Source organism: Acinetobacter gandensis, from assembly GCF_001678755.1.
GTDB lineage: Bacteria > Pseudomonadota > Gammaproteobacteria > Pseudomonadales > Moraxellaceae > Acinetobacter > Acinetobacter gandensis.
Map to the genome: position 1 here is coordinate 1 of NZ_LZDS01000001.1, position 57,671 is coordinate 57,671.

At 40.8% G+C, this 57,671-nt stretch carries 49 protein-coding genes and 1 pseudogene (1 of these 50 running past the window's edge); 31 read left to right on the forward strand and 19 right to left on the reverse strand.

The window, feature by feature from the left end:
• Positions 1-285 (reverse strand): annotated as a pseudogene (locus A9J31_RS00005) (phage late control D family protein); the annotation flags it as partial.
• Between the two features lie 148 nt (positions 286-433).
• Entirely contained in the window at positions 434-688 is a 255-nt protein-coding gene (gene tusA / locus A9J31_RS00010) for a sulfurtransferase TusA (RefSeq protein ID WP_067761197.1), read from the reverse strand.
• Positions 689-922: 234 nt separating this feature from the next.
• Here tusA and A9J31_RS00015 point away from each other — a divergent pair, with 234 nt between their 5' ends.
• Positions 923-1,762, forward strand: a complete 840-nt coding sequence (locus tag A9J31_RS00015; RefSeq protein WP_067761204.1) for a CorC family transporter — start codon at positions 923-925, stop codon at positions 1,760-1,762.
• Positions 1,759-3,318, forward strand: a complete 1,560-nt coding sequence (gene lnt, locus A9J31_RS00020) for an apolipoprotein N-acyltransferase (RefSeq protein WP_067761206.1) — start codon at positions 1,759-1,761, stop codon at positions 3,316-3,318. The genes A9J31_RS00015 and lnt overlap by 4 nt, the downstream gene beginning before the upstream one ends.
• A 98-nt stretch (positions 3,319-3,416) precedes the next feature.
• Here the strand turns inward: lnt and A9J31_RS00025 are convergent, their stop codons facing one another.
• The 4 genes from A9J31_RS00025 to gspF all read right to left on the reverse strand — a co-directional run bounded on the left by A9J31_RS00025 (position 3,417) and on the right by gspF (position 6,273).
• Positions 3,417-3,755 (reverse strand): tRNA-binding protein, encoded by a 339-nt coding sequence (locus A9J31_RS00025; RefSeq protein WP_067761208.1) that lies wholly within the window; start codon positions 3,753-3,755, stop codon positions 3,417-3,419.
• A gap of 229 nt (positions 3,756-3,984) precedes the next feature.
• Positions 3,985-4,320: a hypothetical protein gene (locus A9J31_RS00030; RefSeq protein WP_067761210.1), complete on the reverse strand. Its 336-nt coding sequence runs from the start codon at positions 4,318-4,320 to the stop codon at positions 3,985-3,987.
• 283 nt (positions 4,321-4,603) lie between these two features.
• A complete protein-coding gene (gspG, locus tag A9J31_RS00035; protein ID WP_067761211.1) occupies positions 4,604-5,041 on the reverse strand; it encodes a type II secretion system major pseudopilin GspG in 438 nt (145 codons plus the stop codon).
• A 26-nt stretch (positions 5,042-5,067) separates the two neighbouring features.
• A complete protein-coding gene (gene gspF, locus A9J31_RS00040; protein WP_067761214.1) occupies positions 5,068-6,273 on the reverse strand; it encodes a type II secretion system inner membrane protein GspF in 1,206 nt (401 codons plus the stop codon).
• Between the two features lie 150 nt (positions 6,274-6,423).
• Between gspF and A9J31_RS00045 the strand changes: the two genes are divergently transcribed.
• From A9J31_RS00045 to A9J31_RS15790, 11 genes are all read left to right on the forward strand, one after another.
• Complete coding sequence (locus A9J31_RS00045; RefSeq protein ID WP_067761217.1) at positions 6,424-8,646, forward strand: primosomal protein N'; 2,223 nt, start codon at positions 6,424-6,426, stop codon at positions 8,644-8,646.
• 77 nt (positions 8,647-8,723) lie between these two features.
• Complete coding sequence (locus A9J31_RS00050; RefSeq protein ID WP_067761218.1) at positions 8,724-10,565, forward strand: monovalent cation:proton antiporter-2 (CPA2) family protein; 1,842 nt, start codon at positions 8,724-8,726, stop codon at positions 10,563-10,565.
• 50 nt (positions 10,566-10,615) lie between these two features.
• Complete coding sequence (hslO, locus tag A9J31_RS00055) at positions 10,616-11,491, forward strand: Hsp33 family molecular chaperone HslO (RefSeq protein WP_067761220.1); 876 nt, start codon at positions 10,616-10,618, stop codon at positions 11,489-11,491.
• Positions 11,492-11,736: 245 nt separating this feature from the next.
• Complete coding sequence (locus tag A9J31_RS00060; protein ID WP_067761811.1) at positions 11,737-12,192, forward strand: DUF2147 domain-containing protein; 456 nt, start codon at positions 11,737-11,739, stop codon at positions 12,190-12,192.
• Positions 12,193-12,476: 284 nt separating this feature from the next.
• Positions 12,477-12,938 (forward strand): DUF2147 domain-containing protein, encoded by a 462-nt coding sequence (locus A9J31_RS00065; RefSeq protein WP_067761227.1) that lies wholly within the window; start codon positions 12,477-12,479, stop codon positions 12,936-12,938.
• Between the two features lie 187 nt (positions 12,939-13,125).
• On the forward strand, positions 13,126-13,590 hold the full coding sequence (locus A9J31_RS00070; RefSeq protein ID WP_067761230.1) for a DUF2147 domain-containing protein: 465 nt from the start codon (positions 13,126-13,128) through the stop codon (positions 13,588-13,590).
• A 142-nt stretch (positions 13,591-13,732) separates the two neighbouring features.
• Entirely contained in the window at positions 13,733-14,683 is a 951-nt protein-coding gene (locus A9J31_RS00075) for a DnaJ C-terminal domain-containing protein (RefSeq protein ID WP_067761813.1), read from the forward strand.
• Between the two features lie 10 nt (positions 14,684-14,693).
• Entirely contained in the window at positions 14,694-15,032 is a 339-nt protein-coding gene (locus A9J31_RS00080) for a chaperone modulator CbpM (RefSeq protein ID WP_067761235.1), read from the forward strand.
• A 71-nt stretch (positions 15,033-15,103) separates the two neighbouring features.
• Entirely contained in the window at positions 15,104-15,367 is a 264-nt protein-coding gene (locus A9J31_RS00085) for an HP1242/YdcH family protein (RefSeq protein WP_067761239.1), read from the forward strand.
• A gap of 174 nt (positions 15,368-15,541) precedes the next feature.
• Positions 15,542-15,706 (forward strand): hypothetical protein, encoded by a 165-nt coding sequence (locus A9J31_RS15785; protein ID WP_245668182.1) that lies wholly within the window; start codon positions 15,542-15,544, stop codon positions 15,704-15,706.
• 67 nt (positions 15,707-15,773) lie between these two features.
• Entirely contained in the window at positions 15,774-15,995 is a 222-nt protein-coding gene (locus A9J31_RS15790; RefSeq protein ID WP_245668183.1) for a DUF2147 domain-containing protein, read from the forward strand.
• Between the two features lie 43 nt (positions 15,996-16,038).
• Here A9J31_RS15790 and A9J31_RS00095 read toward each other — a convergent pair whose 3' ends face one another.
• The 6 genes from A9J31_RS00095 to A9J31_RS00120 form a co-directional block, all read right to left on the reverse strand.
• Complete coding sequence (locus A9J31_RS00095) at positions 16,039-17,307, reverse strand: magnesium transporter CorA family protein (RefSeq protein WP_067761242.1); 1,269 nt, start codon at positions 17,305-17,307, stop codon at positions 16,039-16,041.
• Between the two features lie 93 nt (positions 17,308-17,400).
• Positions 17,401-19,488 carry a polyribonucleotide nucleotidyltransferase gene (pnp, locus tag A9J31_RS00100; protein WP_171256641.1) on the reverse strand — a complete coding sequence of 696 codons (2,088 nt, stop codon included), beginning with the start codon at positions 19,486-19,488 and terminating at the stop codon, positions 17,401-17,403.
• 274 nt (positions 19,489-19,762) lie between these two features.
• Positions 19,763-20,032: a 30S ribosomal protein S15 gene (gene rpsO, locus A9J31_RS00105; RefSeq protein ID WP_067761248.1), complete on the reverse strand. Its 270-nt coding sequence runs from the start codon at positions 20,030-20,032 to the stop codon at positions 19,763-19,765.
• 859 nt (positions 20,033-20,891) lie between these two features.
• Positions 20,892-22,607 carry an exodeoxyribonuclease V subunit alpha gene (recD, locus tag A9J31_RS00110; RefSeq protein WP_213029707.1) on the reverse strand — a complete coding sequence of 572 codons (1,716 nt, stop codon included), beginning with the start codon at positions 22,605-22,607 and terminating at the stop codon, positions 20,892-20,894.
• A 194-nt stretch (positions 22,608-22,801) separates the two neighbouring features.
• Positions 22,802-26,572: a UvrD-helicase domain-containing protein gene (locus A9J31_RS00115; RefSeq protein WP_067761251.1), complete on the reverse strand. Its 3,771-nt coding sequence runs from the start codon at positions 26,570-26,572 to the stop codon at positions 22,802-22,804.
• Positions 26,569-30,366 (reverse strand): exodeoxyribonuclease V subunit gamma, encoded by a 3,798-nt coding sequence (locus A9J31_RS00120; RefSeq protein ID WP_067761254.1) that lies wholly within the window; start codon positions 30,364-30,366, stop codon positions 26,569-26,571. Before A9J31_RS00120 ends, A9J31_RS00115 begins: the two co-directional genes overlap by 4 nt.
• A gap of 179 nt (positions 30,367-30,545) precedes the next feature.
• Here A9J31_RS00120 and A9J31_RS00125 point away from each other — a divergent pair, with 179 nt between their 5' ends.
• Positions 30,546-31,067: a hypothetical protein gene (locus tag A9J31_RS00125; RefSeq protein WP_067761257.1), complete on the forward strand. Its 522-nt coding sequence runs from the start codon at positions 30,546-30,548 to the stop codon at positions 31,065-31,067.
• Between the two features lie 71 nt (positions 31,068-31,138).
• Here A9J31_RS00125 and pap read toward each other — a convergent pair whose 3' ends face one another.
• On the reverse strand, positions 31,139-32,557 hold the full coding sequence (gene pap / locus A9J31_RS00130) for a polyphosphate:AMP phosphotransferase (protein WP_067761260.1): 1,419 nt from the start codon (positions 32,555-32,557) through the stop codon (positions 31,139-31,141).
• A 209-nt stretch (positions 32,558-32,766) separates the two neighbouring features.
• Between pap and A9J31_RS00135 the strand changes: the two genes are divergently transcribed.
• The 7 genes from A9J31_RS00135 to A9J31_RS00165 all read left to right on the forward strand — a co-directional run bounded on the left by A9J31_RS00135 (position 32,767) and on the right by A9J31_RS00165 (position 39,149).
• The gene (locus A9J31_RS00135; RefSeq protein ID WP_067761263.1) at positions 32,767-33,480 is read left to right on the forward strand and encodes a DUF8198 family protein; all 714 of its coding nucleotides are present in this window, start codon (positions 32,767-32,769) and stop codon (positions 33,478-33,480) included.
• A gap of 227 nt (positions 33,481-33,707) precedes the next feature.
• Positions 33,708-34,652, forward strand: coding sequence for a bifunctional demethylmenaquinone methyltransferase/2-methoxy-6-polyprenyl-1,4-benzoquinol methylase UbiE (gene ubiE / locus A9J31_RS00140; RefSeq protein ID WP_067761266.1), 945 nt, complete (start codon positions 33,708-33,710; stop codon positions 34,650-34,652).
• Positions 34,653-34,668: 16 nt separating this feature from the next.
• Positions 34,669-35,337 (forward strand): ubiquinone biosynthesis accessory factor UbiJ, encoded by a 669-nt coding sequence (locus A9J31_RS00145; protein ID WP_067761269.1) that lies wholly within the window; start codon positions 34,669-34,671, stop codon positions 35,335-35,337.
• Between the two features lie 18 nt (positions 35,338-35,355).
• Entirely contained in the window at positions 35,356-36,975 is a 1,620-nt protein-coding gene (locus tag A9J31_RS00150; protein ID WP_067761272.1) for an ABC1 kinase family protein, read from the forward strand.
• Between the two features lie 190 nt (positions 36,976-37,165).
• Complete coding sequence (locus tag A9J31_RS00155; protein WP_150923055.1) at positions 37,166-37,576, forward strand: hypothetical protein; 411 nt, start codon at positions 37,166-37,168, stop codon at positions 37,574-37,576.
• A 104-nt stretch (positions 37,577-37,680) separates the two neighbouring features.
• Complete coding sequence (locus tag A9J31_RS00160) at positions 37,681-38,760, forward strand: patatin-like phospholipase domain-containing protein (protein ID WP_067761281.1); 1,080 nt, start codon at positions 37,681-37,683, stop codon at positions 38,758-38,760.
• A 74-nt stretch (positions 38,761-38,834) separates the two neighbouring features.
• On the forward strand, positions 38,835-39,149 hold the full coding sequence (locus A9J31_RS00165; protein ID WP_067761284.1) for a hypothetical protein: 315 nt from the start codon (positions 38,835-38,837) through the stop codon (positions 39,147-39,149).
• 60 nt (positions 39,150-39,209) lie between these two features.
• On the opposite strand, the gene A9J31_RS00170 is transcribed toward A9J31_RS00165, so the two are convergent.
• The 3 genes from A9J31_RS00170 to A9J31_RS00180 form a co-directional block, all read right to left on the reverse strand.
• Positions 39,210-41,396: a SulP family inorganic anion transporter gene (locus A9J31_RS00170; RefSeq protein WP_067761287.1), complete on the reverse strand. Its 2,187-nt coding sequence runs from the start codon at positions 41,394-41,396 to the stop codon at positions 39,210-39,212.
• 240 nt (positions 41,397-41,636) lie between these two features.
• A complete protein-coding gene (locus tag A9J31_RS00175) occupies positions 41,637-43,604 on the reverse strand; it encodes a DUF2075 domain-containing protein (protein ID WP_067761290.1) in 1,968 nt (655 codons plus the stop codon).
• 88 nt (positions 43,605-43,692) lie between these two features.
• Positions 43,693-46,050, reverse strand: coding sequence for a Tex family protein (locus A9J31_RS00180; RefSeq protein WP_067761293.1), 2,358 nt, complete (start codon positions 46,048-46,050; stop codon positions 43,693-43,695).
• A 336-nt stretch (positions 46,051-46,386) separates the two neighbouring features.
• Here A9J31_RS00180 and ompR point away from each other — a divergent pair, with 336 nt between their 5' ends.
• The 5 genes from ompR (at position 46,387) to A9J31_RS00205 (ending at position 52,040) form a co-directional block, all read left to right on the forward strand.
• Positions 46,387-47,151 carry an osmolarity response regulator transcription factor OmpR gene (gene ompR / locus A9J31_RS00185; protein WP_067761296.1) on the forward strand — a complete coding sequence of 255 codons (765 nt, stop codon included), beginning with the start codon at positions 46,387-46,389 and terminating at the stop codon, positions 47,149-47,151.
• A gap of 275 nt (positions 47,152-47,426) precedes the next feature.
• Positions 47,427-48,887 carry an ATP-binding protein gene (locus A9J31_RS00190; RefSeq protein WP_067761298.1) on the forward strand — a complete coding sequence of 487 codons (1,461 nt, stop codon included), beginning with the start codon at positions 47,427-47,429 and terminating at the stop codon, positions 48,885-48,887.
• A gap of 206 nt (positions 48,888-49,093) precedes the next feature.
• Positions 49,094-50,611, forward strand: a complete 1,518-nt coding sequence (scpC, locus tag A9J31_RS00195) for a succinyl-CoA:acetate CoA-transferase ScpC (protein WP_067761300.1) — start codon at positions 49,094-49,096, stop codon at positions 50,609-50,611.
• A 123-nt stretch (positions 50,612-50,734) separates the two neighbouring features.
• Entirely contained in the window at positions 50,735-51,154 is a 420-nt protein-coding gene (locus A9J31_RS00200) for a GNAT family acetyltransferase (protein ID WP_067761303.1), read from the forward strand.
• Positions 51,155-51,353: 199 nt separating this feature from the next.
• Positions 51,354-52,040 carry a DsbA family oxidoreductase gene (locus A9J31_RS00205; RefSeq protein ID WP_067761306.1) on the forward strand — a complete coding sequence of 229 codons (687 nt, stop codon included), beginning with the start codon at positions 51,354-51,356 and terminating at the stop codon, positions 52,038-52,040.
• 83 nt (positions 52,041-52,123) lie between these two features.
• Here the strand turns inward: A9J31_RS00205 and A9J31_RS00210 are convergent, their stop codons facing one another.
• Positions 52,124-52,324, reverse strand: coding sequence for a dodecin family protein (locus A9J31_RS00210; protein ID WP_067761311.1), 201 nt, complete (start codon positions 52,322-52,324; stop codon positions 52,124-52,126).
• 227 nt (positions 52,325-52,551) lie between these two features.
• Here A9J31_RS00210 and A9J31_RS00215 point away from each other — a divergent pair, with 227 nt between their 5' ends.
• The 5 genes from A9J31_RS00215 (at position 52,552) to A9J31_RS00235 (ending at position 56,442) form a co-directional block, all read left to right on the forward strand.
• Complete coding sequence (locus A9J31_RS00215) at positions 52,552-52,800, forward strand: hypothetical protein (RefSeq protein WP_067761314.1); 249 nt, start codon at positions 52,552-52,554, stop codon at positions 52,798-52,800.
• A gap of 234 nt (positions 52,801-53,034) precedes the next feature.
• Positions 53,035-53,226 (forward strand): hypothetical protein, encoded by a 192-nt coding sequence (locus tag A9J31_RS00220; RefSeq protein ID WP_067761317.1) that lies wholly within the window; start codon positions 53,035-53,037, stop codon positions 53,224-53,226.
• Between the two features lie 351 nt (positions 53,227-53,577).
• Positions 53,578-53,757, forward strand: a complete 180-nt coding sequence (locus tag A9J31_RS00225) for a hypothetical protein (RefSeq protein WP_067761320.1) — start codon at positions 53,578-53,580, stop codon at positions 53,755-53,757.
• A gap of 11 nt (positions 53,758-53,768) precedes the next feature.
• Positions 53,769-55,199 carry a hypothetical protein gene (locus A9J31_RS00230; protein WP_067761323.1) on the forward strand — a complete coding sequence of 477 codons (1,431 nt, stop codon included), beginning with the start codon at positions 53,769-53,771 and terminating at the stop codon, positions 55,197-55,199.
• An 88-nt stretch (positions 55,200-55,287) separates the two neighbouring features.
• Positions 55,288-56,442 (forward strand): hypothetical protein, encoded by a 1,155-nt coding sequence (locus A9J31_RS00235; protein ID WP_067761326.1) that lies wholly within the window; start codon positions 55,288-55,290, stop codon positions 56,440-56,442.
• A gap of 62 nt (positions 56,443-56,504) precedes the next feature.
• Here the strand turns inward: A9J31_RS00235 and A9J31_RS00240 are convergent, their stop codons facing one another.
• Entirely contained in the window at positions 56,505-56,693 is a 189-nt protein-coding gene (locus tag A9J31_RS00240; protein WP_067761329.1) for a hypothetical protein, read from the reverse strand.
• A 251-nt stretch (positions 56,694-56,944) separates the two neighbouring features.
• Positions 56,945-57,671 carry the final stretch of a molecular chaperone HtpG gene (gene htpG, locus A9J31_RS00245; RefSeq protein WP_067761332.1) on the reverse strand. Its footprint extends 1,193 nt past the window's final position, so the window shows 727 of its 1,920 coding nt (coding positions 1,194-1,920); its start codon lies off the right edge, out of view — the gene reads right to left on this strand; the stop codon is at positions 56,945-56,947.

Below are 57,671 nucleotides of genomic sequence, written 5' to 3' on the forward strand. Positions count from 1 at the left end.
TTGGGTGGCTTCAGTAATAATACCCGTGGTACGAAAGAGTTCGCCTTGATCGGTCACTTGATCAACTGCGACTTGTGCGCCAATAAATTGTTTTAATGGAATAAGGGCATTGGTGGATAGGCAAATCAAAGTCGCTTGCACGCCTTGATTCAATACATGCTCCCCATCAATACGTTGAATAAAAATCTCTGCGTTCAAAGCAGGATTGGAAAATTGAACATGAATAGCGCGTTTTTGGGCAGATAAGCCTAACTGATCCAAAATATTAGTAATTGTATTTAGCATAGTAAAAATTAAAAAATTTAATAGTTATTCATGATTATTGCGGCAAAATTATAACAGCCACGAAGCGCATCTAGTCTGCGATTTTTCTAGTCTTATGTAACTGGATCAGCTTGCTCAAGCCACTATAGAACAAGCTGTAGAGTACTCATTATCCTTTTTGCACCAAATAATGAAATTCTTTATTGCCATTTTCGTCAAGATATTCTTCTTGAAGTAAAAGCTCATGTCCTAAATGCATACAAAACTTTGGAATATCCCATGATGTTGAATTATCAGTCGCAAAAACTTCAACAATATCACCTGATTTAGATTTACGAATCGCTTGATGCAACATCATTACAGGTTCAGGACAGCGTAAACCACGCGTATTTAATTGAGTTTTAACTTCACCAAATTCAGACATGTATACAAAACCAAAACTTTATTAGGTCATGATTATAACCGTTTCCATTTATTTTTTCCGATCAAGCTGAGAGGATTTACAACATTCAAAAAATAGTACAACTCAACCTCAATCACATAAATTAAATATGAACGATGGGTAAATAGATTTCACACATTAATAGATAGACAACTGTCTAGACTACGGTATGATAAAATCATAATTTTTAGATAGTAAGAGTCTTCAGGAAAGATCATGCAAGAGGAATCAGGCCCGTCGTGGGGCATGCGCGGCTTACGTAAATGGCTGGGTACTGCACCAGAAACCCGTGACGAACTGTTAAAATTGGTACAAGATTCACGTCGCTTTTTAGAACCCGATACGGTGGCAATGCTTGAAGGCGTACTGGATTTACCAGCAACAAAAATTCGTGAAGTGATGACGCCGCGCACGGCAATGATCAGCTTACAAGAAGATGATCAACTACTCGACATTTTGCACGTCCTCGTAGAATCAGCACACTCTCGTTTTCCCGTGTTCTCTGCAGATCAACCCGACAATGTTGTCGGCATCCTGTTAGCCAAAGATTTATTGCCATTTTTGACCGAACCCACCACCAAAGTGGATATTCGCGCCCTGATGCGCCAACCCTTATTTGTCCCTGAAAGTGCTCGTTCTGACCAAGTTTTACGTATGTTGAAAAATACTCAAACTCATATTGCTGTTGTTATTGATGAATATGGTACAACTTCAGGACTGGTGACTTTAGAAGACATTTTGGAAGAAATTGTCGGTGAAATTGAAGATGAACACGACAAAGTTGATGAAGAAGCCCAATTCATTATTCCTGACGATGATCCACTCAGTGCAAACACATGGTTAGTTCAAGCACTTACACCAATCGAACATTTCAACAATGTTTTAGATGCTGAATTTTCTGATGATGAAGTAGAAACTGTGGGCGGCTTACTGCTTCAAGAAATGGGTCTCGTGAGTGATTTACAAGGTCAAGTGATTGAACTTGAAAATTGGGAATTTACCATTTTGGAAGCAGATGCACGAACTATTCATCTGATCCGAGCTGTCCGTAAATGAGAACCTATTTTGATAAGCTGTTAAACTCATCACAACAAAAAAAACAGCTGCCCATCATCTACCCTTTACTTATTTCTTTATTTTCAGGTGCCATCTTCAGCTTGTCGCTGGCACCTTATCATTATTGGTGGTTGGCAATTCTGTCGCCTGCCCTACTGTATGCTTGCCTCAGTAAACGAACAGCAAAACAGTCCTTTTTCATCGGCTTAGCTTATGGCTTTGGACTGTGGTTTGTCGGTGCTTTTTGGCTTTATACATCCATACATGTGTATGGCGATACCAATTCCATTCTAAGCGTCTTGATGATTGCGATCATGGCATTGGTTATGGGGCTATTCACCGCAGTGCAAACTTGGGTTTATCGCCGTTTTTTCCCTGAAACTCCGCTGACCTTTGCACCACTCTGGGTATTCTTTGAGTGGAGTAAAACTTGGGTCTTTACTGGCTTCCCTTGGCTATTTGCAGGCTATGCTTTTACTGAACGTTTTCTTGATGGCTATGCGCCCTTATTCGGGATTTTCGGCGTTTCATTTGTCGTCATCCTTTTAGCCTGCGCATTGGTTGAAATTTTACGTAAACGTATCTTTTGGATTGTGCCTTCTGCCATTGTACTTTTAGGGGCATGGGGTGCAGCACAACTGAAATTTGTGCAACCAAAAGCTGAAAAACCACTCAGCGTATCCTTAATTCAAGGTAACATCCCACAAGATGAAAAATGGCTCATTGAGAAGCAAACTGACACCTTAATTAAATATGCTTCACTCAGCCGTACTGAATGGGGCCGAGACCTAATCGTTTGGCCTGAATCCTCTATTCCAATGTTCCAAACCGACATTGAACCGTTTTTAGATGCAATGAATATGCAAGCAACTAAAACGGGGACAGCATGGGTGACAGGCATTCCTTATTGGGATTTGGCTGAATCGCAGCAAAATAATCACCCAATGTACTACAACAGTATTTTAGCCACTGGTGATGAAGCTTCTGGTCTATACAAAAAACAGCGTCTCGTGCCTTTTGGTGAATATATTCCCCTCTCTGGTATGTTGAGCTGGGTTTTACCTGCATTGCAAAATGATCCATCTATGAGTGGATTTTCGCGCGGTGCGATTGATCAAAAGCCATTACAGGTAAAAGGTCATGATTTAGGTACAGCGATCTGCTATGAAGTGGCCTATCCAAACTTAACGCGTCGTAATGCAAGTCAGAGCGATTTCCTTGTTACCATCTCAAATGATGCATGGTTTACGGGCACAGCAAGTCCACATCAACACTTACAAATGGTACAAATGCGTGCCAAAGAAAATGGCCGTTGGTTTATTCGTGCTACCAATACGGGTATTACCGCTTTTATCGATCATAATGGCCATATCGTAAAACGCGCACCAATGGATAAAGATGCGGTATTACGCGGTGAACTTCCTGCAATGCAAGGTGAGACGCTTTATACCCGCTTAAGTGATTGGCCAGTGCTGATTTTCTCATTACTTTTATTGGTACTTGGCTGGATATACCGTCCACGTAAAGTAGATGTATCTTTCAAATCACGTCGTTAATCATTATGTGAAAGCTTATTTGTTTAATAAGCCATAAATGAATAAAAAAAGCGAGCAGATGCTCGGTTTTTTTATTCATTTATTCAAAACTATAGGTTTCAAAGTAATTTCGCACCTAAGGGAACATCTTGATCGGGCACACAAAGCGCCACATGACCATCCATATTATGAAAACCTGTGACTAAACATTCGGACTGAATTGGCCCAATTTGTTTTTTAGGAAAATTAATCACTGCGACCACCAATTTCCCAATCAATTGTTCAGGCTGATATAACTGCGTAATTTGCGCACTGGATTTTTTAATCCCGATAACTTCTCCAAAGTCGACATGCAAAATATATGCAGCTTTACGCGCTTGCTCAAAAACCTCAGCTTGCACAATGCGCCCTACACGAAGCTCAACTTTAAAAAAATCCTGCCAATCTATTGTTTCCATCAGATCCACGCACTGTTTATTATTGTGATGGAACAGTATAAGTGTGAATAAATTCAACGCCATCCATAAGCATAGACAAAGCATCCTTCAATACAGACAAACAGCGGTTCGTCATCGCACCTTTGAAACAAAATATTAAATTGAATAGAGCTTTTAATTGGCATAAAAAAACCAGAGCGATCTCTGGTTTTTAAACGGGTCAATACTTAAGACTGGTGCAATGCTGAATTTAAAATTGAGTGACTAAATACGACATCATTGCTGCAAGTGATAACATAGGAATATATCTGTAAATACGAACAATAACTTGTTCAAGCGCAGAATGGTGCTGTTCATTCAGTGTCGCAACTGTTGCTTTTAGCGCAGACCAAAAACTTAAAGCCAGTAATGAGCTCATGAGACTAATTGCAAAAAAGCCCACCATAATTTGGCTACTGCCCTCTGTGCTTTGCCACAAATGAACAATGCCTTGGCTCAACGGCAATATGCTTAAAATCAAAAGAACAGATTTCAGCATTGACCAATGAAACTGGTTGATTTCATCCGTTAACAATAATGCTTTCATTCTATCCTCCATGGCTAAATAAGTACCATAAGAGATATTATGCGTGGTTTTATTTAAATGAAAAGTCCATATTTCTCCATATTTTACGATAATTGTAATCAATAAAATTGGGAATAATTCTTATTATAAATATCAACTTTAAGTTATTATATTATTTTAATAAAATTCAATAATTTAACATTATAAGTATAATTAAGATTTATTATCACTTCACTCAAAATTGAATCAACCAATTAAGTGAAGTGATTAAATCCATAAAACCTGAATCTATAATTATTCTCAATTAATGCTTATAGAAAATATCTGCATCATTATCGGTACCACCGGATTGACCATCTGCACCAAACGAATAAAGATCATATGGGCGACCTTCCGATCCCGGAATCACATATTGGATATCGTTATCCCAACTGTCTTTCGGGTAGCCACCTTTAACATAGCCACCTGGTAACCAATTTTTTGCAGACTCTGGTTTGGTAATTAAGGCATTTAAACCACCATCTTGCATCGATGGAAATTTACCATTATCCATTTTGTACTGATCCAACGCCCCTGCAACAGACTTCAAGGTAATGACAGAGGTATCGACTTTGGCTTTTTCACCACGGCCCATCACATTTGGAACAATCAATGCAGCTAAAACGCCTAAAATGACGATCACCACCATGACTTCAATTAACGTAAAACCTTGTTGCTTCATATTTTTAATCTTCTGCTGCATGTTACATATCTCTGTTTAAGCAAGCTCTAAATCATATTGTTCATGTTTACGATTGGAAGCATCACTGCAATCACAATCACCAAAACAATGCTGGCCATAAACACCAACATCAATGGTTCCAAAAGTGCCAATAAGGTTGAAATCAGGGTTGTGACTTCGCGATCTTGCATGGTGGATGCACGTTCGAGCATACGATCCAATTCGCCTGAACTTTCGCCACTTTTGATCATTTGTACCATCATCGGTGGAAAATAACCACTTCGCTCAAGCTGTGTTGCCAAATTACCACCTTCAGTTACTTTCTCTGCAGCTAAATTGACAGAGTCTCGAATCACCCAGTTATTACTGACGGCTGCACCAATCTTCAGTGCATCGACCAGCGGAACGCCCGACTTGGTTAAAATAGACAACGTACTGGCAAAACGTGCCGCGTTAATCCCTTTCGACAATTTAGAAAATAATGGTAATTTTAAGGTCAGTCGATCAAAGGCATAGTGCCCTGCTGCTGTTCTTAAAAAACGTACCAACAGAAAAATACCCAGCACACTACCCACCAATAAAAATGGCCAGGCCATGCGAATGAAATCGCTGGCTTTCATTAACGCCACGGTAATCCATGGTAAGGTATCTTTGCTTTGATCAAATGTTTTGACAATATCAGGTACAACATAGGTCATGAGACCCATCACAATACCGAAAGACATCAACATTAGAATAATGGGATAGATCATCGCGCCTTGCACTTTCTTTTGCATGGCGAAGCGGTTTTCAGTGTAATCCGCAAGTTGGTCTAAAATTAAATCAAGATGCCCTGAACGTTCGCCTGCGGCAATGGTGGCAATATAAAGATCTGGAAAGCGCCCTGCCTGTTGTAGTGCATTGGCCAATGAATGACCTTCGAGTACTTTCGAACGAACCGACATTAATAAATTTTGCACATGGGCTTTTTCGTTTTGCTTGCCTACAGCACGAATTGCTTCTTCTAAAGGAATTGCAGCTGCCACTAACACAGAAAGTTGACGAGTCAACAACGCCAAATCATAGGCGGTTAGACCCTTTTGAAACCAACCTTGCTGATGATGTTTGTCTTTTTGCTCAATTGGATCGACAGCAACGGGTATAAGCGACTGGTCTCGAAGTTGCTGACGAATTTGTCGTGCAGAATCACCCTCAAGCACACCCTTCTGCTGCTTCCCTGAAGCATCTATGGCGGTAAACTGATATGCAGGCATTGTAATGCTCTAATTTTCCAAAATATCCATCAGCGCAGTTGCGTCTGACCATCAAAATCATTCATATTCTTAGATATAAAATATGAGCTCACTCTAACACAACTCTTTTACGATCTCGACGAAATTTAATCAGGAACTTATCCACGTTTTATGTCAAATTCAGCGAACATTTCTCAGCCTATTTACCGTATCCGTGTTGCTGTTCCGGTTTATCTGTATGACTGTTTTGATTACAGCTTAAGTCAAGAGCAATATCAACATGCACAGGTTGGTGCACGTGTCGCTGTGTCATTTGGTCGACAAAATTTGACTGGCATTATTGTTGAAAAAATTGCACCCGATGCCCCGCTTGATTCCAGCTTTAAACTCAAAGCCATTACAGAATTACTCGATGACCAAGCAATATTAGATGAGAAAGTTTTAAGTTTATTGACATGGTCAGCGCAGTATTACCAGTTTCCAGTTGGTGAGGTGATGCAAAGTGCCTTACCGACGCTGCTGCGCCAAGGCAAACCTTATAACTTATTGGCACGGACATGGAACCTGATTGACCATAATGCTGAAGCCAAAATTAAACGTTCAGAGCGTCAGCAAGAAGCGTATAAAATACTAAAATTACATCCCACAGGCACAGGTGAAAATCTTTTAAATCTGTCAGGTGTGGAAACAGTAACACTCAAAGCCTTAGAGAAAAAAGGCATCTGCGAATGTGTATTAGCAGAACAAGACTTTAGCCCGATGCCGATGAGCATGGCGCAAATGCCACTTACGGCAAACCCTGACCAAAAAAAAGCCATTGATACCGTATTAAAAGCACGTAAAAAATATCAGGCCTTCCTGCTCGATGGCTTAACCGGCAGTGGTAAAACTGAAGTTTATCTACAGATTATGCAAGAGGTACTAAAACAAGGAAAACAGGTCTTGGTTTTAGTTCCTGAGATTGGACTTACTCCACAGACGATTAGCCGCTTTCAGTCCCGCTTCCACTGCAATATTGCCTTATTACATTCGGGGCTAAACGATTCAAAACGTATGCAAGCATGGCAAGCCGCACAAACGGGTAAAGCCTCTATTATTTTGGGTACACGTTCAGCCATTTATACGCCGCTGCCAAATCTAGGTTTGATTGTACTCGATGAAGAGCACGACCTTTCCTTTAAACAACAAGAAGGCTTCCGCTACCACGCACGCGATGTTGCTTTGTTCCGTGGGCATTTAGAGCAATGCCCTGTCATTCTAGGCTCTGCCACACCTAGTATTGAATGCTATGCCCTTGCCAAACAAGGCAAGATGACAATTTTGGAACTCAATCAACGTGCAGGCACCGCAGTGATGCCCAAAATGCATATATTAGATTTGAAAGTTGCGCAAAAACAGCATGGCATTAGCCAACTTTTGATTGGTGAAATCCGTAAACGTCTTGAGAAAAAAGAGCAAGTATTGGTGTTTTTAAACCGCCGTGGTTATGCACCTGTACTGATTTGTGAAAGTTGTGCGTGGCAAGCCAAATGCCCACATTGCGATGCCAATTTCACGGTTCACCGTACGCCCTATCAACATTTACATTGTCATCACTGCGGCACCATTCACCGTATGCCAGATCACTGTCCACAGTGTAATCATCAGGAGCTCAAATCTATTGGGATGGGCACAGCTAAAGTTGAAGAAAGTTTAAATGAGCTGTTTCCTGAACATGAAGTCATTCGCGTGGATCGCGACTCGACCAGCCGCGTTGGTAGTTGGCAAAAGATTTATGACAAAATTCAAAAAAGTGAGCCTGCTATTTTGCTTGGTACGCAAATGCTGGCCAAAGGTCATCATTTCCCTTATGTGACGTTGGTAGCAATTTTAGATATAGACTCAGGTCTACTCAGCGTAGACTTCCGTGCGATTGAACGTACCGCTCAACTGATTGTGCAAGTCACAGGGCGTGCTGGCCGTGGCGAACGTAAAGGCGATGTATTCCTACAAACATTAAGACCCGAGCATCCCTTACTCAACACACTGGTTAACGAGGATTATCGCAAATTTGCACAGGAAACAATGAAAGAACGGGAAATGGCCTTGATGCCCCCATTTCGTTATGCCGCCTTGATTCGCTGTGAGTCCAAAGATCAACAAGTGAATACGGATTTTTTACAGCAACATGCCCAACAGCTACGTCAAGATTCGGACAATATCATCGATATTTGGGGCCCCATTCCTGCACCTATGGAACGCAAAGCTGGGCGCTATCAAGCACATATGGTGCTTTTGTCGCAAGACCGTGCGCGCCTACACTATTACTTACGCTATTGGTGGCAAAACCTATTGCATAACAAGCCATCAAACATGAAGCTCAGTTTAGATATAGACCCACAAGAACTGAGCTAAACGAGTACACTGAATAAACATCAGTTCAGTCATACTGAGCTGATAAAAGCTGCTACACATGACCCTAGGACTGGCAAATGTCTCAACTGTTACAGATTACAATTTTCCTTGGCGCCTCCCTACTGCTTGTTCCCTTACTCAAGCGTTTCGGGATCGCCACCGTATTAGGTTATCTGTTTACTGGTATTTTGCTCGGCCCCGATGTATTTAACATAGCAAGTGACCCTGAAGCTATTCAAGAACTGGCCGAATTTGGGGTGATTTTGTTGATGTTCTTGATTGGCTTAGAACTACGCCCGCAACGCTTGTGGAGTATGCGCAGCGCAATTTTTGGTATGGGCAGTTTACAAGTCGGTATTACCGGTATTGTACTTGCAGTGGTGAGTTTCTTTGCCTTACAGCAAGGTATTGCCGCGAGTGTAGTGATTGGTTTTGCATTAGCACTGTCGTCCACCGCTTTTGTTCTACAAATGCTGAGTGAAAAACAACAACTCAATACCACCTACGGGCAGCAATCATTTTCGATTTTGCTGTTTCAAGATATGGCGGCAATTCCCTTAATTGCTGTAATTCCACTATTGGCAGGCACAGAATCATCCCATCACGGCATCGCCTATTTTGCAGCGATTATTGCCACCTTTAGTGGCTTGTTTTTGTTTAGCCGTTATCTGATGCGCCCATTCTTTCGCTTTGTGGCTAAAAGTGGCGCACATGAACTGATCACTGCCGTCGGCTTGTTCATTGTTTTGGCTGTGGTCGGTCTGATGGATGTACTTGGCATCAGTACCACACTGGGTGCTTTCCTCACAGGTGTGTTACTTGCGGACTCAGAATTCCGCCACGAACTAGAGGCCAGTATTGCGCCCTTTAAAGGCTTGCTACTCGGTCTATTTTTTATGACCGTTGGTATGACCACTGAATTATCTTTATTTATCGATATGCCTTGGTTGATTATTGGGGGGACGCTGGCTTTACTGCTCATCAAAATGATTTCACTGACTGCCATTGCCCGTTATTTGAAAAATTCATGGCGCAACAGTTTATTGTTGGCAACATGTTTAGCACAAGGCGGTGAATTTGCTTTTGTCGTGCTGAGCGTGGCAAAAAGTGAAAACGTGATTCAGCAAGCCATTTTGCAGCCCATAACCTTGATCGTGACCTTGTCGATGGTGCTAACGCCAATGCTCTATTGGCTCATGCAATCACAAATTCTGCCGCGTTTTAGTACTAAAACCGTACCTGAATACGATGAAATTCCAGATGAACATAATCCTGTTATCATCGCAGGATTTGGTCGTTTTGGTCAGATCATTGCCCGCGTCGCCCACTTACAGCACCTATCATTTACCGCAATCGACAGTAATCTTGATAAAGTCGATTTTGTACGAAACTATGGCGGACACCTATATTATGGCGATGCCACCCAGCCCGACATTTTGCGTGCTGCCGGCATTGAACATGCCAAGATATTCGTACTTGCCATTGATGATATTGAAGATTCAATGAATGTGGCACGCCATATTCGTCTCAACTATCCGCAGTTAAAACTTTTGGTTCGTGCACGTGACCGTCATCAAGTACATCTGCTACGTGATTTAGGCATTGAACATATTTGGCGTGAAACCTATTTATCATCTTTAGGCATGGCCTATCACATGCTGTGTGATTTAGGGGTCAGTGAAGATGATGCCTATAAGAGTATTGAATTATTCCGTGATTACGATGACAAACTATTAGCCCAGCAACAACAGTTCTATACTGATGAACAGAAAATTTATGAAACCCATCGTAATGCGTTAGCAGAGCTTGAACATCTATTTGAAAGTGATGCATTGGCTCGTGAACAGCCAACAGGTGTAGATTTGCAGCGTGGCTTACACCGTCACCGAATTGACGTCACAAGAGATGATAATGAATGACTTGTGTTTTACAATATCGTCACCATTAATGCTGGGTTATGGAGAATTTTATGTCTGATTTACGCCAACGCTTTTTTATCGAAGATAGCCCTGTACGTGGTGAAGTGGTTCATCTTGAAGAAACCTTGAATACAATTTTTGCGCAACGTGACTATGCACCTGCGGTTCAAGTTCTTTTAGGTGAAATGCTTTGTGCAACTGCTTTATTGGCAAGTACCCTCAAAATTAAAGGTCGTATTAGCTTGCAAATCCAAGCTGCTGATACATTTAAATGGGCGATGGCTGAATGTAATCACCTTGGTGAAGTACGTGCCCTTGCAGACTATGAAGAAGATCCTCATTTCCAAGCAGCAGATGACAGCAGTATTGTGCTGAAATCATTGGTAAACCCAGTTTTATTTATTAATATCGAACCTGAATTTGGTGAACGTTATCAAGGGATCGTTCCTTTAGATAAGCCAACACTCGCTGGCTGCCTAATGCAATATTACGATTTGTCTGCGCAGATTCCGACACGTATTGTCTTGGCATGTGACAACACATTAGCTGGCGGTTTATTAATTCAATTGTTACCTCGCAACAGTGAAGAAGAACAACGCCGTGTAGACGAAGACTTATGGCCTCGTCTTACCATGTTGACAGAAACACTAAAAGCGGAAGAATTGACTACCCTGCCAGCCAACGAAATTTTATACCGTTTGTACAATGAAGAAGAAGTTCGTCTGCCTGAAGTTGAAGCATTAAAATTTGGTTGTACTTGTTCGAAGGAGCGCTGTGCCACTGCGCTTGAACAAATTGGTGTCAGTGCTGTACGTGAAACCTTAGAACATCAGAATCCAATTGAAATGGATTGCCAATTCTGTAACACCAAGTACACCTTTACCGCCGAAGAAGCCTTATCTCTGTTTGGTGAACATCTAAGTTAATTCACCTACTCAGTCCAAATAAAAAACACCCTTCGGGGTGTTTTTTTATTTCACATCTTTATGGACTACAGTGTCATCCATCTAGAAGTTGACCATACATATGCCATTTACTTAAATCATAAAGTGACGAACAGATCTTGATATCTAAATGTATTCTTGTAGAATCGCGCATGAAATTTAGGCACTAAAATCAATACATGCTGAATTTCAAAATTAAAAAAATAGCAAAAAAAATGGACAATAAAATGGATAAGAGAACGATCCCTCTACTTTTCAGTTTAGCACTCTCAAGCACAGTCTCTGTGCAAGCAGCAGATCTAGCTGGAAAATGGAAAACGATTGATGATAAAACGGGCTATGCCCGTGCCGAAGTGCTTATCAGTAAACTCAAAGATGGTAGCTATAGCGGAAAAATCACCAAAGTACATGCGATACCCAACCGCCCCGCAATCAGTCATTGTGAAAAATGCGAAGGTAAATTGAAAAATGCGCCTTTACTTGGTTTACCGATTTTATCGGGCTTCCAACTTAGTGGTAAAAAGGACAACGAATACATCAATGGTAAAGTCATCGACCCACTGTCAGGCCATATGTATCAAGGTAAAGGCCAGCTCAATGCACGTGGTAATGTCCTGACTCTCCGAGGCTACGTCGGTACAACGCTACTTGGACGCACAGTGTCATGGATACGAATTGAATAAGTATTAATTGCATTATTCAGGCTTTCATTGCCGTAACAACTTGAACTCCAGAGCAAGAAGCTACGGCACACTTAAATCTAAACGCGGTAAATTCCGACTAAATTACTAGTGTGATTAAATTCATATTTTTATAGAAATTAAATAATTAATTAAAACAATTGAGTGAAAAATAAATTAAATTTCTCATAGGATGAGTAGCAATTTTCAAATTATTCAGGCTATATTAATTCCATAATTTTTTTATGCCTTTATATTATTAGGCATTTCTTTATGGGGTACATCCGATGACATCTCACAAAATTTCCACTCTCCTCTTTGGCCTATGTACAACCTTAAGTTTGAGTACATTTGCGGCAGGTGATCCCTTAGTTGGTACATGGAAAACGATTGATGATCGGACAGGATATTCACTGTCAGATGTCGTGATTCGTAAAGACAAAGACAATCACTACAGTGCAACCATTATCAATACCCGTAACATCCCAGGTGCAACCCACTACGATATCTGTGCTAAATGTAGTGGAGCACAAAAAAATCAGCCACTGATCGGTCTAACCACCATGACAGGACTTACTGCTGACCCAAGCCAAGAAAATAGCTTTGTTGGTGGCGTCATACTCGATCCAAAATCAGGACAACAATATCATGCGCGTGCTCGTTTAATGAGTAATGGTAAGCATCTGGTGATCCATGGTCGCTTAGAAGGTTCATCGCTCGGTCGAAATGTCACTTGGGTCAAAAACTAAAATTAATTAAGCCTTCTTGTCTGAGGGCTTTTTTAGCAAAAAAATTCGAGCAAAAACTCTATATTATTGCAATATTCAACCAAATAATGCCAATTAAATCACACCTATCAATTTGATTTAATATATTTTTATATATAAATTAGGCGACTTACTCTAAAAACATAAAACTGAATTTTCAGGGGATGAAATGAACAAAATCTATAAACAATTTTTAGCAGGCTGTGTATTTTCTGCTCTGTCAGCATTGTCAATTGCTGCTGAAAATGATCCCTTAGTCGGTAAATGGAAAACCGTTGATGATCGTACAGGCTATTCACGTGCAGATGTAGAAATTCGTAAAAAAGCGGATGGTACCTATGAAGGTGTTATTGTGACCACACGCAACGTACCGGGCACAGATAAAATGGTGATTTGCTCAAACTGCCCTGGTGAATTGAAGAATAAACCATTTATCGGCTTACCTTTTATATGGGACTTTAAACAAGACCCTAAGAATCCGCGTGAATACCAAAATGGTAAAGTACTCGACCCGATTGGCGGTAAGATTTACAAAGGTAAAGCACGACTCAGTACCACCGGTCGTCACTTAACCTTACGCGGATATGTTGGGGTTTCAGTCATTGGTCGTAGTGTGACTTGGGTAAAATATTAATTTCAAACAATATTTTAAAAGGCCCCGTATCGGGGCTTTTTTGTTGTCATGTTTTGAAACAATAAGCTGCAAATATGGACTGTTGCAGTTTGATGAACCCTCTTATATTGATTAAAACATGATCAATATTTATACAGAGAGTATGCCTGACAATCACTATCAAACTCTCGGTGTAGCACGTGATGCTTCAACCGATCAAATCAAGAAAGCCTACCGCAAACTGGCGCGGAAATACCATCCTGATGTCAGTAAAGAAGCGGATGCCGAAGCGCGGATGCAAGCCATTAATGTCGCCTATGACACACTTAGTGATGCTGAAAAGAAAAAGCAGTATGACTTTGAGCTTGACCATCCACAAGGTTTCACGAGTAACGCTCAGGGCTTTGATCAATCACAATTTTACCGCCAAGCGGGATCACAGGGGCAAAGTGCTGATTTCAGTGGCTTTGAAGATATTTTTGGACGCTTTGGCCAAGGTTTTGGTGGCGCAGATTATCAATATCAACGTAATCAACGCCAAGCTCAGAGCTTCCGTGGTGAAGACCAACATGCTAGCTTAGAAGTTGATATTGATGTGGCCTATCATGGTGCGAATCAGACCATAACACTTCAAATTCCAAGTTTGAATGCATATGGTGAGCCAGAAGTCCAGCGCAAAACCTTGGCTGTTAAAATTCCTGCGGGAATGAAATCGGGTCAACAGATTCGTTTAGCTGGACAAGGTCAAAGTGGTTACAACGGTGGCGCGTCTGGCGATTTATATATTGAAATCCTCTATAAGCACACTGAAAAACTTCGAGTTGAAGGTTCTGATATTTATCAACAATTGAATATTAGTCCCTGGGAAGCAGCACTTGGGCAAAAAATTGAAATTCAGACACCCGATGAAAAAACACTCGAGCTCCAAATTCCTAAAAATGCACGTGAGGGTCAGCAGCTACGATTAAAAGACAAAGGGATACCAAATAAAACACCTGGTCATCTTTACCTGATCTTAAATATAGTGATACCTCCTGCCCAAACTGAACAACAGCAACAAGCCTATAGCGCATTTGCTGAGGCCTTTCCGTCATTTAACCCAAGACAGTCTTAAGGAGAGCGTTATGACCACCATTCATTATCGTGAAATTGTCTGTAACGGTTGTAAACAGACTGAAATTGTAGATGAGAAAAAGAGTTTTGATCTACAGCACTTTGCCTCTGCCTGTGGGCAAAGCCCTGAATGGGTACTCCAACTACTCGAATACGATATTTTGCCTAGCCGTTCCGAAGAACGTATTCATCAATTTTTTGGTGATGATATTTCTAGAGCGCGGCGAGCGTACCGGCTACAACGCGACTTCGATGCCAGTTTCACTGCCGTCGCAATGATGTTGGACTTAATTGATGAAGTACAACAATTACGTCGCCAAGTAAAACATCAACAATTTCAAACACACTAAGAAACCACACGAATGCTCTGCATTGCAGGGCGTTCTTCTTTTTTTACCTGCAGAGAGAACTGTCGACCATCATGAAAACAAGAGATTGCAATAAAAAAGTCAAAAACATGTTTCCAGAGTTTCGAGAGTTAGTCACACAATTACGTGATGAAAACCCTCACTTCGCACGAATCTTCGAAGAACATGATGAATTAGATCGTGAGATTATTCAGCTTGAGCTTGATCCTGTGAATCATCACAACAGTGACATTGAGAGTATTAAGCGTAAAAAACTGAAATTAAAAGATGAAATTTATCGTTTACTGAAAAGTAGCGAAAATAATGATATACCTTAAATATTCATGCGCTTAAAGGAAGGAGTTCCCAAAATGATGCATGTTTTGCGCGGCACAGGCCATTCTATATGACATGATAAAATCAGTACTTACTGAGACTGTTGTCACGATGAATTCACTTGTGCTGCTTGCCAACCTTACTTAATAAGAACAAACATATAAAAGGAAGAATTCATGTCAATACGTCGTATCGTGTTTGGATCATTGCTCTGTGTCAGTGGATTATTACAGGCCAATGATATTACTGGGTATGGAAAACAATTGATGACCAAACGGGCTATTCTCGAGGTGATGTCACTGTCGTCAAAAATGCAGATGGAACTTATAGTGGGAAGCTAACGGCGATCCGACCGCTACCCTATAAGCCCTTAGTTGAAATTTGCGTAAAATGTAATGTAAAGGCAAGTTGAAAAACACACCTCTCGTCGGCTTAGAAATTATGCGTGGTTTTAAGCAAGACAGCAAAAACCCATTGGAATATAGCGGTGGCACCGTACTCGACCCGTTGTCAGGGAATGTCTATAAAGGTAAGGCCAAACTCAGTAGCACAGGTAAACGTTTATCCATGCGTGGCTATATTGGTGTGTCTGCACTAGGACGAAGTACGACATGGATTCGCGCAGAATAAAAATGTATTAAGCACTCAATCAAGTCAGCAAGCTGACGAACAATCATTTTATTTTCGTCAGCTTTTCAATTTCTTTCATGGTCTTGACCGTGCCTTTCACTGTTCCCTTCACCGTCTGCTTAATGGGTTCATAGTCCATAAACCAAAATAAATTCATATGTTGATCGCCATGTTGCTGTGCCAACATATCAATCACGCTCTTTTCCCCACGCCCAACCAAATGTCGTCGATAGAAATAATACAGCAGCAATATTGTGGTGATGAGCATGATAGCCAACATCAACCAAAAGCCTGTCGGTGATTTTAAGCCTGGAATAAACTCAAAATTCATTCCATAAATACCTGTCAATAAAGTCAGTGGTGCAAATATGGCGGTAATAATCGCCAGAATCCGCATATTTTCATTGGTTTGGTTGGCCACTGCCGAAAAGTGTAAATCGATTGCAGCCTGAACTGCACTGCGTAAACGTGTGGTATGTTTTTGAATTCGTTCAATATGACTGGTCAAATCATCCACGCGTACCAACATAATGTCCTGCTTTTCACTACGCTTTTTACCCTTTAGATGCGGGTAATTATCGACAATTTCATCACGTAATTCTTGTAAAGTCTCGATCTGCTCTTCACACAGATTTTCGACCTGTTGAAAGGCCATATTTTCTTGTAGCAATTGATGCCACTTGGTAAAACGTCGATGTCCTTGCAATAGTTCTTGTTGCCAAAACTCTACACGACGCGTGAGCGGTACACGTAAATCTAAATAACCATCTACCATATTGTTGAGTAATCGCAGCGCAAGATCGAGCGGTGTAGTAGCCAGCTTTCGCGGTTTATTTTGCTCATCTATCGGTCGGCTAATCAACGTTTCAATTCGCTGTAAATAACTCTCAATGGCTTTATTGCCTTTTTCGCGAATGGTAATTAAAACTTGCGGGGTCAGCATAAAACTAATCGGTGTTGTCGCTAAACCAAAAACTCGCTCATGCTTTTCTAGCGCTTGTTCACCAGCAACGATTTGATCATCTGGCGTAATCATTTTGCGAAAAATCAGCAGATCATAGTCATCTAAAGTATCAAAAGCACATGGATGTTCTAAATTTAAAATATCGCGTAAATGGTATTCATTGACGCGTAGTTGGCACTGTTGAAAAATTTCATTTTGCCAAGCTTCTGGTCGATTCACCACATCTTCACGGGTGCAATCAATCCAGATAAATTCTGGCTCTTGATCGGCTTGCTGTTCGCGCTGCGCTTGGTCTTGGACATAAATATGTGAAGCGGTCGGATGCTGAAAAAAATAGTAGCTTTGCATGACTCATTTTTTATTGTGTTTACATTTGCATAATGCCATAAAAAAAGCCCTCAAAAGAGGGCTTTTTTTAGACTTTAAACATCATTCAAAGTATTAAGCTTGTTCGATGTCTTTCATAGTCAATTTAATACGGCCACGGTTATCAACGTCAGCAACCTGAACTTTGATTTCTTGACCTTCAGACAATACGTCTGAAACGTTCGCAATGCGTTCGTTAGAGATTTGAGAGATGTGGAGTAAACCATCAGTGCCAGGAAGGATGTTTACAAACGCACCGAATTCTACAATACGAATGACTTTACCAGTGTAGATTGTACCTGGTTCGATTTCAGCAGTAAGCGCTTGGATTTTCGCAACAGCAGCAGAAGCAGCCGCTTTAGTTTCACCAAATACGCGAACTGTACCGTTGTCTTCAATATCAATCGCTGCTTTCGTTTCTTCAGTGATTGCACGGATTGTTGCGCCGCCTTTACCAATGACATCACGGATTTTGTCCGGATTGATGTTAATCACTTGGAATGTAGGCGCGTGCATAGAGATTTCAGGACGAGCGCGTGAAATCACTTGGTTCATTTCGTTCAGGATGTGCATACGACCAGCATACGCTTGGTTCAATGCAGACTCCATGATCTCTTCAGTAATACCTTCGATCTTGATGTCCATTTGAAGTGCAGTAATACCGTTTGCAGAACCTGCTACTTTAAAGTCCATGTCGCCAAGGTGATCTTCGTCACCCAAGATGTCAGAAAGCACTGCGAAACGCTCGCCTTCTTTCACTAGACCCATTGCGATACCCGCAACTGGTGCTTTAAGTGGAACACCTGCATCCATAAGTGATAGAGAAGCACCACATACAGAAGCCATTGAAGATGAACCGTTAGATTCAGTAATGTCAGATACAATACGGATGACATACGGGAAGCGGTCAGCTGCAGGAAGAACAGCTTGAACACCACGACGTGCTAGACGACCGTGACCAATTTCACGACGTTTAGGACCAGATTCACGACCAGTTTCACCTACTGAGTATGCAGGGAAGTTGTAGTGAAGCATGAAGTTATCTGTTTTAGTACCTGCAAGCGTATCAACCATTAACGCATCACGAGTATTACCAAGTGTAGTCGTTACTAATGCTTGAGTTTCACCACGAGTGAACAATGCAGAACCGTGAGCACGGTCTAGAACGCCAACTTGTACGTCGATTGCACGAACAGTTTTTGTATCACGACCATCAATACGTGGTTTACCAGACAAGATGTTGTCACGAACTGTACGGTATTTAAGGTCTTCAAATAATTCGTTTACTTCATCAGCAATGCCAGTTTCGTCATTTTCAGGAACGAATTGAGCCAAAGCTTCTTCTTGAAGTGCATCAAGGGCTGCATAACGATCGTGCTTAACAGCGATAGTGTATGCTTCAGAAATTTTCGCTTCGAATGCTTCTTTTAATTTGCCAAGAAGTTCTTCGTTTTTAACTGGAGCAACCCAAGTTGACTCAACCGCACCAGCAGCTGCAGCAAATTCTTTGATCGCTTGGATCGCGATTTGCATTTCGTCATGACCGAACAATACAGCACCAAGCATTTGGTCTTCTGAAAGTTCTTTCGCTTCAGATTCAACCATCAATACAGCTGATTCTGTACCTGCAACAACCAGGTCAAGATCAGATTCTTTTAACTGTTCGTGGTTCGGGTTAAGGATGTATTCGCCGTTGATCAAACCAACACGCGCGCCACCGATTGGACCACGGAAAGGCGTACCTGCAATCGATAACGCAGCAGATGTACCCAACATTGCAGCAATGTCAGCATCCATCGTTTTGTCAGAAGAAATAACAGTTGCTGTTACCTGGATTTCGTTGAAGTAACCTTCTGGGAACAATGGACGAATTGGACGGTCGATTAAGCGTGAAATTAAAGTTTCAGCTTCAGACGCACGGCCTTCACGTTTACCGTAACCACCTGGGATACGACCCGCTGCATATTGTTTTTCTTGATAGTTAACAGTCAATGGGAAGAAGTCTTGACCTGCTTTTGCTTTTGGTTGAGCAACAACAGCAACAAGGACTTGTACGCCGCCCATAGTAATCACAACTGTGTTTGCTTGACGTGCAACACGACCAGTTTCTAACACAACATTGTGCTGACCAAACTGGAATTCTTTACGAATAATATTAAACATCGACATGTTTTATTTTTCCTAGTTCTTTTGAACAATTATTCTAGTGGAGACCCCTAAGGTTTGGCATTCACAACATAGTTTTAAATGACAAAGCTTAGAAGCCGACCTCACCAGACAATTAATTACCCAAAAAGAGTAAAATTTGAATTTAAGACACAAAGAAGGAGCGAATCATCGCCCCTTCTCCATTATCCAGCCAAAGCTGGATAGACTTTAGTTTTCAGTAATACAGCACTTAGCATGCAATAATCCGAAAATAAAAGTTTAAATCGAATTAACGACGTAAACCTAAAGCAGCGATCAAAGCGCTGTAACGAGTAGCGTCTTTACCTTTAAGGTAGTCAAGAAGCTTACGACGTTGGTTAACCATACGGATAAGACCGCGACGGCTATGATGGTCGTGTTTGTGCTCTTTGAAGTGACCTTGTAAATCATTGATTTGAGCAGTTAAAAGAGCTACTTGAACTTCTGGTGAACCAGTGTCGTTTTCAGCGCGAGCAAATTTAGCGATGATCTCTGCGCGATCTGCGTTAGTTAAAGCCATTCGATTTCTCCGAGATGCTTAAGGTTAAAATTTGATACGAATCAACTGATGAATCAGCTGACTGCCGTGCATCACTACAGCAAGTGCATTATATTAAGGGAAAATGGGTCTGATTGCAAAAAGAGATGACCATCAGCACAGGGATTTTCACCTATAAATTTAGGCTCAGCGCTTGAGTCATTTATTCTGCACACCACATCAGCTTTTCTTATTGTTTTTTATATAAATATTATTCTAAGCTGAATTAAAAAATATATCGCTCCAAAGACTTTGCCATTTAATGGTGAATTCTTTTTACTCACTTAAACTCCATATCCACTCCTAATGGCTCAGGTTAAAAAAAAGCCCGAGCTAGGCTCGGGCTTTTTTGCGCTGTAGTTTCTTCTTTTTTAATTATTGTTTTATTATTTATTGTTTTATATGGCGCTTTTTCGCGTCCTTATGTTAAACATTCCATGTTTTAACTCACACTTCCTTATGTGGTAGATTTTGCCACAACTCCTTGAAGTTAAAAGTCGTATTTTACGTATCTATATGTAAGCCATTTCGTACAAAACTTAAACAGTATTAAACCAATGTTACATTGAGACATATCGCGATTTTCAGACATAAAAAAGCCCTGTAGTCTCTCCCAAAACTACAAGGCTTAGCGGCTGTAAGTTTCCTCTTTCCTTACTTCACTGTAAGTTCGCTGTCTTTTGACGTTATCATTATATTTATGCGATTTTACTCAACTGTCCGTGTTGAGTTCTTTTTGTGTGAAGTCATCTTCTCAAAAACAGTACAAAAGCTCCATGCGCAAATCTCCTGAATCAATGTAAGCATTTTCTTACAAAGCACGATACATTTTGCCTATACTTTATAAAGACAACTGATTGTTAATTTTTTCTAAAAGACCGCTACTCCGTGTTGTACGTTTGGTGAGCGCTTTTGCAAAAGCCTCTTTTGCAACCAAAAGGCTGACAACTTTTTTCGCCCGCGTGATCCCGGTATAAATCAGCTCCTTACTCATCATGGCTGTGGCATGATTTTCTAGCACCACAGCTGTATGGGTAAATTCAGAACCTTGCGACTTATGAATGGTAAGTACGTAGGCAGTTTCAATATTTTTAGGTAACCGTGTCGCCATGACCCACTTATTTAAACTTGGAAAATAGACTTCAAATTGGGCTGAATTTTCTGATGGTCGTTGTAAACAAATGCCAATATCACCATTCGACAGACCGAGTTGATAATCGTTATAGGTCATCATCACAGGACGCCCCACATACCAGTCCCCTTGCTTTAATATCCCAAGTGCATCCAATACGCGCAGCTCAATTTGCTGATTAAGCTCATGTAAGCCCAACTTGCCAAAACGAATCGCAGATAAAATACGATAATGATCAAAATTTTGAATCACTTGCTCTAGCCATTGATCAAATTGATCTTTTTGCTGCTGTGCCTGCTTTAAAATCTCGACAAAGGGCTGAAAGCCATACATCAACTGATCATAGTACTTGCCCCATTGGATATTCTCTTGTGTATCCTCGGGTAAGTATTCCAATTGAATCACATCTGACATTTCGGCGCGCAGCGGCACAGGAACCAATGTACTTGGCTTAACCACATCGTGCTCAAATTGAGTCAGGACTTGTGTCGTGCTTTGCTGTTCAGCTTGCCTTTGAATAAAGGCTGCAAACTTACCAATGGCGGCATCTGAAACAAAACGGCGACTGTTTTTTAAATGAGTGCGATTTTCTGCTAAGGCATCAACCTCTTGTAAATTTGCCAACACGGCACCCACATCCACAGAAGCCAATTGTTCCGCATCACCCAGTAATATGAGCTTGGCTTGATCTGGTACAGCAGCGAATAACATTTGCGCCAAACTTAAATCGAGCATTGAGGCTTCATCAACCACGACCACATCATAAGGTAAGCGCTGACGTTCATTAAAGCGAGGGATATAACGAGTGCCTAAACCGAGTAAGCGATGTAGGGTCACTGGCTTTAAGGTTTTCTTTAATATTGAATAGTGCTGTAATGCAGGATCTTTAAATGCTGCTTGCAAGGCTTCTTCCATACGCTGCGCGGCCTTACCCGTTGGTGCTGCCATAGCAATACGTAAAGTTGGATTGGCTTCATTTAATACGGCAATAATACGTGCCAAGGTATAGGTTTTTCCTGTACCAGGCCCACCGGTAATAATATTTAAATGCTGCTGATACACCATATTCAGCGCTTGAACCTGAAACGTATCTGTTAATAAATCTTTCGCAATATCAGCAGCCAGTGCTTGAGTTGGCTGTTGTTTTAGCCGTTTTACTTGCACTGCCAAAGCATACTCAAGTGACCAATAACGGTATAAATACAGGTATTGATCATCATAAACAAAAGGACTCGGTTGTTTCAGGGCGATACTTTCAGGCTGAGCCAAATGCTTTAAGCAACTGACTTGTGCAGTATTAATCTGAATACAACTGTCGCCATTTTCAATTGCTTGCATTAACTGTTGAATTAACTGCGTGGCTTGGGCTTGATCGCTAATATCCGATGCAAATTGCTGCAGTAAATAGGCGATCCAATCTGGCATAACGAGGTCATTTTCAGCCGGATCAAGCACATTTTTAGCGCTTAAAACCGTGCTTTTTAATGAATTTTTCTCTGTCGTGCTCAAACCCTGTACAGATAAGCTTTTCTGATCATTTTCCACACAGTTATCCTCAAACTTATCCACAGAGCAATCTATTGTTTTCATTTCATTATTTTGCTGGCCAAGGGATTTATTCACGCCTGAACCTCAGCTTTTGCACTTAAAATTTCATCTAATTTTTCAATGAATGCATCGTCTGGTTTCCAATAATGCACTCCTGCATTGCTTTGACCATCCATACCACGCAGGTATAAATAGCTCGCTCCACCCAAATGCTGTCGCATATTGTAATCTTTCATCACCACTTTTAAATAGCGATGTAGAGCCACCAAGTACAATGCAGCCTGTAGCCAATAACTAGAATGGCTCATGCTTTCACGTATATGCTGACTGTCATACTGCGCAGTAGATTCGCCTAAATAATTACTCTTATAATCGGCAATGTGATAACGCTGACCATCAAAATAAACCAAGTCAATTGAACCAGTTAGATAGCGTGCAGTAAACACATCATTCAAGTCTTGAATGTTCAAATCCGCTTCTTTTAAGCTTTCAAACAATGTACGAATTTTGCGGATTCCAAGTGCTCGATCCGCCAAACTCATGTGGAAATCCATTTCTGAACGGTATTCACCATCTTGCAATTGGCTCAAACTAAAGCCGCCATGCAGCGGTGTGTGAATGATTTGTGAATACCATTCGTGCATTAGATTCACTACATTTTCAATGTCTTGCTCATCATTCCCTGTTGGCCCCAATTGCTTAATCAGTTTTTGTAGCATGTGGGGCGAATCAAATTCCACATCACTTTTAAAACGGGTCGTAATGGATTGTGCCAAACGATCGTCAGGGGTACTGAATTTGACTTTTTCCATGAGTTTATGCAAAAAGCTTCCCGGCTTTGTGCCTTTTGGAAAGTTTTTCTTAATCCATGAAATGGGTTCAGAATGCGTTGCGATTTGCATTTCAGCCTGTTCCACTTCATCTGCCGCACTCTCATCTGTCTCGGTGATTACAGCTGCAAGTTGATCTCGCTGCGCATAAACTTTATGTTCAGTTCGCGTTAACGCAGTAAAGCTGGTTTTCTCTCGAGGGTAAAAATTTCCTACAGGTATCACATCTGCCTGTAGTGCTATGGTTTCTTCTTTCAGCAGAACCAGTTGATCCAATGCAGCTTTGAGCACTTCAGCCTCACAACTTTCATGATGATTGAAGGATGTCGCGGTTAACCCACGCCAAAAAGTTAGCCCTGAACGCTCGGCCGCTTGTTGCTTTTTCTCATCTGCTAAATGTCTAAGCACCGCATAAACCCGATAACTGGCACGGGTAAGCGCCACATACCAGAGGCGATGATGTTCTGCTTCATTTCGTGCTTCATGCTGCTGTCGGTCATCTTCAGGTAAATCAGAGGTTTTGACCGCAATCACGCGTTCAAGCCCAAGGCTTTTCTTCTGATTTTCCTTTAAAGAAAAATTCAGACTGCTTTTTTCACTTAAACCTGCATTGGCGCCTAACAGAAATACACAACCAAATTCCAAGCCCTTTGAGGCATGAATAGTCATGAGCTGCACACCTAAATTTCCCGTCAGTTTGCGCTCTTGGGTACTTTCATTATTAATGCCTAAATTAATCTGCCGAATAAACCACTGATACAGCTTATGCGCACCGGTGTAATGCTCACTTTGCTGACTCAATAATTCGGTCAGATGCCGCAGATTCACTACAGTACGTTCATTGTCACGACTTTGACCGGCTACCAACCGTGTCCACACTTGAAATAGAGTCATGCAGCTATTCCATGCGCTACGAAAACCTTGCTCATTCCAAATCAGGCGGATCTGTTCAAGCTGCTCAATTATTCGGGTTAAACCGTCAGGTTGCTGTTCTAATTCAACCAGTGCTTTTAAATCATAGCCCAATAAGCGACTCAGTAAGGCACGTTTCACTTTGGATTCTTGGTAAGGGTTTAAGATGGCTGTCAGCAATGCGGCAACATCTTGCGCTATTGCACTCTTATAAACGCTTTCACGAGAGGCTTTGTAGCAAGGAACGCCTAAATGTTGCAGCGCCTTTTGCACCTGTTCTAATTCAAAATGGTTTTGTCCCAATACTGCAATATCGTCCGCTTGCAGCGCCCGAGCACCAGATTTTTCCTGAAAATATAAGTGTCCCTGCTGTGCCTGATTAAGTAAGGCTTGTATTTGCCAAGCCACTTGATCTGCTTCATTCGAGTCTTCTTCAAGCTGTAACCAACGTAGGGGCTGTGGATTGACTTGTTGATGATCAATTAAGGGGGGATGTTCACGTTCACCGGCTTGGATTGGGGTGTATTCGACCTGTTCACCAAAGTCCATCTGCCGATGAAACAAGGCATCAACCACTTCCACCAAGTTTTTCACTGAGCGATGGTTTTTATTTAAGGTATAACAACATCCACCCTTGGTTTGTATGTCATGTCGTGCTTTGCGATAAGTCAACATGTCACCACCACGGAAGCCATAAATCGCCTGCTTGGGATCTCCAACCATAATCATACAACCTTGCTGTAAGCGCGTTTTTTCCCGCCAAATACTCGACAGCATGTCATCTTGATCTTGGTTGGTATCTTGGAACTCATCCACTAAAATCAGAGGATAACGAGCCAAGACATGTGCAGCAAAGCTATCTTTCCCTGCTGCTGAAGTCTGTTGCAATGCATCCGACAAAGTCCGGATTTGCTGAGAAAATGTGGTTTCACCTGCTTGCTGAAGAACTTGTGGTAGACGCTTTTTCACTTCCTGCGCCAAATAGAAATTCAGATATTGTTCCACTTGATTGAGATGATCAAACGCTTCAATAAAGGCACGAAGTTGCTGTACAAACACATGTTGATAAAACGTGGTTTGCACATTCGGTTGTTCCTCAACGACTTTGTCTTTAAAAGCACGATCCTTCCAAAATTTTTTGGTAGGATCAAAAAACAACTTACGAACACCTTTTACAATCGATTGCAAGGAAGTCGTTTCTGCAAGGACAGCTTGGCTTCCCTGCTGTTCAAAATGTTGCAAGAAGGTTGGTAATTCCGTATTAAATAGCGTGAAAAAAGAGCCTTTAGTAAATCGTTTCGCTTCGACATAATTTTTATATTCGCTATTAGCATCAAAACAGCCTGCTAACTCCTCTTTGGCTTTTGGCAACAATTGCACCAATTGTTGACAGATATTTTCAAAATGTAGCAGCGTATTTTCAGGTAATTCAGGTACGCGCAAATCAACTGAAGGGAAATTTAAGCTTTCCTTCACCACACTCAAATAATAGTCTGGCCCTTTGAGCTGATTATTCAGCATCAAATACTCAATTAAGTGTACAGGCTGCTGCTGTATCCAATCACGCAATAAATCGTGGATTAAACGCTCAATATGCAGGTCTTCATCATCACTAATTTGTACCTGTTCAATACGACCACTTTCAAAAGCAAACTCACGTAATAACTTTTGGCTAAAACTATCGAGCGTACCGACAAACAGCTCTTCATACTGTTGTAGTACTACATTTAAACGATGATATGCATAGTCTAAATGATGCCCATGATCTTTTAATACCTGCTGATACAATGGATCGCTAATCGTTTGCTGTAAGGTTTGTAATTCAGACGCAGAAGTGGCCAGTAGCCCATAAATAAAATCACGGGTTTCTTCTATGCGTAAACGAACACGTGCCTTTAATTCAGCTGTAGCTTTACGGGTAAATGTCGTCGCAATCACCTGATTTGGCAGATATCGATCGAGAAAAATACGCACCATTAAGCTTGATAAGGTATAGGTTTTACCAGTCCCAGCTGAGGCTTCAATCCAATGCAGACCAGTGAAATGCATATCCGCAATCGGGTTGATCGAAACGTTGATATTGTGCTGCGGCATATTCATTTTTTACCCTCAGGCTTAATCAGCTCTAGTTTTTTCACTCCATCCTGTTCACCATCCATGACCTGATATAGGCGTTCAGCATAGTATGTGCTGGACAATTGAAATAATTCATCCGCTGCCTGCTGCTGTAAAATAAAGCGCCAATCGCGATGGTGACAATTGGCTTCATCAGATTCTAGCTCAATACCAAAACTATGATTATTCAGCCATTTATCTTGTAGTTTTTGCAGATTGTCTGGAATAACCTGTCCATTTTCATTTTCTACCCAGTGGGTCTTTTCTTGACGAATCAGTGCCGCAGGCAGTATCACAGGCCGTTTTTGTGCATGTCGCCACAAACCAAACCAACTTGCTAATTGCTGTTTGGCTTGTGCAGAACTCAAGCCATGACAGATGATGGTTTTATCATTACAAATCACCTCACGGACGTATTGCGCCCCATCTTCACCTAAGTCCAAATAACTTAGCCAAAGTAAATATTCCAACCACGTTTGGGTTTGGCGCTTCGGCTTGGCACTCGAGGCCATGCAACTCAACCAAAGTGTTGCATGCTGATCTTCAGGTACTTGAATACTTAAGAGTAAATTGTCCTCAATATTTAAGTTTTGCTGTGTGGTCGCAGTGATCTGACGACCATCCAAACGCTGCACTAATTGCGCTTGCTCTGCTAAGCTAATTTTCCATGTACCTGTGCGGGTATGTCCGACAGGCAGCACATCTTGGAACAACGCAATATTTGGCTCAATTCTGCCGTCTGTTTCATCATCTGTTTGTGTTGTGGTATGAAGTACTGCATTGGGCTGAACATAATGTTTTTGTAGTAGTTCACGCACATGATATTGCTGCAATTTATCGAGCAATAGAGGCTCTTGCTGCGGCAATTGATCACCCGTGTAAACACTGGCCACCCCAAGTGTTTTCAGGTACAAACGTGCAGGAAATACTACATCTTTAATCCACTCCTGCCCATCCAACACTCGTATTTCAGTATCTTCCACGACTGGATAATCACGGTTAATCCAAGGCTGACGTGGGCCAGCGCTGTGCTGAATTTGCTCCGCCACCGCAAACCATTGGTCTTGAAAACGTAAACTTTTACTTGGCTGAAAACCTTTCGGATCAAACGGTTGTAAGGGATGAACGTGATAGAGCGCTTCAAGCTGCTGAGGTATCCGTAAGCCCTCTAAATCCAGCATAGCTTCATGCGGCTGATCTAATGTTTGAGGACAGATCATCTTGGCTAAAAATTGGCTAAATTCATATAAAACCGAAGACGGCTCACGGCTTTCACCATCATTGACATCGAAGCCGTTATAGAACAGCCAGAGTGACTGCCGTGCAAATAATAAGGCGTCTAGAAATGCACCCTTATCGTCTTCTAAGCGTGAACGATCACCCAATACCGGTTTAAGCAATTCCATCAAATCAAAAGGCACTTGCTGATCACGGCGTGGAAACTTGCCACTATCCATATTCATCAAGACCACCAAGTCATACGGTACTTGGCGCACTTTACCAATATCGGCAAAAGTAACTGATCCGGTCGGTTCAGCCTGCTCAGCCGAAGCCTCTAAACTTTGCTGTATTTCTTTTAAAATCAGCATCAAAGGCAAATCAAAACTCTCTGGCAATGAACCCACTTTTTCACTTTGCGCATTATGTAGTCGCTGTATCACTGCGCGTAATACTTTACGAATATCCTCAAAAGCACGGCCACCTGTTTCAGCAAAAGGCTTCAAATCTGCATCTAAATGTTCAAGCCACTGTTGCACTGAATGACATGGCAATGTTGTTGCCTGTGGATTTAACCACTCTCGACGTTCTGCAATATCTTGATAAATTTGGATAAGTGTCTGCACCAATTCAAAGTCGGCACTTAAAACGCCTGCAAAACTCAAGGTGCCAGCAAAAACCATATGCTGCGGAATCGCCACTCCCAAAACCAAACGATCTAAGGCAAATTTAAAGGTGTAGCGATAGTCCTGATCATTTTCAGCCAAATACGCCTGCATATGCTGTTCGTCTAAGCCACGACGGAAACCAGCATTGATCAACAATTCCATCATGCGTTCCATTTGTACATGATCGAGTTGATAATAATGCTGTACCGCATTTAAATTCAGCCAATCGTGAAAGTCTTCAGCGCTAAATCGCCCTTGGCTAATTTCAATACGCCCAACAAAAGCTTGCCACGCATTATTTACATCTTGGCTAATCACCCCAGCAATTTTCACTGGAATATATGGCAAATCTTGAGCCGTGCGTGCAATACCACGGGTCGTTGAAAACACCGTACGAATATGCGGTTCCAGCTCTTTTAAATTCGGCACCAAAATCAAAACATCGCTCGGATGACGAGGTGCTTCAGGTGTTCCTGCTGCCAACCATCGTACCAATTGGTCTCGCAACACTTCCAGTTGACGCAAACTAGAATGACAAACATGGAATTGAATGGATTGATCTTCTTGCGCTAAAGCATAGCCATGTTTTTCTGGCTCTTGCAAAGTCATAATGTCATGCTGAATCTGCCCCAGTAATGTATTGGGTTCATCTTCAGGAAAAACATCTTCCCAACCTTCACCACCTGACATATTCACCAATAAGGAAAAATTATCACGCGCACGCTTACCTAAACGGGTTAACAGCGAATGTTGTGACTCACGTAGCTCTGCATTGGTGGTATTTAAATAGGCTTGGATTTGTTCCGTCGTCACCTTAGGGTTTCGCTCAATATAACGCTGCTGTAATTTCAAGTTATAGCGGTCTTTCCACACCGGATCGACCATATCTGCCCAATATTCACGCGATGGGTTGAAATAAAGTAAGTGAACTTCTGTGAACTCACCAAGTCGATACAGAAATTTCAACTGTGCAGGCGGTAATTCCAAGGTGGTAAAAACAAAAATTTGTGCAGGTAAGCCATTATAGGTTTGGTGACGTTCATCATCTTCATCGACAGAACCATCCCCTAAAGAGAACTCCAATTGCTGCTGATGATGGTATTTAGCTTGGTGTAGCGCCTGCCAAAATTTGTTATCAATCTCAAAGCGATCATTAAAGTCTTTTTGGAACAATGCATGCCAAAGCCAGCGTTGCCATTGCTCTAACTGTGCCGCTTGAGTCGGTAAATATTCCGCTGCTTGATCAGGCTTAAATCCAGTTAATTGCAATACATCGAGTGGCTTATTTTTTGTCCACGCACTGAGCCAATCGGTATCACAATGTGGACACACCCATGTTTCTACACCTTCATCTGGGGTATGAATACAACTGCCACGATAGGTTGCATAGTTTGTAAATAATCGTGTGACTTGCGCTGCAATCCAATACAGCATTTCCTGACGTTTACTTTTTCGTTTATTCAGATCGGATAAATTGGCGCTATTGTCATACACACGTTGCAACAACACCTGTAAATCGGCAGGTGTATTTGCGGTGTCCAGGCTATCCGATTGAATGAATTGCGCTAAGCCATGATAAATACGCCACTGCATAATTAAAGGCGGCGTGTTAATCCCCTTAATCCGCTCACGATCTTGTTTGGTCGGTAGCGCCCACTCATAGGCTTTCCACTGTAAGCCTAAAATTTTGCGGTGATGCTTGATATTGGCACTGATGCTGATTTTTTCTGAAATCTGCTGTTCTAGCCACGTGGCAATAGCTTGATCGGGGACAACAATATGGCGCTCTTGTAAGACAGACAGCGCATTGGTTGATTGCTGGGTTTTGAGCTGATCGATCAGACAATCCACCAATACTTCGATGCGCTGACTTTGAATTACGTGTATTGCCATGTTTTACCTATACCGCCTACGTGACCAACTACTACAAAATAACAATGATTATTTACTATACATCTTCGACTGTCTATGCGACTTTGACAAGACAATAGATTGCAAAAAATGCTTTTAAACAAGTATCTTAATGATACTTTATGAGAAAAAAACCAATATTGCTTTAAGGGTATCTGCTTATGAAAATAGACAACATTCCAGAATCAATTGATCCCACCCTAAATCTGGAAATTATTCGTGCCGAATGCCTTGAACTCGTCAAAAAACGTGCTTACTTTTCTGCAGGCGCTGCGATTATTCCTGTGCCATTTTTAGATGTGGTGATTGACGTTGGCATCTTGTCACAGTTAATTCCAGAAATTAACAATCGCTTTGGTTTAGCACCTGAACAAATCAGTGTCTATGACCCCAAAACCAAACAAATTCACTGGAGTGAGCTACGTAAACGTGGTGTCGAGTTCTCTGGTCTCGTGGTTGCACGAACTGCCATGAAGAAATCACTCAACAATATTGCAGCGAAGTACATCACCAAACAAGTGACGAAATTTATTCCACTCGGCGGCCAGGCCATAGCAGCCACTTTGGGCTATATTGTGATGAAAAAAGTCGCTGAAACCCATGTTGAAGAAAGCTACCAACTGGCTAAACGCATTCAACAAAAATTTCCAAATCAACCGACACCCACCCCACAAAATGGCTAAGACGGATAGATCGATTTAACAATATAAACCCCGCCATGTGCGGGGTTTATATTAAGTGTACACGCTTCAACTTAATCCGCTTTTAATTGCTTTAAAATGGTTTGCAAAATTTCTAAACGAGCACTGTGTTTATCATTGGTCGAAACAATATGCCATGGCGCATATGCAGTATTGGTTCGCTCAAACATATCAGCCGCGGCTTTCAAATAATCATCCCACCGCTCGCGGTTACGCCAATCATCTGGAGTAATTTTAAAACGCTTATGTGCTGCTTCCTCACGTGCTTTAAAACGCAGCGCCTGTTCATCTTTACTAATGGCCAACCAAAACTTTATGACCACCGTTTGACTGTCAAATAAGTCCTTTTCAAAACGATTAATTTCATCATAAGCGCGTTGCCATTCCACATCGTTAGCAAAGCCTTCAATTCGCTCAACCAAAACGCGACCATACCAACTGCGGTCAAAAATAGTGATCTTTTCTTCTGGCAAAATTTTATTCCAAAAACGCCATAAATATGGTCGACGCAACTCATACTTTTCAGGTGCGGCGATAGTGTGAATTTCATATTCACGAGGGTCGAGTTTTTTCACAATGCGCTTAATTGCCCCACCTTTGCCGGCTGCATCCATGCCCTCAAATGCAATCACCACATTGCGGCTATCAAAGCGTAACGCTTCAGCAACTTTACGACTGAGCTTTTTCAGTTCCTGCTTATAGGCTGCCGCATCAGCAACTTCCGTACTGGGTTGTAATAATGCTTCAGGAATTTTCGCTTGTTTCCAACGCCCGACTGCTTTGTTCGGATGCACTGGACAATGCTTCAACGTCGTTAAAATATGCTGCGCAAATTGCTGATCACGCACCTGCTCATCTTCGCAATCAATGATTATCCAATCGTTCGTAAATCGCTGACGTAAGCGCTGTAAATTGTCATACTGTTTTTTATTACGCCAGTCTAAGCTATGCAATTTATGCCAACGCGCTTCGCTTGGGTCCATATCATCCAAACGCTTCTGCAACGATTTCCAAGACAGATCAAACCAAATCTTAATCACATCGACATTGTTATTTTTCAGGTCTTGTTCATACGCTCGCATATTTTCAACATAGTCATCAAATAGCGTTTCATCCAAGGGCTTAGAAACATGCATGGCGGTACTGAGCAAATCACTGTACCAATTGCCAAACAGCACCATAATCTGCCCTTCTGCAGGAATAAAACGTGCGTAGGACTGCCAAAAGGTTTGTTTCTGATTAAACATAACTGGTGCATCGGCTTTTACCCGCAGGTAACGTGGATCAACCCATTCACGTAGTTGTTTAACAGCTTCACCTTTACCCGCCAACTCAATTCCACTCACTAAAATCAGTACACTTTTCGCATTCGGCTGACGACTGGTATTTTTCAATTGATACTGGGCTTCAATTAAATCAACAGAGAGTTGTTCTTCATCCATTAATTGAAATTCTGTTTCTTCTTCGCGCATGATTAACCTGTTTATTTTCGTTCTGATTTCAGTATAACCACGCCTTTAAATTTGCAACAATGCATTTCATGTCAAATTAAGTACGCCTAAACTGGCTATTTCTGCAACAAACTGACCCAGTTTGTATCGCTCTTTGATCAGTTTGCCATAGCAGGAAGCCGAAACACCTACTAAGATTCATTCATCTGAAAAAATAATTGAGACACCGAATGTCCAAACTTGCGGTACTGGATGATTTACTTGAATTGTATTACCAATTGAATTATCACAAAAAGCCAGAAATTTTAGCGCGTTTACAAGATGTGCAGCAGTGGCAAAAGCAGCGTATGCAACACACCCATGCCAAACAATTTGCAGAAAAGCACAATGTGTTAATGTCGGAATATTTTATTAATCGTTTATATGGCGGCCCCGACTTCGATGCGTTAGCACAACAGATTGCACGTCTGACCCGCTATGCACACAAAGCAGAAAAACTCATTCCTGATAACGCCATTAAAACTGGCACATCTGGTGTGCAATTGGCCATTTTAGCGGTGCAATTAGATGAGCAAGTGGCAATGCAACTGTTAGAAGATTATCCATCAAATCCCCCCTTAACAGATGAGATGATGCGCCTTACCTATTTAAAGTTAGATCAAGGAAAAGACCGTTTATTACAATTACAATTGCTTGATGATTTAGGTCGTAACCTCGATAAATATATGCGTTCATTTATGGTTTATACAGCGTTCAAAATGTGTAAAGGTGCAGCCAGCAAATACAACTTTGAAATCATGTATGACTTTATGCAAGACGGCTTCCTTGCCATGAAACCACTGAAGTCCGCAGAAAAATTTGTCCGTGAATTTACCGCGGTAGAACGTCAAATTGTTCAGCGTGTGCATGCTGGTGATCCAAACCCGTTTCGCCCTGCGGCATAAGGCAAAATGCCTGCACTTTGGCGCAGCATGGGTTATGCTAAGACGCAAAGTGCAGCAGTAGAATTCAGATTTTTTATAGGGGATTTGCAAAGCAATTACAGCAGATCCTTATTTTTTCTGTATATTATTCATAACAAATGCAATATGACTGCTGTATAAGCACAGAGAATCTGTCATCATGCTTGCAAAGCAACATTAACCCTATTTATATGTTAGGAGTGACTCTAATGTCTAACGAGAATCAAACGCCCGCCCCTACACCTGAGTCGGCACAAAATACAGACAAAGCGAGTCCATTCTTAACTGAGCCATTACCACAAGGGACAGCACAAGGTCAGCAACAATCTTTAGAACAACGCCTGACCGATACGCCTGTGACTGGTTCAGTACCTAAATACAATTTGCCACGTGGTGCTAATACCGGCAACGTCGGTGCAACAACGCACTTCGGCTATCAAACCGTAAACAGTGAAGATAAAGCACAAAAAGTAGCTGAAGTTTTCCACTCTGTTGCAAGCAAATACGACATCATGAATGACTTAATGTCATTTGGCATTCACCGTCTTTGGAAACGTTTTGCCATTAATATGTCGGGTGTTCGTCGTGGTCAACACGTGCTTGATATCGCAGGTGGTACTGGTGACTTGGCTAAAGTCTTCAGTCGTGAAGTCGGCCCAACAGGTCATGTCGTACTGTCAGATATTAATGAATCAATGTTGAATGTTGGTCGTGATCGTCTAATTGATGCTGGCTGTACCAATGTTGATTTCGTTTTGGCCAATGCTGAAACGCTAGAACCATTTGCAGACAACAGCTTTGACCTATTGACTATTTCATTTGGCCTACGCAACGTGACAGACAAAGATGCTGCGCTTGCAGCCATGTACCGCGTGCTTAAGCCAGGTGGTCGCTTATTGATTTTAGAGTTCTCAAAACCTGTGTTTGAGCCATTCTCAAAACTCTATGACATGTACTCATTCACTGCGCTACCAATTATGGGCAAGCTGATTGCAAACGATTCAGAAAGCTATAAATACCTTGCAGAATCTATTCGTATGCATCCAGACCAACGCACCCTGAAAGGCATGATGGAAAATGCCGGTTTCCAAAACTGCGACTACCACAACTTAACAGGTGGTATCGTTGCGGTACACCGTGGTTTCAAACTTTAATACCGCAGGCTGAACTATGTGGTCGATTCTAGCACTCGGTGCAGTTGAACGATTAATTCATCATGTAATTGATTTGGATGCGATCACCCGCATCCAACTCAATGAATTGCAAGGCAAAATGCTGCGTGTGGTAATCGACTCACCACAGCTATCAGTGGATGTATTCTTTGACCAAGAAAAAGTTCGCTTAGAACCTACACCAACAGGCCATACTGAAGCCGCATCCATCTTCGAACAGCGTCCGTTTGAACAGCAAAAGCAAATTACAGAAGCCACAGCGACGCTGCATGTCAAAACCGTGATTGAATTGTTAAAACTGCTGTTAGCTGAAGATGTTGGCAATATTCCACTGCAAGGTGATTATCACTTATTGCAAGATATTCAGCGCATCATGCAGCAAGCTGAACCGGATTTGGCTGCACATTTAAGTCCATGGATTGGCCCGAGCCTTGCTCATGAAATTGGCAAGCTGCAACTTGCACCGAAACATCTTAAACGTACTTTACAAAGCCATTTGTTCTTTGCTGAAGACGCATTAAAAGAAGATTCAGGCTTGCTTGCCCCACGCTGGCAGATGGACGACCTGAATCAAGACACCCGTATTTTGAATCAAAATTTAGACCGTGCAGAAGCTAAAATTCAGCAACTGCAAAATCAAATTGATTCCTTACAAGACAACATTTAAGACTAGGTAATTACATATATGATTCCGCACGTTTCACGTTTACTCGACCTTTGGCGCATTGCCGCGCACTATAGACTCGACACGTTGTTTCCTGCGGAAGAATTACCTGAAAAAGCCCGTCATATTCTGTCCATCATTCGCATGCACCCTGCGGCATGGTCGAGCCGTGAGCGTAAAAATCCGCTCAAACTCAAAGAAGCGATGGAAGAAATGGGCCCGCTTGCGATTAAGCTCGGACAGCTTTTATCGACCCGTCGTGATTTGATTCCACCCGAAGTTTTAAAACAGCTTGTTTTATTACAAGATCAAGTCAAACCATTTGGTAATGATGTCGCAAAAATGCGTATTCAAGAATCACTCAAGGCCGATGTAAATACCTTGTTTGCCCGCTTTGACGAACAACCGCTTGCTGCTGCATCGATTGCTCAAGTGCATACCGCAGCGCTGCATGATGGTCGTGAAGTTGTGGTCAAAGTGACCCGTCCGAATATTCGCAACCAAATTCTGCAAGATTTTGAAATTTTAGAATGGCTGGGCCAGTTCCTAGAGAAACGTTTAGAAGCAGCACGCGCATTACATTTATCTGAAATTATTCAGGACTATCGTCAAATTATTTTGAATGAATTGGATTTGACTTTAGAAGCAGACAATACCCGCCGTATGCGTCATTACTTCACGGGTTCAAGCATGATGTATGTGCCTGAAGTCTATATGGACAGCCGTGATGTGATGGTTGAAGAACGCATTACCGGTGTGCCAATTTCAGATATTGCGACTTTTGACCGTTTGGGCATGGATCGTAAAGATTTGGCGGAAAAAGGGCTGACCATCTTCTTTACCCAAGTGTTCCGCGATAACTTCTTCCATGCGGATATGCATCCGGGTAACGTGTTTGTTGAAACTATTAATCCAAGTAATCCACGCTTTATTGCATTGGACTGCGCGATTATGGGCGAGCTGTCGAAGCACGACCAAATGACCGTTGCACGCATGTTGCTTGCAGTGATGAACAGCGACTTTATGCAGCTGATTCAAATTGTGCATCAAGCGGGTTGGATTCCACCGGGTACAGATCAAGATGCTTTGGCGCGTGAAATGCGCCGCACCGTCGGGCCAATGGTTTCTAAACCAATGCACGAACTGGACTTTGCCGGCATCCTGATTCAAGTGATGGATATTGCCCGTCGTTTCCATCTGGAAATTCCACCACAATTGATGTTGTTGCTCAAAACTTTGGTACATGTAGAAGGCTTGGGCACAGACCTTTACCCTGAATTAGACATTTGGAGTTTGGCTAAACCAATCTTGACGGATTGGATTAAAGCCCAAATGAATCCGCAGAAAAATCTTAAAGAACTCGGACAAAAAATTCCTGACCTGTTACTCGGTGCACAAGATTTACCAACCTTGATGATTGATAGCCTCAATGGCTTGAAAAATCAGTCGGCATGGCATGCAAAACAACTCAATGAACTACAAAGCATGCGTCTACAAGTGGAACATCAGCAAAAGCGTAGTTGGGTATTTGGCAGCATCATGGCAATTTTCCTATCGATTGCCATTATCTCGCCGTGGTATGTTTCGATTGTTTTAATTGTACTTTCAAGCATATTAGCTGTGTGGCGTGTATTTAAATAAAATATTCTAAAATGTCTCGGAAAATCACTTAAAATAGTGATTTGAATATAGACATAAATTTGCTTCAATCTGTTTTGCGCCTTGATAAATCAAGGTGCAATACCAGGACTCTAAAATCACTTCAAAACGTTTAAATACTTATTAACTTTAAAAAAATTAGAAACTTTAGAATCAAGATCGCAGGTTAACTATGGCATACAGTTATTTAGGGGTGCTGTATGGTCGAAATCCACTCAGAGCGTGCGCCACTGCATTGCTATATAGTTTTTCGACCCTGCTTGATGTATTCGTCCATTTGAATATGTATCTGTCCTTGATTGCATGGCAACCTGCACTCAATACCACCATGTATCGAATGCAGCACAGTTCAGCTTTTTGGTGGATCATTCTCTTTAACCTGCTTCCCTGCTTATTCCTTGTTTTTTTGCCACAGCACAAACTCATGTCGGGGTTAAATTATTGGTTATGTGCAGGCACAGTCTTTTTTATCCTTAATCTATTTATGTGGGCAGTATTTCCGATGGCTACTTGGGTGATTGTCTGCTTGAGCCTGTTTCAACTCCATCGACATAACGAACTTTTATTACAACAGCGCTATTAAACACATCTACATGACTGATAAGTCATGAGTGGTAAGTTTCAGCCATTGGGCCAATTTTAAAAGCGACTAAAATAACTGTACGACTGTATTTTTAGTTTGCTGCCATGACCCAAATTTTGCATAAAAGACCACCTTCGCTGAATATCCGTGCTGGCCACTTAGCACGTCAGTTGATAGAACAAGAAGGCTTACAAGCATCACAAGTTGATATTATTCCTGGTGCGGCGGGTGGCCCAAAAGGTATTGGCATTCAAGGCTTAGATCAGGCGATATTTGCTGACTTTTTACCACGTGCAGCACAGAAACGTACTTTAATTGGTTCATCTATTGGCAGTTGGCGTTTTGCCAGTATTGCGGCATGGGGCGCAACTGAAGGCACAAAGCGCTTGTCTGAGCTCTATACCCACCTACACTTTCATAAAAAAATGAGTCGTCAAAAAGTGAGTGATATTTGCCGTGGTATGTTGATTGATCTCATTCAAGGCAAAGAAGGCGAGTTGGTCAATCATCCTGACTATCATCTCACCGTCATTTCTGTCAAAGCTCAACATATCTTCCAAAGTGATAAAGCTTTGCCTTTACTGGCCTCGGTTGCAGGGATTGTCGGTACGACTGCCGTAGCCCGTAAGCACAGTCGTCACTTTATGCAACGTGTAATTAGCCAACCACAATCAGGTCCACAATTTAAAATTGATGATGATGGCTTTACTACACACTATCACTCGCTTACACCAGACAGTGTCACGCCTTGGCTGATGGCTTCAGCATCCATTCCAGGTGTCATGGCCGCAATTCGTGACATTCCAGATGCTCCACAAGGCAGTTATAGAGATGGTGGCTTAATTGATTACCACATAGATTTACCCTTCCAAAGCCAAGGCATAGTATTGTATCCACATTTTACTGACAGCATTACACCGGGCTGGTTTGATAAATTATTTAAACGTCAGGCTAATCCTGACAATCAAGCACGTACCCTTTTACTCTCGCCATCACAGGAATATCTTGCAAGCTTACCGTTAGGTCGTTTACCTAACCGTAAAGACTTTACCCTCAAAGGTTTAGACAACCAGCAACGTATTCAGATGTGGAATCAATGTGTTGCTGAAAGTCAGCGTATGGGCGATGAATTTTTAGAAATGGTTGAAAAGCAGAATTTCCCTGCGTTTATGCAAGCACTTTAAGCGTTACAGTATTCTGTACAAATGGGCGTTATAATACCGTTAGATTATTTAGGTCAGTATGTTAGTTAAGATTTATGCGGATATTTTTAATTGTTTTGCAGTATGCCTGCGTCGCTTTTGCACTCTTCCTTGGCTATCAAGTTTCTACAGCTCTCATCAGTGGTCAATACGATTTAATGGAAGTCGTTGCCGATGTAGGTACAATTTTAATCTGTATTGATTTAGCGGTGTTTCTCTTCACTTCTAATGCGAAACAAGGCATTAGTATTGAAGATTATGCGAAACAACTAGAGCAAACCCCTTCTAAATTGGTTTATGTTACCCGTAAGATGGGGCATTTCGGTATTTTACTGATTATTACCAGTTGGATTGTTCCGATGATTCGGTAGGTCTCAATGATTCAATAAAAGGATCATCGCTTCATGCTGATGATCCTTTTTTTATCGTGGCTAATTTTCACCTAAAAAATTAACTCGACCAGTTTTTACGTCGTAAACCGCACCAACTATTGCTACTTTGCCATCTTCAACCATCTGACCTAATACTGAGCTATTTTCTAAGATATAACGAATATTGTAGTGCACGTTCATTTGCGTGACTTGCTCTAAAAATGCCGGACTAAGTTGCCGTGGCTGTATTAACTCTGCGGCACGTGAAACGGACTCATTCAAAGGCCCTAAGACATACTGTATATGTGGCATTTTCGTCAAACTCTGAATCGATTGACCAGCTAAATGCAGTTGGCAGGCACTTGTAACAGCACCACAGTCTGTATGCCCTAATACCATTATGACTTTCGCTCCTTTCGCTTCACACGCAAATTCTAGCGAGCCTAGTACTTTCTGCCCTGCGACATTTCCAGCAATTCTTAAACTAAATAAATCACCAATCCCCACATCAAAAATCATTTCCGTCGGAGCGCGTGAATCCATACACCCCAGAACGGCTGCAATCGGATGCTGACCATCTTCAGCAGTTACACGAATTTGGCGATAGATATCGCGCTGCAACCGCTCATTTTGTACAAAACGCTCATTACCAGCTTTTAATAACGCAATCACATCTTGCGGACTTAAACGCTTTTGTAATGCAGCCGTACTAATATCAATATCAAGAACTGACTCTTGAGCATCAGCATAATGTGCTTTGAAACCAATCAATCTGACGTCAATTTTCCGTCGTAACGCAGTTTCCTGCTGATATTCTTGTATTAAATGGAAAATATCTGCATCCATATCATTTACATGCGTCGCATCAATAACGAGTTTTTCACCTCGATGAATATGCTCTAACGCTGAAATTAAAGCAGAACGATTTAAAAAGCTGACCTGCGAAGGTAATTCAATACGTGTAATAAAACCATGTAGATGATGCTCTTTATAGACTTTCAAGCCTTTATTAAAATTGCCATACAAAATGAAAGCCGCGCTACAACATAGACCGATCAAAATACCCGTCAATAAATCAGTCGCTAAAATTGCACCTAAGGTAATAATAAAAGGTAAAAATTGTTTTATACCCTTACTATATAGCTGCTTATACAACTTTGGATGTGTCAGTTTAAATCCAGTCAAAATCAATATCGCAGCAAGTGCAGATAGTGGAATCATATTCATGATCGGAACCAGACACAGCACTGCTACCAATAGCAATACACCATGAATTATTGCAGAACATTTAGTTTTCGCCCCCGCACTTGCATTGACTGAACTACGTACAATCACTGAGGTTAAGGGCATACCACCTATTGCTCCTGAGACCATATTTCCTATGCCTTGTGCCCACAATTCTCGATTTGGCGGCGAAGAACGTTTTTGTGGATCAAGTTTATCTGCTGCCTCTAGATTTAATAAAGTTTCCAAGGAAGCCACAACTGCTAAAGTAATAGCTCCGGTATAAATCAGTGGATTATTCAATGCCGTCCAATCAGGCAAGATGAGTGCACTCTGCGGGTTATCCCAAAGGTTGGGTAACTGTATTAAATTAGCGCTATCAATTGCCCATGTAGATCTCATTATCACCCACAATGCATTGATGATAACAGCACATACCACGGCAAGTAATGCTGAAGGTAAGATCCATTTTTTTAATGGTGTTTGATCCCATAGCAGCATAAGTCCAAGGCTCACCACACCAATCAACGCAGCGCCTTTATCCCATTGCAGATTTAGATTGTTCTGCTGCACAAGTGCATTCCAAGAGAAATTACTTAAACCTAGCAAATATGGAATTTGACTAAAAATTAAGATTAAACCGATGGCTGCTAATAAACCTAAAATCACATTATTAGGAATAAAATTGGCAAAGAAACCAAGCTTAAATAAACCAAAGACAATTTGAATGAGTCCAGCCAGCATGACAGATAATAAAAAGGCAGCATAATTGCCGCCAAGGAGTTCCAATTGAACTAAAATCACTGCTGTTAAGCCTGCCGCTGGACCTGCGACGCTAATATGTGAACCACTCAGGAAACCCACAAGAATGCCTCCAACAATCCCGGCTATTATTCCTGAGATAATGGGAGCACCTGAAGCAAGCGCAATACCTAAGCACAATGGTAAAGCCACTAGAAATACGACAGCACCTGATAAAAAATCTTTTAAATGAAACCTCTGAATGAATATTTTGGAAGTCATAGTTAACCGTTTATAATAAATGTGAAAAATTAGATTTAAAAAATAATGGCCTAAAGCTTTGTAACCGCGTTATGGCGAGAACAATATTGTCGGACAATCCAATTTTTAAAAAGGTAATATTTATAGACTTATTGTGTGATTTTTATACTTTATTGCTAATCTTAAGATTAGACTCATATATCATCGCTATGGCACTTATATAAAAAAACCTCCCATTAGGGAGGTTTTTAACAATTTGAATTAAATCTCATCAAACCCACATTGTTTTAAATATTGATAAGTACTGTCGTATAAAACTTGTGGTCGAGTCCAATCGTTCTGATCAGCTTTAGGTAAGTAAATCACCATACCTTGTCTGGCTCTGGTCAATAAAACACGATAAGCATTAAGCAAATATTTTTGTTTCTCGACCTGTTTTATATTTTGCCATCGACTCCCTTTAAACGCTTGATATTTCCAGGCTCGATCAAAATACAAATTAATATCCCAAGCAACACAGCTGTAATCAATTTCTAAGCCTTGTACATCAAACTCCGTTGCAACATCCTCTAAATAGTATGCGGAGCGTACATCATTCACTGGATTCAAAAACCAATCTGCAGGTGTAATTTTATTTTTTACATCAATCCCTTCAGCTTTTAAACGCCGGCCACCAGAACTCGCTATTAGACCAAAACGCTCAGAACCTTTGGCCTTATCCCTTATCCATTTTTTAGCAACACTCAAGTTCCGACATAGCATTATTGGATAATGCTGAAACATGGTTTGATAAATTGCTTTAGCAGCTTCGGCCTCACCTTCTAAAACATGTTGAATCAACTGTGAAACTTGCTCACTGCGAAATGAGCGAACAGAAACGTTAAGATGTAAATCTGCCTCATTTATGCCATTCTCTTTAATCCATTTTTGGTGATCTGGATTTGTTAAATACACTTTTTCTTTTACGATTTTATCGGAAAAATAGAGCTGCCAATCTGGATACAAACGTTTTAATGCAGCCAACCACTCAGAAACTCCAGCTTCCCCTGTATTAATTTCCTGCCCACCACCAATTAAGCAAACGATCACACACCAATCTGTATGCCGATCCATTACACTGATTAAAAATTCTGGCTCAGACATTGAAAAATTATCGATACCCTTTTTTTGCTTCATAAAATTAGACACTTGTTCCTTTTGCCAAGCCCTTTGTGCTTCATCAAAAATCACAACTTTTTCAATAGGAACCTCATCTGACTTCAAATAATGGTCTCGAAAATGATGTATGTTTTGAATAAAGGCTTTAGTTTCGCGTTCCGCATCAGAACGTGTCTTTTTTTCTGTGCTTAATTTCGCATGTTCAACCGTATTACGAATTAATGCTTCCCTGAGCACATCCACTAATGGTCCATTTCCAGATAAAAAAACAGAGTGTTCTTCCTCATCAACTTTTAAACGTTGATTAGCAATATTTAAACCGGCCAATGTTTTCCCAGCTCCAGGGACTCCTGTTAAAAAGCAAATTGTTTTCTGATTATTTGTCTTTGCATCTTCAATAATATGTTCAATCTTTTTTGAAGTAATCGCTAAGTTTTTAGTTCCCGCATCACTTCTTGAAATTTCATCTACTGTATGTCCCTGATAAAGTGCTTGAGCAGCTTCAATAATTGTTGGTGTCGGTTTATAACGTGATTGCGCCCACTCAAAAGGATTTAACTTTCTTGAACTTGAAAATTTATCTAGAGCCTCTTTAATCACGGCATATAAATTTTGTGCATTGCAACATAAGGTATCCTCTAACCTAGATACAGCTAACCAAGATTGTTCGCAACTTTCAGCCTGAGTTGATACTAAAAGCGGTATTACTTTGTGCAAATGGCTGCCTTCATGGAAGTTCAGCAAATCTAAGCAGTAATCAATTGTCTGAGTCTTAGCATATTGAGGATAAGCTTTTTCGCCCACTTTAAATTCAATGACAAAAATTAGATCACGTATTAAAAGAATGTTATCTACGCGCTTTCCCATCCGAGGAATTGAGAACTCAAAAAATATCTCTCCTTGTTCAAGCGAGCCAAACTGCTGCTTTAAAACCTCAATCTGTTTTAACCATGCATTCTTTTGCAAATCTTCTAAAGCAAACGCATGATGCTGTGCCAAAGCCCCCAAAATTTCATGCTCATTCTTTTCTAAAAACTGTTCTACTGAGCTCTGAAAATAACTTCTCAACATATGAATATTCAAATTTATTATGCATTTAATAAATTTCATCTTACATAAAAAAACCTCCCATTAGGGAGGTTTTTTTAGAACTTAAAGATTACTTCGAACCTTTAATCCCTGCTTGTAATAACAATGCACCCAAACCACCAATTTTGTTTTCTTGTGGTTTAGCCGCTTGATGTTTCTTGCCTTGTGGGCGGTCGCCTTGAGGACGAGACTGCTGTGGACGTTTCGCATGTGGCTTACGCTCACCGCGTTGCTCTTGCTGTGCATTATCACGACGTGGTTGACGTTGTGGTTTTGCCGCAACAGCGCCTTCAGCACGCATCGACAAGTTCACACGGTTACGTTCAACATCAACGTTTAACACTCGAACTTGTACAATTTGACCTGGTTTCACCACTTTATGTGGATCTGCCACAAATTCATTTGCAAGCTCTGAAATATGAACTAAACCGTCTTGGTGAACACCTACATCAACAAATGCACCGAAGTTGGTTACATTAGTAACCACACCTTCAAGCTGTAAACCTTCCGTCAATTGACCAACTTCAGTAATGTCTTCACGGAATTTAGCCGTGCGGAACTCTGGACGTGGGTCACGGCCTGGTTTTTCAAGTTCAGATAAAACGTCTTGAATTGTCGGTAGACCAAATTGGTCATTCACAAATTCTTCGGCGTTTACTTGGCGAATAATTTCAGTATTACCAATAATATCTTTGACTGTGGTTGCTTTCGCTGCCACAATTTTTTCTACTAAACCATAAGATTCAGGGTGAACAGCAGAAGCATCAAGTGGCTCAGAACCATCTTGAATACGCAAGAAGCCTGCTGCTTGTTCAAAGGTCCGCTCGCCTAAACGAGGAACTTTTTTCAAACTTTGGCGGTTGTCAAAACGACCATTTTCTTTACGGAAATCCACAATTTGCTGTGCAATTGATTTATTCAAACCCGCGATATAACCCAAGATTGCAGATGATGCTGTGTTCACATCTACACCAACTGAGTTCACGCAGTCTTCAACTACTGCTTCTAGTGTTTTTGCTAAACCTGTTTGGTTCACGTCATGTTGGTATTGACCTACACCAATCGATTTCGGATCAATTTTAACAAGCTCCGCCAATGGATCTTGTAAACGACGAGCAATCGACACTGCACCGCGAATAGATACATCTAGCTCTGGCAATTCTTGAGATGCCAATTCAGATGCTGAATAAACAGATGCACCCGCTTCAGAGACAGACACACGAATCAAATTCAAATCCGTATTCGCAGCCATCATTTCAGCCACAACCGCTTCAGTTTCACGGCTTGCAGTACCATTACCAATCGCAATTAATTCAACATTGAATTCGCGGCAAAGGCGCGCAAGTTCAGCAACTGAACCAGCTTTATCTTCTTTCGGGGCAAACGGGTAAATAGTGCTGTGTGCAAGTACATCACCTGATGCATTCACAACGGCCAATTTCACACCCGTACGGATACCAGGGTCAACACCCAGAGTGGTACGCGCGCCTGCTGGTGCAGAAAGTAATAAATGACGTAGGTTTTCAGCAAATACATCCATCGCTTCAGCTTCGGCAGCCAAACGTTTTTCAGTCAATAATGAATGCTCAATAGCAGGACGTACTTTGCCCAACCAGAACAGTTTTGCTGTTTGTTTTAAGAAATCTGCGCGTGCTTGAGGCTGTGCAGTTTCAACATTGTATTCAGTTTCAATACGTGCCAATGGTGCATCATCTTCACCATCGACTTTTAAGCCTAAGACATTTTCTTGACGGCCACGTAGCATCGCCAATAAACGATGTGACGGCACTTTATTTAAGCTTTCAGAAAAATCGAAGTAATCACGGAATTTTTTACCAACTTCTTTTTTCTCATCACTTGCCACTAAACTTTTTAACATTGCTGTTTTTGCAAATGTTGCTTTGAGTTCAGTAGTCAATGGAATATTTTGCGCCCATTCATCAATTAAAATGTGTTGAATCGCATCAAGTTGACTTTCAACATCTGCATAATCTTCATGGCTAAAGCCTGCCAAAGCTTCCGTAGGATCGATCGCTTCATTAAAGATTTTTTCAGCGATTGGGCCTAAACCTGCTTCTTTTGCTTTAAATGATTTACTGGTACGTTTTGGACGATACGGTGCGTAAATTTCTTCTAATGCATTTTTAGTTTCTGCTGCATTTACTCGTGCAAGTAAGTCATCAGATAACTTGTTTTGTTCTTTTAGAGACTCAATCACTTTCTCACGACGATCGAATAAATCACGCAGGTAGGCAAGACGTGTATCAAGCTGACGTAATTGAGTATCGTCCAAGCCTTGCGTCACTTCTTTACGGTAACGAGCGATAAATGGAACACTGGCACCCTCATCAATAAGCTTGATGGCAGCTTCAATTTGATTTGGACGTACGGCAATTTCTTTTGCCAACTGCTGAACTAAGTCAGTCATCGTATTAGATCCCTGCAAGGATAAGTTCTAAAAGCCATGATTATAAAGACCAAGACCATAAAATCCACAATTGTTTTTATAAATTTATGCGTGGTTTTTATTGCCAATCCATAGCAATGACACATTTTTTTACTAAACTGACTATGAAACAGCAAATTAGCGAATCCAGCGTACAGAACTTAAACCGCTTAACATGTATACATTTGGTATCTATGTCTTGATTTTAACTGCAATATTTGTTGCTTTAGAGCATAGTAAATTTATATAAATGAATCGTATACTCAAGTGAAATCTACTTTTTGTTTACGATGACAATAAAGAATAAAGGAGCACGTCATGAGTTTAGTTGTACCTGCTGAAAAAACAGATGCCGTACATGCCGAAACCGACCGAGTTGAACGCATTTTGGTTGTCGATGACGACGTTCGTCTGCGCACGCTCTTACAACGCTTCTTAGAAGATAAAGGGTTTGTGGTTAAAACCGCACATGATGCGACTCAAATGGATCGTCTGTTACAGCGCGAACTTTTCTCTTTGATTGTGCTTGACTTCATGTTACCCGTTGAAGATGGCTTAAGTATCTGTCGTCGCTTACGTCAATCAAATATTGATACACCTATCATTATGTTGACTGCACGTGGCAGTGACTCAGACCGTATTGCCGGTTTAGAAGCTGGCGCAGATGACTATCTACCTAAACCATTTAACCCAAATGAACTTTTAGCACGTATTCGTGCGGTATTACGTCGTCAAGTACGTGAAGTTCCTGGTGCACCAAGCCAGCAAATGGAAGTGGTTTCATTCGGTCCATGGTCACTGGATTTGTCTACCCGCACATTAACACGTGAAGGCCAAGTGGTAACGTTAACGACCGGTGAATTTGCGGTTCTTAAAGCTCTCGTTCAACACCCACGAGAACCACTCACCCGTGACAAACTAATGAATCTTGCACGTGGTCGTGAATGGGGTGCAATGGAGCGTTCAATTGACGTTCAAGTCTCTCGCCTACGCCGCTTGGTGGAAGAGAACCCTGCCCGCGCTCGTTATATCCAAACCGTATGGGGTGTAGGTTATGTATTTGTTCCAGATGGTGCGGAATAAGATTAAACAAAGATAAATGTCGCTAACACGACGGAGTCTTTTCATTAAACCTAATAGATATGCAATAACCTGTGGTTCGCCTTACTTTTGTTTCGGCAAAAGTAAGCAAAACCATTGTCATCCGCAAAACTCGTCCATTTTCTGCACATAGATAAAATCATCGCAGAAACTTTATATATTAAACACCTCCTGCCTCAAACAGTTGCGGATGACCTGAGCGCGTATCGGACATGGTTTATGGTTCTAACACTTTAAATTTTGCTCTAGGATAATACGTGAAACTCGAACCAATCGACCCACAGGAATTTACCGACTACGTTGCCTACTCCGAAAAAAAACGGACACATTGGGAACGCTTCCTCGATAAAATTAAACCTCGTTCGGCAGCCATGCGCACCACCGTATTGGTCTTGTTTGTGGTGTTTTTTAGCCTGTTCATGTCTTTATGGTTCTTCTGGCGTACACTTTACCTCCCTGAAATTCAACAACATGCACGCTATTTAGCAGTTGAATTGGAAATAATTAACAACCCCGATCTACGTATTTTTCACAACAATGCCGAAGTCGATGTCGATGACTGGATGCGTAATCGTGTTGGCATTGAATATGTCACCGATCCTAAAGAGTTTCCGAACGTTAAAGACAAAGTTATTGCTGAATTCTTTACCAATCAAATTGAGAAAAAATTAGCCAAGGAAATGCGTATTGACAATGCCACCGTGTATTTCCAATTTAAGCCCGACCCACGCATTTGGATTCAAACACCCGAAATGAACGGGAACTGGGTCCGTGAACCATTAAAAACCTATGCGAACTATAGTGCTGAACTAATTCTCGGATGGTTACTCGGAATTCCGCTGATTGCTGCCGCGATTATTTTAACTTTAGTGCGTCAGCTCAACCGTCCACTCAAACGCTTACAAGATGCCGCGAATAGCTATAGTAAGCATGGCACTGCACCATATTTAGAAACCAACCATGGCCCACAGGAAATTCGTGAAGTTAACCAAGCCTTTAATCACATGGTGTATACCTTAGAGCAGACAGAACGCGACCGCCGCATTATGTTGGCCGGCATTTCTCATGACCTACGCACCCCACTGACACGCATTCGACTCAGCGCAGAAATGATGCCCGATGATGACTTCTTAAAAGAAGGGCTGATTTATGATGTTGAAGATATGGATGCCATTTTGAATCAATTTATTTCATATATGCGTGATGGTTCAGATGAAACGCCTCAAGATACCGACTTAAATGCAGTACTACAGGAATTAGTCATTCAATTTAAACCATTGGATATTCGTTTTGAGCCACAGGATTTACCAATTATTCAGGCACGAACCCTGTCTTTAAAACGTTTAATTGGTAATCTCATTAATAACTCGAAGCGTTATGGTGCCGAACCGATTGAACTATCAACCGAATATGAAGGCGATCATATTAAAATTCGTGTTGCTGATCATGGTGAAGGGATTCCTGAAGATCAAATTGAAGATTTAATGCAACCTTTTGTACGTGGAAATGATGCTCGAACCATCCAAGGAAGTGGTCTAGGTTTAGCCATTGTAAAACGAATTGTAGACATCCATTCTGGTGAACTTTCAATTCACAATCGTGCCGAAGGTGGACTAGAAGCGATCATTTCCTTACCAATCAATAAATTAGAAAATGATGAAATTTTAAACAACAGTCCATTAGAAAAAATCAAACAAACTTTGACTGAACGCTTTTAACAAGCGTTCAAAAAAAAGACAAACGATTTTGTTTAACGATTAACCGTTGTATTTTTTTACTTTAATAATCAATCAAATAAAAACCATAAAAATATCTTATACCCACATTTTTTCAAAAAATTAGACCTTAGCCTAACAGGTATGCAAAATGGCTTTTTTGATCGGTACAATCCGTATCAGTTTTAGGAATTTCACGAGAGTATAAGATGTCTTTAGATCGCATCCGTTTAGCGTCACTTCACGATAAAGTAATCAGTGCTAAACAAGCTGCTGAATTTATCAAAGATGGTATGACTGTAGGCATGAGTGGCTTTACCCGCGCAGGTGAAGCAAAAGCAGTGCCTTTAGCATTGGTTGAACAAGCGCATGCGAACCCGTTGAAAATCACTTTGATCACGGGTGCGTCTCTAGGCAATGACTTAGATAAAAAATTGACTGAAGCAGGTGTTCTTGCTCGTCGCTTACCGTTCCAAGTTGACAACACTTTACGTAAAGCCATTAACAAAGGCGAAGTGATGTTCATTGATCAGCATTTGTCTGAAACGGTTGAACAAATGCGTAACCTTCAGCTTAAAAAGCCTGATGTTGCGATTATTGAAGCTGTTGCTATCACTGAAGATGGCGGTATCATTCCCACAACTTCAGTAGGTAACTCTGCTAGCTTTGCTATTTTTGCTGAAAAAGTAATTGTAGAAATCAATACAAATCTAAGCCCTGCATTTGAAGGCTTACACGATATCTACATCCCGACATATCGTCCAACACGTCAAGCGATTCCATTGACTCATGTTGACGAACGTATTGGTACACATGCAATCAACATCGATCCTTCAAAAATTGTAGGTATCGTATTTAACAACGAATTGCATGACTCTCCATCTACAGTGACTGCACCTGATGATGAAACTCAAGGTATTGCAAACCACCTGATCGCTTTCTTTGAAAAAGAAGTTGAAGAAGGTCGTTTACCGAAAAACCTAGGTCCATTACAAGCAGGTATCGGTTCAATTGCAAACGCAGTATTGACTGGTCTTAAAGATTCTAACTTTGAAGACTTGATCATGTACTCTGAAGTACTTCAAGACTGTACATTTGAATTGATCGACGCAGGCAAAATGAAATTTGCTTCAGGTTCTTCTATTACGCTTTCTGCTAAATATGGCGAAAAAGTATTTAATAACCTTGAACAATACAAAGACAAACTTGTATTACGTCCACAAGAAATTTCGAACCATCCAGAACTTGTACGTCGTTTAGGTATTATCGGTATCAACACTGCACTTGAGTTTGATATCTACGGTAACGTGAACTCAACTCACGTTTGCGGTACAAAAATGATGAACGGTATTGGTGGTTCAGGTGACTTCGCACGTAATGCACACTTGGCAATCTTCGTGACTAAATCAATTGCGAAAGGCGGTGACATTTCATCTGTTGTTCCATTTGCTTCTCATATTGACCATGCTGAACACGATGTTGATATCCTTGTAACTGAACAAGGTCTTGCTGACTTACGTGGTCTTGCTCCACGTGAACGTGCTCGTGCTGTAATCGACAACTGTGCTCACCCAAGCTACCGTGATGCGTTGAACGATTACTTCGATCGCGCATGTGCAAAAGGCGGTCAAACACCTCATCTGCTTCGTGAAGCGCTTTCTTGGCACATCAACTTCGAAGAGAACGGTCACATGTTGGCAGCTCAACCTGAAGTTAAAACTGCTTAATTGACAGTTGTATAAAAGACGCTCTTCGGAGCGTTTTTTTATGGCTTTTATTTTTCTATATAGCTTATCAAGGGCGCAAAACTCGATTAATCTAAATTGGTCAAAATAAATGCAAAACTATATATGTTTATTATTCGCCCCTATTTAGAATCCGATTTAGATGATGTCATTGCACTTTGGGAACTGTGCGGATTGACCCGTCCGTGGAATAACCCTGAAATAGATATCTTTCGTAAATTGGCGCAGCGCGATCAACTGTTTTTATTGGCGGTCAAAGATAACCAACTGATTGCAACCGTTATGGGTGGCTACGATGGTCATCGCGGATGGGTTAATTACTTGGCTGTACATCCTAATTTTCAACGTAATGGTGTTGCAACGGCATTAGTGCAACAACTAGAAAAACGTTTAATTGCATTAGGTTGCCCAAAACTACAACTGCTTATACGTAAAGATAATATTGATGTACAAAGCTTTTATGAACAATTGGGCTATGACGAAATTGACGTCATTTGTTTAGGCAAGCGTCTAATTCAAGATTGAAGCCGGTCTCATTTTGTTTAATCACACTTACTTTGCATCACAAAATTGACCTGCAAAAGTAATCGCTGTGTTCGTAGAAATGGATGGATTTAACATTTTCATGATATGAGCCAAAGATCAAAAAGGGTTTGCATTCCTTGGCTTTAAAATTTAGGATTTGCCCCCATAACTCCCAAAGAACATTGAATAGAGATTTATCATGCGTGTAGATATTTGGTCTGACGTGGTTTGCCCATTTTGTTATATTGCCAAAAAACGCCTTGAATCCGCTGCTGAAGAAGCAGGCGTTGAGCTTGAAGTATTTTGGCATAGCTACCAATTAGATGCGGATGCCCCTGCTCGCTTACAGATTTCAAATACTGAGCGTTTAGCGCAAAAGTATGGACGTAGCATTGAAGAAGTCGAAGAAATGCAACGTAATATTGCTGCAATGGCAAAAGCTGAAGGCATTGAATTTAACTGGGAAAATGCAAATTCTGGTAACACATTTAATGCACATCGTTTAATTCATCTTGCACAAAGTAAAGGCTTGGGTAATGAAGCTAAAGAGGCTTTTTTCTATAGCTATATGACTCAAGGTTTAGCAATTGGTGAACGTGAAACTCTAGAAGATGTGGCTTCACGTATTGGTTTAAACCCAGTTGAAGTTGATGACTTACTTGATTCAGATGAATATGCTGATTTTGTCAAATACGATGAAGAAGTCGCACGTGATCAGCTCAAAGTTACGGGTGTGCCATTCTTTGTCTTTGAACAACGTATTGCTTTAGCTGGTGCACAGCCTAAAGAAGTTTTCTTACAAGTTTTAGAAAAAGCTGCTGAATTACCAGAACAGAAACCAACACCAATTTGTTCTGATGACAGCTGTGAAACACCTGAAAAATAAGGCTTAAAATTTATTAGTATTAATAAATTGATGAGCAAAAAAAATCCCCAATTGGGGATTTTTTTTATATGCACTACTCGCCATCATTCAACCAAGAAGCTAATTTTTAAATTCACACGATATTCAGCAATCTTATTATCTTTCACCACGACTTTTTGTTCGTTAATCCATGCACCTTGTACATTTTTAACCGTCTCAGTGACCTTATTAATACCAGTTTGAATGGCATCTTCAAAACTTTTTGTACTACTAGCATTGACTTCAACAACTTTAGCTACCGACATTTTAATAATCCTCATTGTTATGATTTTTGAACCTTCATCATAAGATCAAGTCATGCTAATTGGTTATTTTTTAAACACTAAAACATCAAAATATTACATGCCTTACACATGCAGCTTCATTTTTTGTCTTACAAACAAAAACGTTGCTTTACATGCGACAAATACTTATCTCACTAAGAGCAGGTTAGGCTAATCATTAATCTTTCATCAAGTTTTGGAGCGACACCATGACCATTGAAAATCAAAGCACGAACAATCCAACTCCGACAACAACCCCTTATTCCGCAACCACACCGCTCGATATACCGACCTCAACTACGGCTGAGGCTAAAAAATCACGCTTTTCACCAACAGTAAAAGGTGCGCTGGTTGGCGCGGTCGCAGGTAGTGTACTCCCCGTTTTTGGCACGTTCAGTGGTGCGATTATCGGTGGTATTGCAGGGAAAATTTATGAGAAAAAGTGTATTAAAAATTAAACATTTTTAAGCACATCCCTATTAGTTCTACGCGCTTGAATACGTATAAACAGGTTAGAGTAATAGCTCTAATCAATTGTTTTATATAATTTTATTTTATGCCGTTTGTCGTTTGTTGCCGATTCGATCATTTCTAGTTGATTATTTTTTGATATTATTTTCACGTAAATTAAAGATATCAATTTTCTCCCAAGTCTGACTTTGGTCAGACGAAATGATCGTTAGGAATACATTATGAACGCTCTTAAATGTGCTTTAGCTGTTGCTGTTTTAGCTCTATCTGCTAACGTTGCTGCGCAAATCGTTTATGTACCAGATTTTCCAGTTAAAAAAGCAGTAAGTACTGAAACTGCAAATGCTGAAACTAAAGCACCTGCAACTGAAGAAGCAACTCAAGGTGCAACAACTGCTGAAAAAGCTGCATAATATTTAGCAGAATTTTCATGCAATAAAAGCCGATTATTCAATGTAATCGGCTTTTTTATGCCTGAATTTTTTATTCATAAGATTGATCAGTTTTAATTAAAAATAACCAAAATTAAGATCAAACGTTTTGTTTAGAATTACCCAAAGTGAGGCCTTTTCACCAAGCTAGTAATGGCTTTAAAAGCAACATACACCATTTACTAGAATTTTTTTTGCTCAAAATGAGCATTATTTGTCATTACTTGAATTTTATTGCTAGAAGCTGACAATTATTTCCATGTTTTTTTTAATGAAATCCCTATAATCAAAAAATAATAATATTCTTAATTTTTTATTCATAAGCATTGCCCTATGCAAGAACTTCAAGCACTTATACAAGGAAAAATTTCAGCTCAGGCCATAGATATTGACCAGCTATTAGCTTTGGCTAAAAAATATAATGATCCCAATTCTTCAGAATATAAATTAGTGGATCTTGCCACCAATATTGTGTTGGCTAAATATTTAGAAAAAGCAAAAAAAGTCATTTAGGACGATATAAAATGGATGCTCTAATAAAAGCACAATTGATCAAAGAAATCCATGATCTGACTTACAAACTCGAGCATCGTTCATTGAGTTTGTATGAAACTGCGATTTCTAAAAAGCGCATACATGACATTTTTGCTTGCTGTGATGAACCCATTTTTCAAAAGCAAATACTTGAATATAAAGCTCTGACACAACCTGAAGTTGCAGCACAAACATTTGCCCTACAGACCCCTTTTGCACTCTCTTTCCGAGGCTATTTCTTAGAGCATGAAATGCTTGAAAATGCACTTTATGCGCAACCAGACGCGGGCTGGGCTTTCATGCATGAAGAAAATCTAGGCTGGCAAATTTGGCTGATACCGGCACCCTCACGTACAGCATTAATCAGTGAATGGGGCGATTTCAGCAGATGCTATGACTGGTTGCTGGAACAGCAGCAAATCTATCGTTGTCTGGCCACGGATAACGAGATCAGTAGCCTTACTGTACCGCTTCGAATTGATCAACAAACACTGAAGCATGATCGTCTAATTGAGCAACAAAATGAACTTGAATTAAGGTCTATGCAGCCCGCTATCCTTATAAAAGACGAAATTGAAACGCAGTACAATCTTGCTAATGAAACCTTAGCTCAAAAACAACAAGTACACGTTGCAAGAGAGAATCATCATATCGAAGAACAGACTGCCTTTGATAACTTAGCACTCACCCCATTAGCCCACACAACACAGACTTTCCCTGAGTTCATTCATATTGGTGCTTTACACGCGCAGCTAATCCCCCCTGTTCATGATGTTTTAAATACACAGCAAATTTTTGCGTTAGATGTATCATCACAAAATGAATTAGGGACATATATAGATTTCGTCTTGCATCTTTCTGAGTTCAATTCATGGGAAGCATGCCCCTGCTATATTGCGGAACAATTAGATAAACAGTCACAATTTATAAAATATCTCGTTCTTTTAGGGGCAGAGAACCAAATGGAAGCGATCCGTCTCGCATCGTTGTTTGCTGAGCAAAATAGTCACTACATAGCTTCTTTGAAAGTCATTTCGAATACAGAGTTGGATATTTTTATCGATCAACCCGAGCAGCTGTATCAGTATTATCAAAATGCAGAATTGCTATGGAACAAAGATCATTATTTTCCTTTTATTCCAGCGGCTTATATTCACACTCAAAAATTTCTGCATTTTGATGAAATGGACGCAGATTTTGAAACGCCTGTCTTACTGCTTCAAGAACGTAATAAAATTCGGCTGATCCATGGTGAAAAGCGCATGGCTTTATCGCAGGTTGAACACGCTTATCCTTATTTGTTGCTAAACCGTCAACAAGGTATCAACTGGCAAACAATTCAGCATGTCATTCAACAATTAACGCCGCCCATCCAGGTCACACAACTCTATACCGCATTAAAGGCGCATATTCAGGAATAATTGCAGTGCTTTTGTAGTTTAACTTGCTTTTTTTATACAAATTTTACAAAACTACAGAAGCAGATTCACTTAATAAGAGCCAAAACATATGCACAAAAAACAACAGCACTTTGTTAGGACTTTTTTACTGACAGTTTCTCTGGGTCTTACTTACCAAAGTATTTGGGCAAATGAATCAAGCAGCACAGCGACGCTACCTGTGACGGATGCTGAATCTAAGGATAGTGCTGACACAGACAGCATAAATACACCGAAGAATTACGATTTACTCGACCAAATTCCACGTTGGATTGATGCCTCACCAACGTTCTTGCCAGGCCAATCTGATCACGCAATCGTACCGAATACAAACCAAACTGAAAATAATAGCTGGACAGATCGACAACAGAAAAAAGTCCGAAATTGGGCAGATCGAACGGCCGTTCGTATGGATAACTGGTTTGGTCAAAGTGAGCCTGATAAACCAGCCAATGCTACCCTTAGGGTGATTTTAGACAACAGTTGGAATAAGCACGATGAATACGAAATTAAGCCACGTATTCGCGGTAAAATTAAGCTTCCCACTTTAGAAAAAAAATTGAGTGTGGTCTTTGGTGATGACTCACTTGATAATGAATTAGAAAATAATACTGCAATTACCAATGAAAACCCTGCGGGGCGTAGTGATAAAAATTATGACAATAAGCAAACCCGTGAAGATAACAGTTCACTGGCTTTACGTTGGTCAGAAATTTCAGATCGACTACCCTTCGAAACTGACGCTGATCTAGGTTTACGTTCTGGTGATGATTTATATGTCCGCTTAAAAGCAGCTAAAAAATGGCAATTAGATAATGATTATAGTTTTCTAGCCGAACAAATTTATCGTTATGGTATTGATAGTGAAAATTATCTACGTACCAATCTTGAATTGACCCATACTCGCCCAGGTGAACCTTTCATTTCAAATCAGTTCAATCTGACCTATGCCGATACTCAGGATGATGATTTAAAATGGGACAATTTCAGTTATCGCCAACACCAGTTTTTTAAAGGCAATCGCTTCAACTACGGCCTGTATACAGGTGGATTTTATAATAATGATCAACTGCGTCTAAATAGCTGGGGACCTTACATATCGTGGCGCCAACCATTTTTGCGTGAATGGTTCTATATACAAGGTGATCTCAATTATTTAAATGACCATCGTGAAGACAAGAGTCACTACCTCGGTGCCCTCGTTCGTTTAGAAGCCTTGTTTTAATTGCCCCATAAAAAAGCCCATCACTTAGAGATGGGCTTGAATACACATTTAACTGCAACACATTAAATCGCCTTAATTACACTCACGCGATCATTACGCATAATACGCTGTTTCTTTTCAGCCACTTTTTCTACTTTCGGCATATTGTACTGAACACGATCATTACGAATGACACGACGGCTATCCACAAATGGATTGATGTCATAATGTGCGACATGTTTTGTCACTTGTACACGATCATTACGCATCATTTTTTTTTACTGCTCTCAGCCAAAGCCGATTGCATCATAACGACAGATAACATTGATACGACAACGAGAGATACAAAAGTTTTCATCAAAAAAATTCCCAATATTTAATAATCGCTATTATAGATTGTTTTTAATTTTTTAATTTGTTTTTAGAATTAAAACTTGGACGTATTTATTTATCGCTTTCATCGAAAAATTTAATCTCGATAAAAAGAAAGCCTCCTATAGGAGGCTTTCACATTTTGACTTGCTTATTTTAATAATAAGCTGTTAATGCGTTTAATATACTGTGCCGGATCTTCAGGTAAGCCGCCTTCAGCAATCAACGCTTGATCGAAGATCACATTCGCCAAATCATCAAATTGCGCTGAACCTTCTAATTTTTGTACCAATGGATGCGATGGATTAATTTCTAAAACAGGTTTTGATTCAGGTACCGCTTGGCCTGCTTGTTTCAGCATACGAACCAGTTGCGGTGACAACTCACCCTCAGCCACCACCAAACACGCAGGAGAGTCTACCAAACGTGTTGTTACACGGACTTCAGAGGTCTTATCTTTTAACGCATCCGAAAGTTTTTCAACAACAGGTTTAAACTGCTCAGCAGCTTGCTCAAGTGCTTTCTTCTCTTCAGCATCTTGTAGATCACCCAAATCAACTGCACCTTTCGATACGTTCTGTAATGGTGTGCCATCAAATTCAAAAACGAATTCCATTGCCCATTCATCAACACGTTCGGTCATGAGCAGTACGTCAATGCCCTTTTTCTTAAACAGTTCAAGTTGTGGTGAGTTTTTCGCAGCATTTAAACTATCAGCCGTCACATAGTAGATCGCCTTTTGGCCTTCTTTCATATTGGCTTTATAGTCTGCAAATGATGTTTTCACTTCATCATTATTCGACGACGCAAAGCGTAATAATTTTAGAATACGCTCACGATTCGCCATGTCTTCGCCTAAGCCTTCTTTCAAGACTGAA

Coding starts and splice junctions, on each gene's coding strand:
- tusA (WP_067761197.1), bottom strand. CDS start 688: ATGTCTGAATTTGGTGAAGTTAAAACTCAATTAAATACGCGTGGTTTA.
- A9J31_RS00015 (WP_067761204.1), top strand. CDS start 923: ATGCAAGAGGAATCAGGCCCGTCGTGGGGCATGCGCGGCTTACGTAAA.
- lnt (WP_067761206.1), top strand. CDS start 1,759: ATGAGAACCTATTTTGATAAGCTGTTAAACTCATCACAACAAAAAAAA.
- A9J31_RS00025 (WP_067761208.1), bottom strand. CDS start 3,755: ATGGAAACAATAGATTGGCAGGATTTTTTTAAAGTTGAGCTTCGTGTA.
- A9J31_RS00030 (WP_067761210.1), bottom strand. CDS start 4,320: ATGAAAGCATTATTGTTAACGGATGAAATCAACCAGTTTCATTGGTCA.
- gspG (WP_067761211.1), bottom strand. CDS start 5,041: ATGCAGCAGAAGATTAAAAATATGAAGCAACAAGGTTTTACGTTAATT.
- gspF (WP_067761214.1), bottom strand. CDS start 6,273: ATGCCTGCATATCAGTTTACCGCCATAGATGCTTCAGGGAAGCAGCAG.
- A9J31_RS00045 (WP_067761217.1), top strand. CDS start 6,424: ATGTCAAATTCAGCGAACATTTCTCAGCCTATTTACCGTATCCGTGTT.
- A9J31_RS00050 (WP_067761218.1), top strand. CDS start 8,724: ATGTCTCAACTGTTACAGATTACAATTTTCCTTGGCGCCTCCCTACTG.
- hslO (WP_067761220.1), top strand. CDS start 10,616: ATGTCTGATTTACGCCAACGCTTTTTTATCGAAGATAGCCCTGTACGT.
- A9J31_RS00060 (WP_067761811.1), top strand. CDS start 11,737: ATGGATAAGAGAACGATCCCTCTACTTTTCAGTTTAGCACTCTCAAGC.
- A9J31_RS00065 (WP_067761227.1), top strand. CDS start 12,477: ATGACATCTCACAAAATTTCCACTCTCCTCTTTGGCCTATGTACAACC.
- A9J31_RS00070 (WP_067761230.1), top strand. CDS start 13,126: ATGAACAAAATCTATAAACAATTTTTAGCAGGCTGTGTATTTTCTGCT.
- A9J31_RS00075 (WP_067761813.1), top strand. CDS start 13,733: ATGCCTGACAATCACTATCAAACTCTCGGTGTAGCACGTGATGCTTCA.
- A9J31_RS00080 (WP_067761235.1), top strand. CDS start 14,694: ATGACCACCATTCATTATCGTGAAATTGTCTGTAACGGTTGTAAACAG.
- A9J31_RS00085 (WP_067761239.1), top strand. CDS start 15,104: ATGAAAACAAGAGATTGCAATAAAAAAGTCAAAAACATGTTTCCAGAG.
- A9J31_RS15785 (WP_245668182.1), top strand. CDS start 15,542: ATGTCAATACGTCGTATCGTGTTTGGATCATTGCTCTGTGTCAGTGGA.
- A9J31_RS00095 (WP_067761242.1), bottom strand. CDS start 17,307: ATGCAAAGCTACTATTTTTTTCAGCATCCGACCGCTTCACATATTTAT.
- pnp (WP_171256641.1), bottom strand. CDS start 19,488: ATGTTTAATATTATTCGTAAAGAATTCCAGTTTGGTCAGCACAATGTT.
- rpsO (WP_067761248.1), bottom strand. CDS start 20,032: ATGGCTTTAACTAACGCAGATCGCGCAGAGATCATCGCTAAATTTGCT.
- recD (WP_213029707.1), bottom strand. CDS start 22,607: ATGCCAGATTGGATCGCCTATTTACTGCAGCAATTTGCATCGGATATT.
- A9J31_RS00115 (WP_067761251.1), bottom strand. CDS start 26,572: ATGAATATGCCGCAGCACAATATCAACGTTTCGATCAACCCGATTGCG.
- A9J31_RS00120 (WP_067761254.1), bottom strand. CDS start 30,366: ATGGCAATACACGTAATTCAAAGTCAGCGCATCGAAGTATTGGTGGAT.
- A9J31_RS00125 (WP_067761257.1), top strand. CDS start 30,546: ATGAAAATAGACAACATTCCAGAATCAATTGATCCCACCCTAAATCTG.
- pap (WP_067761260.1), bottom strand. CDS start 32,557: ATGCGCGAAGAAGAAACAGAATTTCAATTAATGGATGAAGAACAACTC.
- A9J31_RS00135 (WP_067761263.1), top strand. CDS start 32,767: ATGTCCAAACTTGCGGTACTGGATGATTTACTTGAATTGTATTACCAA.
- ubiE (WP_067761266.1), top strand. CDS start 33,708: ATGTCTAACGAGAATCAAACGCCCGCCCCTACACCTGAGTCGGCACAA.
- A9J31_RS00145 (WP_067761269.1), top strand. CDS start 34,669: ATGTGGTCGATTCTAGCACTCGGTGCAGTTGAACGATTAATTCATCAT.
- A9J31_RS00150 (WP_067761272.1), top strand. CDS start 35,356: ATGATTCCGCACGTTTCACGTTTACTCGACCTTTGGCGCATTGCCGCG.
- A9J31_RS00155 (WP_150923055.1), top strand. CDS start 37,166: ATGGCATACAGTTATTTAGGGGTGCTGTATGGTCGAAATCCACTCAGA.
- A9J31_RS00160 (WP_067761281.1), top strand. CDS start 37,681: ATGACCCAAATTTTGCATAAAAGACCACCTTCGCTGAATATCCGTGCT.
- A9J31_RS00165 (WP_067761284.1), top strand. CDS start 38,835: ATGCGGATATTTTTAATTGTTTTGCAGTATGCCTGCGTCGCTTTTGCA.
- A9J31_RS00170 (WP_067761287.1), bottom strand. CDS start 41,396: ATGACTTCCAAAATATTCATTCAGAGGTTTCATTTAAAAGATTTTTTA.
- A9J31_RS00175 (WP_067761290.1), bottom strand. CDS start 43,604: ATGTTGAGAAGTTATTTTCAGAGCTCAGTAGAACAGTTTTTAGAAAAG.
- A9J31_RS00180 (WP_067761293.1), bottom strand. CDS start 46,050: ATGACTGACTTAGTTCAGCAGTTGGCAAAAGAAATTGCCGTACGTCCA.
- ompR (WP_067761296.1), top strand. CDS start 46,387: ATGAGTTTAGTTGTACCTGCTGAAAAAACAGATGCCGTACATGCCGAA.
- scpC (WP_067761300.1), top strand. CDS start 49,094: ATGTCTTTAGATCGCATCCGTTTAGCGTCACTTCACGATAAAGTAATC.
- A9J31_RS00200 (WP_067761303.1), top strand. CDS start 50,735: ATGTTTATTATTCGCCCCTATTTAGAATCCGATTTAGATGATGTCATT.
- A9J31_RS00205 (WP_067761306.1), top strand. CDS start 51,354: ATGCGTGTAGATATTTGGTCTGACGTGGTTTGCCCATTTTGTTATATT.
- A9J31_RS00210 (WP_067761311.1), bottom strand. CDS start 52,324: ATGTCGGTAGCTAAAGTTGTTGAAGTCAATGCTAGTAGTACAAAAAGT.
- A9J31_RS00215 (WP_067761314.1), top strand. CDS start 52,552: ATGACCATTGAAAATCAAAGCACGAACAATCCAACTCCGACAACAACC.
- A9J31_RS00220 (WP_067761317.1), top strand. CDS start 53,035: ATGAACGCTCTTAAATGTGCTTTAGCTGTTGCTGTTTTAGCTCTATCT.
- A9J31_RS00225 (WP_067761320.1), top strand. CDS start 53,578: ATGCAAGAACTTCAAGCACTTATACAAGGAAAAATTTCAGCTCAGGCC.
- A9J31_RS00230 (WP_067761323.1), top strand. CDS start 53,769: ATGGATGCTCTAATAAAAGCACAATTGATCAAAGAAATCCATGATCTG.
- A9J31_RS00235 (WP_067761326.1), top strand. CDS start 55,288: ATGCACAAAAAACAACAGCACTTTGTTAGGACTTTTTTACTGACAGTT.
- A9J31_RS00240 (WP_067761329.1), bottom strand. CDS start 56,693: ATGATGCGTAATGATCGTGTACAAGTGACAAAACATGTCGCACATTAT.